We start from the raw sequence: 55661 nt of genomic DNA, 5'->3' as shown, positions 1-55661 counted from the left end.
GTGTGCATAGCCCGGGAACATTTCAATCGAAGTTTTGATCTTCGATATCCTCTCCAACGCTTGCGAACAAGACAGTGCAGCACCAGCGGCCTCAACAATGCAACGACTCATGGAACCAGATCGATCCAGCATGATGGCCGCGGCCGCGTCGATACCACAGACACTTGAGGTCACTTTGAAGACATTGGTGTCACCCATTGCCTTGAGACGCCACGCCCGGTTGGCTGCTACCTGCCCACCAGCCGAAGCCAGCTTCACAGTCCGCCGGCGTTTGTCCTGCAGTTCCTTGGTGAAAATCCTCACGAGACGACTCACAGCACCATTCAGGCGTGCTGATGCGTCGAAGGGGTTGGAAGTGCCCGTGGCATTTCCGCCACCAGCAGCCAGCACCAGAGATTCAGGTTCCTTTTCACCGCCCTCACCTTGTCCAGATGCGGAAACAGCTTCCAAGGCCACCTCAATCAACTCCAGTGCCTTCTCCAGCGATTCACCATCGTCAGCAGCTCGCTCCAAAGCAGTAGCCACCATCTGGGTGAAGTCGTCCGTGGGTGTGGTTGCTTGCGCAGCCATCGCTTGACCAGGAGCATCAACGTCCGGTTTCCCGTACTTGAGCTCGTAGGCCTGGGCCAGTAATGTCCCAAGATCAGTACCCATTGCTGAGTTGAGATCAAGTTTCCCGTTCTGACCTGGTTTGCCCTGTCCAGCCTCACCTTTTTGTGATTCTTGTGCGGTTGCACCTTCACCACCTTCTGATGATTCCTGGTTATGAGCGCCTGCCGAAGGTTTCCCATCACCATTCTGGTCACCGGCGCCATTACTCTGGCTACTGTCTTCAGATCCCGATTCGTTGCCCGGCTCCTTGGGGGTACTGCCTTCAGGGTTGTCCCCATCAGCTTCGCCAGCCCCCCCGTCTGCATCATCGGTACCTCCATGGGCACCACCGGTATTTTCAGGGTTCTGGTCATTGCCATTTCCCTCAGGTTCTGGCTCGCCGTCGGCATCTTCCTGCGGACTTCCCCCTTGCGGAGGGTCACCACCGGTAGCGCTCGACTCAGGAGGCGTGCTTTCCGCCTGGCCATCGGAATCAGGTGGACTTTCGTCTTCCCCGCTACCTTCAGGCTCACTTGGCTGTTTTGGCGTGTCTTTGTCCGCTGCGCCAGCCCCATCCTGCTTTTCCTGGCTTTCATCGTCAGCATCAGCGGCATCGTCCTGGTCTTGAGATTCAGACGACTGAGGCGACTGTTGCTCCGGTTCGGGAGGCTGTAAGGCCTGCCAAAGATCCTTCGCTAGAGCTACTGCTTCGGCCGTATTGGTACAACCAGCCAGACGATCAATTGCTTGACCAACCGCAGTCACACCATCTTCGCCCAGGATCTGATCGCCCTTGGCAACCAGACAGTCTGCAGCTTCCTTCATGCCTTGATGACCCACCAGCTTTCGGTATCCCTTGATCAACACATTCAGAGTTACCAGGTTTGCGCTGTGTTCGGGATTACTTGCATCGAAATTGGCGTCTACCGCACGGATGGAATCTTCCAATCCACGATTCAGAACCAGGGCGGCGCCTGGAAAGGTCTTGACCTGCTCACGCTCAATACGAGGGTCTTCAAGCGCATTCATCAGTGCCCGGACATTTCCATCCAGTCCCTCAATGCAGTCAAAGTCCGTGTGTTTCTCGTGTCCAGCTTCATGCACGGCCAATCGTGTCAGAAGCGCGATTTCATCAGCGTCACCGGTCTTTGGACGGGGCAATGAGATTGCTCCGTTTTCACCGCATCCAGCCAACTGGCCCCATTCAACTGTGCATTTCCTGCTCAGTATCAGGGACATCAAACCAGCGATGACCCGTTGGGCACTCGCTATCTTTCCCACATTGTTCATGTGACCTCCATAGGCCCCCACAAACGCCGAGGCGTTGTGAGGGTTGGGTTGGAATGTTTAGAACAGCGCGACGAACGACGGCTGTTCCTGCAAAACATCCGCCTGGTGGGCGATCTCTTGCGAGGTCTCCTGCAGGTGGTGCTCAGTAGGCACTTGAATGAACCCACTGTCGAATGCGGCAGTAGTCTCGGTTGCCGGGGCAACTTCAACCGGTATGCCTGCAGGCTCGGCGAAAGCCGGCGCCGTAGAGCGTACACCCAGCAGATTTTCAAAGGCGTCTGCCGAGGATTCAGCTTCGAACGCCATCTGCGCCAGCGCAATAGCCTTTTGCGGATTGGACAAGGCCTGTGCCAGGGTCCAAATGTGCATCAGATGCACACCCTCAATCGGGCCATCATCAGGCAGCAGACCGAGCACGTGGTCGATCATGTCCGCCATAGGCTCGCATGTCGGGTCCAGAAACGCAAAGCTGGTGAACTTTTCGCCGATGCGCTTCAGGGGCCGCAACGTCTTCCAAGTCACCTTCTCACGCTTTTGAACCACCCCTGTCAAGGACTTGCCAGTGAGGTATTTCGTGATCAGGATTTCCGCCTCGCTTGCAGCATCTGCAAACAACTCGCCTTTGAGGCCAGTCATCTGCTTTGCGTACATCCGGTTGGCGTCGCTGAACTCATCCGTACTGGGCGCGCTCACGCGGCACAGGTGGAATCCGAACGACATCTTGCCGGCCGCTTGTTCCGGCGATGGAATGTCATGGATCAGGTTGCTCCATTCAGCGTTCTCCGGCTGGTTACGCCAGTCTTCAATTGCGCGGTCAAAGCGGTTGAAGAAGGTGTCCCGTTTGTCGTTGAACTTTGCCTGAATGAGGGCCAGTCCCTTGTAGACGTTATCGAGCTTTGCTTCTGGTATGCCGGTCGTCCCCAGGAGGGGCAGGCCATTGATCGCTAGAAGCTTTTCAGCTTCGCGCTTCATTGCATTGAAGGGGGCGAGATCGTCCGTGTCGCAGATCTTGATCGAGCCAAGAGTTGCCAAGGTCGCAGGAGGAAGGTCTTCAAAAGCCTGGTTCTTCGCGATCAGCTGCTCTTTCTTGAGCCGCTTACGTCCAGACCACAGGTGTACTTCCAGAGTCACGCAAACAAGCCCATCGGCTGATTTTTGCTTGACCGCTTCATTAACGGTATTTGTCATTGGGTTCTCCAAAAAGGAAAAGCGAGAACCCAATACCCCTGCGGGAATTGAATTCCCGCTCGGGTTGAAATTGGCGTGCATTGCACACGCGAGTCCTCAAAATGAGGAAGCGACTTAATCTTACTGGGTTATTCCGCAAGCGGCAAGCCGAAACTTGGCCCTGCCCCACTGGACAAACCCGGCTTTACAGGTACTTTGGTGCCATGGACATACAAATTTCAGTGGGATTGAGGGTCCAAGTCCTCAAGGATCAGAGCAAAACCCGTCTTGGACCACCAAAATCCCCAGGGCGAACTGGTGAGGTCAAGCGCCTAAACAGCGTCGGCGGGATGGACCATGGAGGCCTTTGGTATGTGCTCCTAGACAAAACCAGTCGGGCGGCGGGGCGAGAAGAGTCTTTTTGGGGTGAAGAACTGTGTGAAATTCCGCCCCCGCGTTCCAGCGGAACCTAAAATCCAAGATTTTTGTAATCCGCGCTCGCTCAGAGGCAGTTACCACTCTCTATTGGCTTGATGTCAATGAAACAGCCAGAGGGACGATATGCCACAAAGTCAATACACATGACATCCTCTGGTATTGATTCGAATGACGGCAAATCCGTTGCCGGGTCATGCACAAAAAGCCCGAGTTCACTATCCCGACCTGCAAACACCCAATGCCAATTATTTTTACGAACGAAAACCTTAAGAATTGCCGCCTGCCCCACACAGTTCCAGTCGTGAAACCGTTTCATGCGTGAATTTACGCCGGCAGCCTTTAAGGCTTTTCCCAAATCTTTGAAATTACTTGAAAACGGGCGCCTCTTGTACCTGTCCGATATCCCAACCTCGACAAAGACAGCGCGAGCATCACAGTAAGGAATAGATGCAGCCATGGCCAGACATGCGACACCGCAATCTGTACTTTCCAATTGCCTGACTTTTTTCACGGCAACAAGTGAGGTTTTGAATTTTCTGGCGATTTCTGATGTCATCGAGAACCTTGTAATCCATGCTGTCAGCATCTAAACCGGCAAACCCTGCCATAAAACTTGGAGTGTTTTATGGCAGAGCCCTCTTTCGAGGGCCTGCACAGGTCTGGAATTCACCAGACCTTTCCTTTAACCACAACTTCCGGTGTGGCCGCAGTGGTCGCATACCTCGCAACCATCACGCTTGTGAAGTGACATGGTCTTGCACACAGGACATTGACGCCCTGCAGCATTGACGGCTGAAACCTCGACCGTGACCGCGGGCTTTTCTGCTTTGAGCAGATCTGCCTTATGGCCACTCAGTCCAAGCGCCTTCAATCTCGCCAACAACACCGTTGCAACATAGGCCACCGTTGATGGGTAGTTCTGCTGTTTGACGTCGCCAGGCACTTGCGCAAGGAAATCGCCGCGCACTTCACCAAAGTTGGTGAGTTTGCTCAACTTCGTGGCAACCCATGCTGGATCGCTCACACGCATATCAATGCTCAGCACTTTCATCAGACCGTCCAGCACCTTGGGGTACTGACCGGACAGCCATACTGAGTATGGCCGCACTTGACCATTGGGCAAGACCACCTCCTTCGTGTGAAGAAGAAAATCATCGCCCGTGACCGGATTGCTGATGTCGACGTGCCATCCAAGTGCCCCCTTGGGCCCCGTCTTGGGTTCACGTTTGGAGAACAAGGCATCCATCATCGCCGAATGCCCGGTGCTCTCCAGTGCTCCAATTTCCGTCAAACGGTGCTTCACCAGATAGGCAAAGCCCGCGGCCAGACTCGGCATCATCACAACCTTCCCCGTTGACGGGTCAGTCATTTCGAAACCATCGTCTCCCACGGTGTTGAGCAAGGAATCCAGCTTCATAGCCAGCCATGCACCATCATCCGTCCGCATATCAACGCTCAATGACTTCGCAATCGCTGCCAGCCCACGTGGCTGCTCAGCTCCAGCGACAAACACCTCCAGGGGGTGCATTCGTCCATTGCGATAGTGGTTCACCACCACTGCAAAGCTACCTTGCGGATGCTTCACTCGGTAAGTAATACCTTCCGGGTTCACGTCCGGGCGATCAGGCCAGCGCATCACGTCATTGATGTTTTGTACATCTTTGAGCACAACACGACGATCCGGGTCATCCTGGCGCAGGTCCTGGGCTGTCGCTAAGACCGTCTTTTTGTCCGCTTCATCTGCAGACACCAGCACAGCACCGATCATGTCATTGGGCCTGTAGGTCGTAATGCCCTTCAAACCCATTTTCCAGGCGTCCATGTAGACCTGCTGGAAATCTTCAAAAGGATAGTCAGCAGGGACGTTCACCGTCTTACTGATCGCACTATCAATGTAAGGCGCTACTGCACCCAGCACCCGAAGGTGATCTGCAACAGTCATTTGCATGGCCGTCACAAAGACATCGGACTTTGCATCTTCACCCTGTGTCAGCTTGAACTGACGGTAGGCGTAATCGTCCAGCTCAAACGCCTGGCGCGAGCCATCGGCCATCATTTTGTTGCGCTGCTGACGTAGGCTAAAAATGGGTTCGATGCCCGAGCTCGCGTTGTCACCAAAGGCCATCGAAATGGTCCCAGTCGGCGCAATTGACAGCAAGTGCGAATTGCGAATTCCATGCATGCGAATCGCATCCTTGATTTTCTGGGGCAATCGCGAGGCAAACGTACCTTCCTCCAGATACTTTTCAGCATCGAAGAACGGGAACGCACCCAACGTCTTGGCCAGATTGACAGACGCCATGTACGCCGCATCACGCATCGCGGCCGTTACGTGTTCGGCAAATGTTGCCCCCCTCAGGGAGTCATACCGGATGCCCAACATCGCCATTGCATCACCCAGGCCCAAATAGCCCAGGCCAATACGCCGCTTGTTGGCAGCTTCACTGGCCTGCTGCGGCAGGGGCCAGCGTGTTTTATCCAACACCTTGTCCAGCATCTCAACGGCCTGCGCGACTACCTTTGCCATTCCATCAAAATCGAAGGACGCCGCCGGCGTGAATGCATCACTGACAAATCGAGTCAGATTGATCGATCCCAGGCAGCAGCAGCCATAGGCTGGAAGCGTTTGCTCACCGCAGGGATTCGTAGCCTTGATTACTTCGCAGTAACGCAGATTGTTATCCAGGTTAATGCGGTCAATGAACAACACACCCGGCTCAGCACCATAGTAGGTGTTGCGCATGATCTTGTCCCAGATGTGCCGCGCCTTGACAGTGCGATACACAAACCGGGTTTTGCCGTCTGAACACACCTTTGTAGAGTGTGCTTCAACAGGATCTGCATCGTGCACCAGATCGAAGTCACCATCGTTCACCACTGCATTCATGAATTCATCGGTGACCGCAACACTGATGTTGAAGTTCGACAAGGTGGCAAACGCAGAGCGCAACGACCATCCAAACCCTTGATTCTTGCGAACAAGATCCATGAGGCCGTCAGCATCTTTCTTTTCCAACCCCATCAGTGAAAAATCAGGGGTTTTCTTCGCATCAATGAACATCTCAATGTCCGGGTGATCCACGCGCATGACACCCATCTGGGCGCCACGCCGAGCACCAGCTGACTCGACTGTTTGGCACATGCGATCAAACACCCGCATGTACGACACAGGGCCGGAGGCTTTGGAATCCGTACCCTTCACCCGCGCGCCCACTGGACGTATGGAAGAAAAGTCGTATCCAACACCACCGCCGCGGCGCATCGTTTCAGCAGACTCACGCAGAGCATCCATGATGCCAGGCTGGCCATCTTGATTGCTCCCAGACATACTGTCGCCCACGGGCTGCACAAAGCAGTTGATCATGGTGCTTACGCGGTCCATGCCTGCAGCCGAATTAACCCGGCCACCTGGAACAAAGCCACCGACTTGGGCGCTGACAAATCGGGCCTGTTGGGCCTTATCTTCAGCGAGGGCGGTTGCAACCCGTTCTTGGATTTCACGCACACTGGTTTCACCAGGCGCAGCATACTTTTCAAGAAGTACGTCATAGCACAGTTGTTGCAGCGCTTGAGGCGCTGACACATTGCTGTCATTGGTTTTCATAAAGGAACTCTCCATTTGCAAATGTGGGTCTCCCGCGAGACCCGCCAATGCACACCCACGAAGGATGCACATTGGATGGCCCCTTCGAGGGATCTGTTGAAGTAATCAACAGGGGAGAAGTTTTGCCTGCCCCTGGAGGAAGTAAAACTTTCCCCTGAGGACTGGTTAAGGCTGGATTTGCGTATGGCTTGAGACCAAACGCCACGGAACTCCAGCTCCGTGTACTGCTCTACGAGCAAGAAAGTAAAAAGGACCAATCGTCCTTCTGTAAATCTTCTTACGAAGGAGATTTCAGAAAGAGACTATGACTGCGACTCCCGCAAGGGAGTGCCATGTGAACCGTCTACGCTGGGTAGACCTTGTTGAAGGCTGGGTTCGCTGATGTATCAGCACGGCTTACCAGCTCCGTTGGAGTGCTAGGAGAAAAGTCGGGAACCGGCTTTTTTCATAACGCTCAGATTTTCTCAAATATTTACGCCATTTGCAAGGCAGAAGGCCCGGACATACGTCCGGGCCTTGCCAATTCGTCAGTGCAACAGTGTTGGGCCCCACTGCAGCGGATGAAAGTCTTCCGTCTCAACGTACCACATGAGGGATGGCGGTTCGCCATCAACAAGCAGTCCCATCTTGCGGTCATACCCGACTTTGTGAACACCCATGCTTTCGTCTCGTCTTTCGATCAGGACAGTCATGGAATCTTCACCAGTTGAATCTTGAAATTGCTGGACCGTCTGGACCAGCCGCTCACGCATAAATTGCATAGTGACTCCTGGAAGGAGCACTGCCCAACCGGGCAAGTGCCCCGGTTGGGTTGAAGTGAGTTTAGTTATGGCAAAAAGCCTGGTTCATCCCCCATACTGGGTTCAAATCCAGAATGAGAAAAATCGTCATGACGTTCCCGATGGTGGCTATTTTGGCCATCAGAAGCTTGATGCCTCTCATGACCTTGTTGCCAGTTACGGTCCGGTTGGCCAGCTGCTGGTCTCTGTTGCGGACGTTGGCCCGGAATGGGACCATCGTTTTGCCTTTGAGCCGGTCGCTGACCTTGTTGAGCACCACCCTGATACCCATTTCCTTGCGATCGCTCCCCCGTATAGGGCTTGCGTCCACGCGAAAACCAGGACAAACGATATTTCACGTAAGTTCTGGCTGGGCCAGTTTGTGGCGTGTAGATTTGCGTTTCCTGCGTTCCGGTGGCAGAGATTTCTTGTCCCTTGACAGTCGTAGAGCAAAACTCTTCGGCCATCTCACCAAAGCAAAAAAACGTAACCGCTTCCGTGACTTCCTGTCCCTTGTGGAATCGTGAGTCAAGAATGCGGAATTCACATACCTGGCTACCCCCCGGAATCATTTTCAATTCCGGTTGATGCGCCAAGCGGCCAGTTGCAGTAATCGCGATCATTGTTTCGTTCCGTCCAATCGGGCTACACGATACACGTTTTTCGATCCTTCATCGCCGCTGGGCAGGGTTACTGGCACCTTACCCATTGGCGTGATTGCAACACGCTCCCCGATTCGCACGTTGAAGCGCTGCAACTCTCTCTCCAGTTCTGCACCTCGCAAAGGAACATCCACGCCATTGTCGAGTTTGAGCAACGCCTCAAAAGTCTCGTATGGCGCTCGACCCTCGGGGGTGAAAGTACGGGATCCAGCTTGGACCAGCTTCCCTTCAAACGTGACCCCCTTGGTAGGTTTGGGTACGTATGCATTTCTCGGTTGCGCAGGTTGCTCGGGCGCCGGCTGTGCTTTGGGCACCGCCACAGCTTTTGGCACAACAGGTTTTGGATCGCTTTGCTGACGCTTGGCAACTATCTTTTCCTGTTTCGGTTGAACTGGCTTTTCGCTTCGTTCCGCCGGTATGACCTTGGCCTTGGACACCCTGATGTTGCCTGTCGAGTTGATCAAGTCCTGCGCCATTTGCACGGTTTCGTCCTTAATCATTTCCAGACCCTTTATAGGATCAAAGGCCACTTCACCAAGCGAATGGTGCCGCCCTTGCATCAACGTCCGTAGACGCTGCTCTGTGACGATCATCTCTCGCTTGATCAACTTCTGTTTGTAATAGACACGCAGGTTCAGCACTGCAACCGGCGGATCCAAACGAATGGACACGATACGGTCAGCAGGTATGAACTCTTCACCACGTGGAGCTGTTTCCAAGATGGTTGTAGCTACAAATTCACGATGAACAGGCACGTTCGCATTTGCTGCGGCATTGATGCCCAGTTGACGGGGATCAGCTTTACGCTTTGACCCGACCATATCCAGCAAGTTCGAAACTTTTACTGCTATCCATGCAAGACACCGGAAGGTAAACCGCACGAAAGCGAATATTGCCATTCCAAGAATTACAAGAATGTTCACCCATACCGGGCGATAGATACTCATATTTTTTTTCATCAAATAACCTCTTAAAAGGCATTGGACGAAGCGCTCGAAAACCACGAGTCGCCTTCGCCTATGTTGGGTTCAAATTGCACGTCATCACGCGTTAGCGCATCACGCAGCGACCACCCCAACTGCTCTAAGGCAGTACGGATGTCGCTCTTGTTAGTGAAGAAACCGGCAAGCCAGTTTTCCCACTCTTTTGGCACATTTTTTGGCGCTTGCATTGGGACGCCTTCGGCACCCGCAACGAGCAATCGCTTGTTCTCTATCGCCCAGTCCGCCAGTACCAGCGCAATGGCTGGGTGGGTTGCCGGGGCGACGATGTATTGGGTGGCGCTCTTCACGTCCTTGACCCAACTGGCAATCTCACCTGGTCGCGCATCAGACTTCTCTACAAGCGCCTCCCATTGCTGGGAGAGCTCCTGCAGATCGTCCGACTTACTCACAGTCGTGAAAATCACCAGGCCACCAAGAACTGAAAGTTCGGGGTGCTGTTCAACGAAACTTCCTTCCAGCTTTCCCCCAAGGCCTTCTAGGACCTTGAGGTACTTCGCCCGGGTTGTCTTTGTGTAGCCAGTTCGCAGCCGCTTGCTGATCTCCCCAGCAAGCTGGTGAGCCGGCAACTCAGCGTCAATGAATGACAAACCATTTACCGAAGCGGTGTGAACCGTTTGATCTTTGACTGCCACACCCCACGCACCCTTTGTTGGATGCAGATACACCTCATAGAGCAAGCTCATTGGGTGACCATGGCCTGGTCGAGATTTTCATCAAAACCAGTTGCCAGAGTGATGTATTCATTGACTGCTGCAGCCATGGTTCGAGGCATCTTCACAGCTCGGCGTATCGCAAAATGCAATCCGCTTTGCTTCTTGGCCTTTAAAACCGGCGTGTACATCGAGGCCAACTTTGCCCAGCGCAAGACTGCACGGGTTGAAAGTGGTTTTTCAATCGCTTCAGCACCATTTCGGAACGCAATGCGCACCTCATTGGCTACTTCGACCGTCAGCTTTGCAATGCTCTTTGCCACGTCAACCTGGACACCGCCCGGAAGCAGCGTTCGCAGCACCAGCGCCTCTTCATGTTCAGGCTTCAGAAAATCGACCTCCATGTAGAAGAATCGATCCTCATTAGCCACGTCCATGACGTTGCGTCCAGTGACAGCCGCGAGGCTGTCAATGCTGTTTTGAGTGGCAAAGAACCGTGTTGACGGCGCCGGTGTAATGACTTCACCCGTTTCCGGGATCGTCCATGAATACCCTTCGAGTACCAAGTTCAAGGCAGATGCCTGTCCTGGTTCCAGAATGTTGTACTCATCTAACAGCACTGATGTGCCATCACGGCAGGCCTTTGTAACTGGGCCGTCATGCCACCGCAGCTTTCCATCTTCGGTCGGCAGCATCTGCCCAAACACCTGATAGTTCTGCGTGTCGGGACTGCATGCCACTGTTGCCAGTGGGACATTCAGCTTCGCATGCCATTGCTTGACAAACGATGTTTTCCCGGCCGACGGATCGCCCTCGATCAGCATGGCCTTGAAGCCACCGATCCAGAACATCGTCAGGTCACGCAGGCGCTCGGTTTCGAATACGTAAAACGGGTCGATTTTCGGAACTCCCAGAAGCCCCGGCTTCAGACCCTGAATCGCCGCTTTTTCCGGTGCCTCGGGAATATTGAATGTTGAGCGTATTGGATACATTTGTGGCTCTAATACGCTGCTCTTTGTTTCGTTCATGCTCTACCTCTTTAAAGAGTTCATCCAGGTCCAGTTGTTTGAGAATCGGTGCTAAGCCTTCTCTGATTCGTTCTGGGTCGTAGCCGGATAGGCGACAGCACAGTTCGAATCCAAACGGAACTTCAGATGGTTGAATAATTGTCCAAAGCGGTTCATCGCCATCCATGTCCGCGGCGTAAGCCATGGCATGTGGGTCAAAAATCCAGCTCAGGATTGCTTTCTTTTCCTTGCCATTTCCACGTGCATTGAGAAGGCGAAGTGAATACATCACCATGCCCTCGTGCAGTTGATTTATGGCGTCATCGCTCCATTCTTTTGCAGCCTCATCAGTGAGATCAGGCCAGTCCATGCCAACGTCATCGTCGTATGGATCGAAGGGGATGCTCAGCTCAACGTCCTCAACCGGCCCAAGGGGCAAGTCAAATAAGCTCGGTTGCATATCGTCAATCTTGCGAACTATCACCTTGTTTTTGGAAACACGGTCTAGATACTTCGCCCGACTTTCCAATTTCTTCTTGTACCGATCTTCGAACGCTTGTTCTCTTGCCTCTTGCTCATGAGGAAGGAACATCTTTGGAAGGAAAAGTTGTTTAGGTTCAGCGCTGTTACGCGCTCTCACGCTCATGCCAGACCTCTAAGGGACTGAGCAGAAGGACAGTTTTCATCTTCATGTCTTCCTTGTCAGTAAACCGACAAAGGAGCACCCCTGCAGGGATTGCTCCCTGCCGGGTTGATGAATGAATGGGTTACCCCATCCTGGTTGATGCGAACACGAGGCTCGCGCTTTTCGATTTGCATCGAGAAGTGCTCACAGGACTGCTTAAGTTGGCAATCCGGTCAGCGATTCTGACGCTTCAAGTTCTGGGTGTTGTGCTCGGAGTGAGCGATGGGAAATGGAAGGCAAAAAAAAGAAGACCCGAAGGCCTTCTGTTTTTACTTGGCAGCTTCCAGGATCTGTTCGATCTTGGCTTGGCGGTCAACGATCTTTTGCTTGCCGACAGAAGCCGTATTGGCTCCAGCGAAAGCAACAACTGCGTAGATAGCTACAACAGCGACGATGATTTTGACGAATTTGCTCATGATGATTCCTAGAAAAAATCACGAGCAAATTACCCAAAGGGCAAATAATGCCCGTTTGGGAAGTTGTAAAGATGATTTCCCCGGAGGTACGTCATCGCATTTAAGGCGCACACAAGGTACGCAACCATGCATTGCTGCATGATCTTTTCCGACATCGTCGAGAAAGACATCACAAGTCGAATTCAACCTGTCATGTATTTCACGTCTTTGCAGATCTTGGACGGGGTGCAGATGCACCCCCCAAGAGAAGCCAACTTCTTAGCTTCTTCAATTTTTCTATGCCCTAAGGCTGCCAGTTACCGTCGCAACTGACGTTATCGGATCGGAATGTTTAAGTGGTCCCATCTGCACTGATCGCTGGTTTGCAGCTTTCGGTATTAATTATGCCCGGCAATTTTGCAGAGCGTCAACACATTTTGTCCATTTCCCTGTTTACGCCCCACTTCGCCGAGGCTTTGGCTAGTTTTTAGTGCGTTGTGCGGGCAAGCAATTGCGCCATCTGATCTAAATTCATAGCGTACCTAATACCATTTTTGGAGAGTTTCCCAATGTCAACACAAGAGAGCAGCGTCCAAACCTTTGTAGACCTCCTGCCCGCCAAGCAACGGCAGGCTGTGATTTCCGTCTTTGGCGAGAAATTTGCGCATCAGTTCATGGGCCCCATTGCGTTTATTGATGATGCAAAACTCAGCTCACCGACGGCAATCAACTTTTTCCGCCGTGACTTCCAGTTCATCTCCAAGGTTTTGAATTATGAGTATCAATACCGTTCCTGGAATGGCTTCGATCAAGGCCTCCTGGACCGTTATGGCGAAATGATTGCCAAGAAGCTGGAAAGCATTGGGACACTGATCGGCAACTGGAACAATCGCTTTGCCAAGCTCATGGAAACAAACGGCGTGAAGATGGAGAGCGCCGTTTACGCCAATGCAATTGAAACCACAGTCCCCATCATTTCGGGTAACGCCCGTGCCTACTTTCTCATCCTCAAGGAACTCGATCGCCTGAATCTGGTAGCAGGCACAGCCAACTTGATGGGCGTGATCAACTCCACCCAGCGAGCCGAAGCTGAGTTCATGTGCAAAAAGTCTGTTCGTGCCTTTGCTGCAGCTCTGCGCAATGAAGTGGTTCGCCTTTACCGTGAAGCCGACCGTTTGATAAAGGAACAGCATGGGCACGCTGATTCCGGCAAGGCTGAAACGATTGCGGCCCAGGGCAAGGAGCTCGATGCGTTTGCCAGTTCGATGAAGACCGACAGCGCAACCGACAGCAGTTTGAATATGAACAATGTCGATCCATCCCAGGTCATTGATGATGCCGCGGCTGCAACAGCTGCAGCTACAAACAAAGCGAATGGTTCTAAACCGCGAGCAAAGAAAACTGAAGCTCTGACCGACGCTTAAATCTCATTCATCCTAACTGGCCGCCACCGCGCGGCCTTTTTTTTGAGCGTTTATGGCATTCACACCTACCCAACAAGAAGCGATTGACCACGACGGCAACTTGATGATCGTTGCAGGTCCAGGTTCGGGGAAAACCACAACTTCCGTGGCCAAGGCTCGACGCATACTGAGCGACCCCCGCCGCTCGCTCATCATGGTCACCTTCACCAAGGAAGGCGCCGAGGAGATGCGCAAACGCCTTGAGAAGGCTCAATTGGACGCTGGGCAGCCGCCGATCGCAAAACACCGCCTACGCGTTGGGACATTTCACAGCATCGCCCTACAGCATCTGTTTGAGCATCGAAAGCACGAGAAGGTCCTGGGCCCAGCCCAACAAGGGATTTTGCTCAAGGAAGCTTTGACACCGTTTTCAAGTGATCTGGATTTGGTGAAGGACATCCGCAAGGAATTTGAGTCTTTCATGTACGCCATTGACAGGGATGCCCATGAAATGAGCGATCCGGCGGCAAAGGTGGTGAATCGGTACTTGGAGAGGTTACGCGCCAGCCGGGCGACGGACCTGTACACAGTTATGCGTGACTGCGCCCTGTTTGCCGACAACGGCACCATTCCGCCCATGAACTACACCGACATGCTGGTGGACGAAGGACAGGACACGGACGAACTGCAAAAGGTCTGGATCTTCGCTCATGCGCGTGCTGGAATCAATGTAACCATCGTGGGGGATGACGACCAATCCATCTACGAGTGGCGGCAGGCCCTGGGTTATAGCGGTATGAAGTCCTTTATGGACACGTTCGGAGCAAAGCGCATTGAGCTGGGAGACAACTTCCGCTGCCGTGAGGAAATCCTGACCCATGCCGTCATGCTGGTCCAGAACAACAAGAATCGGCTGATCAAGCACCTTGTTGCTCAACGTGGTGCCGGCGGAAAGATCGCCTCCTACCATACGGCCTCGACAGAAACCCAGTGCGATGAATTGGCAGAACTGATCAGCAGGACACCCAATTCGCACACAAACGTAGCTGTATTGGCCAGGACGAACCGGTCACTCAATGATCTGGAAATGTCGCTTACCGAGCGTGAAATCTCCTACATCCGCTTGGGGAAATCGATTTGGGATGATGCCTGGGTTGCCACCTATTTGAGTTTGCTCCAATCCCTGGTCGATGCCTCACCTGTTGGGGTGTTTGGATGTCTTGGCACCCTGGGCCTTGATGACGCAGTTAAAACCGAGCTTCTTCAGTCCATGCGCGGCAGTGCAGATGAATTTCTGGAGGCGCGGGTACCGGACCTTGAAAACGCAACCGCAACTGATGCCAGTCTCATCAAGGAATTCGCCAAAGCATGCAAATACTGGCGTGACCAGTTGCGATCGCAAACAGGCGGTAGTGTTAACGAGGTGGTGCTTGATGTCGGCGAATGGCTGTCTTCAAAGCAACGATCGCGACGTACCAAAGAACTCATCAAACGAGCGGCCTCCATTCTCGGCAAACTTAAGGGCACGATTTCAAGCAGGCTGAGTTTTATCGCAAGGAATAAAAAGAGCAGTGAGACGGCCCCCATCACCCTAATGACTATGCACGCCTCCAAGGGCATGGAATTCGAGACTGTCCATGTAATTGATGCAAATAAGCCGGAGGACGGTTCCGACTTGGTGAACACCGAGGCCGAACGCCGGCTCATGTATGTCGCGCTCACGCGTGCCAAGAATCGGTGTTTTGTCTGGTATAGCGGCGAACCCCACCCTACCATCCCCGAAGCACAACTGCGGGTTCTGCATGAGTTTGAAAAGTTGGTTGAAATCGTGGATTCCTGAAGTAACGCACATTTTTTGCGCAAAAAAAAATGGCCACCCCCTGAGGAGTGGCCATTTTTCATTTTGGTTTATGCGGTTGCTACAGCCAGTTTGGCCTTTGCTTCCCGTTTCGATTTCACACTTTCTCGCACTATGCGGTGTCGCCGTCCATCACGAATCACGCCAAAGCGCGTCCATACGTCCGGATCTACCTTCATAGGCATGACCATCATCCGCTCCAGGTTGACGAAGACCCCATGGGCTTCAATCTCCCCCTTCGTGAACAATTGCCACAGTATGTTCCCTGCAAAATCCGCAATGGTCGGATTTATGAACAGAGACTGTTTCTCCAGGGCTTCCGCCAAAGAGCATGACGGAGTGTCGTCTTTATCTTCCTGCGCTGGATCGATCATTTCCGGATACAACTCAGCCACGTGAGGCAATCTGAGTTTGTCTTCACCAACTTTCGAGCGGCTGCTGACTTCCCCGAGAATCACCTGACCATCGGCTTTACGGTTACCCGTATCCAGCCAGTATCGAACTCCTGACATGGTCCCTTCCAGGCCCCGAAGGATTCCCAGTCGGGCTGCACGATTGTCGACAGCGCCAATGACGATGTCAAAGTCCTGCAGACTTGATCTGGTATCGAGTTTGCCAATGTTGCTCTCCCATACCGTATTCTCAAGCGCCATATTGGCCCGCGTCACCAGCACATCTGCCTTGAAACTACCCACGTCTCCGGGGTAGAAATTCTGGCGCCCGATATTCGCATGTGAAACCACGTCCGGGTCCACCACCGTGACTCTGAAGCCATGTGGGTGACCCAGCGCGACCATCGCCTTATGCAGGTTGACCAACTTAACCATCATTTGGCTACCTGTCCCACCAGCCCCAACCAAGAGAACCTTGACTGGTTTTGTGAGCAGGTTTGCGTGAAGCTTGTGCTTCATTTGCATAGAACCTCCAGTTTCCCGTTGGATGCCAGATCGGCATCCCATGTTTGGCCCAGCATGTTCAGTCGAAGCACGGAGGTCATGTCTCCTGTATCCAGGTTGCCAATCACTCCAGAAAACTTCATTGAACCCATATCGTCCTGATCGTCCTTTTGAGAAAAGAACGCCGAAAACGTGCCGTGGCTGTGTAAATCCAACACCAGGTACTCACCATCTCCCAGTTGCACCTCGTGGTACTCAACGAGATCGGCGGTGGCCTGCATGTTTTCACGTTTTTCGTAGCGCCAGCTGTGATCGTTGGAATTCCAGACCACTGCAGCCGCCATTTCGTTGGGCATGGCTGCTTTCGCATCCTGCACAAACTTGCTTCTCAATTCCGATGGGATTGGCCCACACTTGAGCGCCACCGTGTCTTTGGCCGGCCCATAGGGCAGCATAAAGTCAGAGTGGGCAATCTTGTGCAGAACCGTTACCCAGGGCAACATGACCTCACGCCACAAACCGTCACGCGCCACCACGTAGCGCGTTCCATTGTTTGTGGCCGGTTCGATCATCCCTTCACGAGGCATCATCACTGTGGGGAACATGCCTTGAATGATTGCATCCATGGACATCAAAACTCCCCTGCTGCGCGCATAACGCCAACGTTGGTCCTGAATTCAGGCTCCATGAGGTCTGCGACCTTAAGTCCCAGGTCCACCAGAACGCCATCTGGAAACTTTTGGGTGGGCTTCGCAACCATCTTTTTCCAGAACTCGGCAGGTTTCACACCTTTGGTAAGGCGATCAGCTTCCGCAAAATTCGGATGGGTAAAGTGCGAGTCGAAAAGGAAGCGCTCCCAGGCCTGAGGATTCCCCTTTGCAAAGTCATCCGGCCGTGAGGCATTTCCCACACACACCTCCCCGCGGGCCCACACGTTAAACAGTGGTGCCTGGCACAGCTTGGTTTCCTTGTCCGGCATTTCGCTTCCGCGGTATGCGTAGACAAAGAGGTCACGCCCATCTGACAGCCAGACCATTCCAGGTACGGGGCAGATGCCCTGTCCGGTGAAAGTGGTCGAGCCGAACATATTCGACTTCTTGAAGAACATTGCGCGTTTCATTGGTGGAGTCCACCAAATCATCTTGCCCATGCCCTTTGCCAGGATGCTATGGTCTTGCCATTCCATCTGAGGCCTCTGCTGAGGAGCCAACACATTAACCATGGCCAGGTAATCAGCTTCATTCATCGGACGACCAGCACCAATTACGGGCTTGCCGTCGACGTCATGCACATGGTGCACGGTCGCGATGGCACCGGTGCCATCATTTGAGTTGCTCATTTTGGAATACAGCATTACGGCTGCACCCAATACATACCGATTGTCCTGAACGGACACTTCAAGTGTTTCCATCTTCATTTCCTTTTGAATCCAGGAAGTGCACCAGCAAATTGCCCAATGCATTCCATTGATCGAAGTAAGCGCGCATGAGACGCGCCATGTTTTCAAATTCCGCAGTCGTTGAGCCTGTGGCCACCTTCATACGGCACAGGCACTCGATGGCTGTACCGCTGTTGTAGCAGTCCTCTTCGTAGTGCCCCGTCAGTTCGAACAACATTTCGGCATCATTCCATGCAATAAAGCAGGCGGCGCCAATTTGATCCTCGTCATCAGAGTTGTCCCACGAATACTCACCCTTGTTCTTGCGATAAAGACGCTCTAAGGCAATTGCATCATTGACACATTGCTTCAGTCCATCAGGCAAGACAGTGGTTTTCAACAGGTACTCAACCTGTTTTGTTTTCAGGTGTTTGGGACCATGGATTCCATTCGGCGATGCCCATCCCAAGAGATGTGCATGCCCATCCACGCTTTCCAGCACTTTGGAAGGCAGGTAGCCATAGTCAGTCTTCGCTTGTTCGATGAGATCGGGGAGCTCTTCAGGTGAAGGGTCATCGTCACCCTCCATGGCTCGCATCTCCCTCACAAAGTCTTCGTCTGACTCAGCACCATTAAAGTAGTGATGGGAGTGGTAACTCATCGAGGCTGGGCTGTAAATACCGATGCCGCGACCGTTTGACCGTTCGATGACATTTACAACGTACCAACCCAGGCCCGGCACTTCGGCTTCTAAAGCTTCGATAACGGGTTTCATTTTGAGCAATTCCAGATTGGAAACCGCTCGCATGAAGAACTCGACCTCGCTTGAGTTTGCAATGATGAGAGGCTGACCCCTCAAACATGAACGTGCATTCGCTCCAATCTGAGTGTCCAACCATCCCTGCAACTGCTTTTGAACAATTGCATCCAGCTGTGGAATTTCACCACCTGGCAGCTCCATTCCAAACTTCTCCGCTGCGAGCGAAAACCTGGCCAAGGACTGGTGAGCAATAGACTCGCCACCGATGACAAGAGGAACTTCGGAACTGAATTGGGGTAGAACGAAAGTCCCATGCGCTTTAGGCAAGGGGCGCTCTAACGCTATTGATTTCATGGGTATCCCTAAAAAAAAGGGAACCCATGCCCTTGCGGGACCTGAGTTCCCGCGTGGGTGAAAGTTATGCGTGCACAGGCATGATGCCGACACGCGAAAGGCACTGGGCCTAACAGCCTTTATTTTCCAACATTTTTGTCCTGGCGGCAATGACGAATGGATACCCTTTTGCCACTTAGCCAATATTGACGACAATCACTGGCTGGCAGAACTCCTTCTGCCAGTTAACCAAAAGGCACATCACATGGCAACTGCAAAGAAAGCGGCTAGCAAAGCCGCAGCAAAAACAAAGAAAGTAACAGCACCCGCGAAGGCGGCAAATGCTGTGAAAAAAGCACCAGCCAAAAAGGCGCCGGTCTCAAAGACCGCCAAGGCCGTAGCGAAGCTGTCAGCGAAAATTGCAACGCTGACCGAGCGTAAGAACAAGATTGGAACTGAAATCACGGCCCTGAAGGATCAGCGTGCCGCTTTGAAAAATGCTCCTGTGGCCGGCGAGCATGCACAGGCGAAGACAACGCCCAAGCCAGTAGCGCAAGCCAAAAAGGCCAAACCCAAGGCCAAGAAGTAAATCGGGACTGCAAAAAACATTTTCGAAGAAAAGAAATGGCCAGCAATGGCCATTTTTTGTTTATGAGGATCACCACACTCCCCGCATCATGCTCCAAAGAGCTTTTGCGGAGGTGGAGCGGGCCCGAATGCACTTCTACAGTGCGCCTTGGTCAATGGCCTTTTGGAGCCATTCCTGAGCCTTGTTTTCGGGCATGTAGTCCGAGAAGCGATTGCAGGGAACCTGCATACCGTCCTCAGCCTTGGTGGTACCAACATAAAAGCCCCGGGCACTTTGCATCACCTTGGGATCACTGACGGTCCCGTCCGGTACATCTTCAGTGACTTCTTCAATTGTGCTGCTCATTGCTCAACTCCTTCAGTTTTGGTCCACTCATCTTTGAGTTTCGCAATTTTTGCCTCTGCGGCTTTTTCCTGGCCATATTCCCAGCCATGGGCCAACAGTGGGACATCTCGAATCATGGCCGGCACTTCGAAGGTGCCGGCGCAATAGTCGTGATAGCCTACAAATTCCGCGTCAAAGAACGCATCATTGATGGCCTCAGCCCCCTTCTCATCATCAATTACTGCGAGCACTACGGCACGTGCGTATGCCACTCGTGTATTCAATCCACGCATAGAGTTTCCTTGTTGAAACCCAGGCGAAGGACCGTACCCAGGGGGACGTAGTCCCCTGCCGGGTAAGTTTTAGAAGCGGGTCAGTTGACCCTTGTTTGACGGCTGGCACAAGACCAGCGGATTGGACAGTGCCAAAACATGACCAGTTTATCCAAACCTTGAGGCATTGTCACGACCTGGCGACGTTGAAAGCCAGGAGTTCGCGGATCTGATCGGCAGTCTTGCGGCCAATACCTTTGACTGCACACATCTCCTCGACCGTGGCGGCAAAGACCCGTTCGGCGCTTCCAAAGTGCCCAAGCAGTTTCTTTGCAGTGCCCGGCCCACACCCCGGCAGGCCTTCGACCGCGAATTGTGCAAGAACCGCCAGATCCTTGGGTTTACTTCCGCGCAAGCTGATTTCATATCCAAGGCCCTCCTGGGCGTGACGCGTCGCAACCTCAATGAAACTTGCCGTCTCAGCTGCGGACCTGGAATACAAAAGGCCGACACCCTCAATGACCGTCAACCAGGACAGGGCGCCGCGCAGCGCATCAGGATTTATCGCTGACCTCGTGTTGAAAACGTCCCCTTCTATCAGGATGATGGGCCTTGAGTACGTGGCCTTCATTTGCGCGACCTGGCCAAAAATCCTCTTGTCAATGATCGAATTGATCATGTCCGTGGCTTCTTTCCGTTCGAGGACAACATCGTGGGAAAGCACAAAGTCGCCCACTGCAAGCTCAGCATATTCAACTGAGACGACTTGACTTCTCTCCAGGATCTGCGTGACACCTGATCTTTGCTCGCGCATGTCTACCGAGATGGGGAATTTGCCTGCCATATGGACCCTCAAGTTAAATTGGCACCAAGCATACACACGCTGAAAAACGTGGCAATGCTCCATGGTGTTCATTTTTAGTCGCCGGCGGCAGCTCTGCCATCACCACCAGCCGAAACCTTCAACTTCGCCAGCGCTCCCTCGACGTCTTCCCGCCGAAGGGCACTTGCCAAGACTGTATTTCCCAGATCTGGACGCCTTGCCATGATCACCAGGTCGATCAAACCGTCTGACCGCATGCAGGTTATCGGTTCGGATGTGATTTTTATCCATTCCTCCTGCTTTTTCTTTGCAAGTTCCCTTGCAGCATCCACAGAGTCGGCAATTCCTAAATGTGAGGATCGATCCCAAGCCCCGCCGTTAAGGGCCCGCGCTTCAAATGTTCCATCACCGCGAGAGACGATGAACGGTTTGTCCCACCACTTATCGAGTTCCTTTTCCGAACGGTCTTCGTTTGGCGTGTTATCAAAATTGGGGGGGAGCACAGGGTCCAGGGGAATCTCATCACCTTCTTGTGCATTGCGTAAGCCGTTGGACAGGGCCAAGGTTCGCCAATCTGGATATCCTGCCAACTGGGCCTGCTCATCCAGCGCCAGCGTGTATGGCTTGTCGGGGGTGGTGCTCTTCTTGGCCTGTCTTTTGGCACGGGTCAGAAGCGTATTCGTGGGAGGTAATCGTCTATGCATCAAAACTCCATTGGTGAATACCGCGCCCGCTACAGTCCCACCTGGAGTTGATGTGAATCTTGGTGCTATCGCGTCGAAACACGTGCGCCTTGCGGGCGGCAGGCATAAGCAGAATGCCAGACCACATTATTGACCATGAAAACGCAAAAAAACCCAGCACTCCGTTTTTAAGGGAGGACTGGGCTTTTCATATTCTGGCAATTTGTTTTAGTCGCGATCAACGCGAATCAAGCAAATGCCGTTTCACCAAACAGCGATTCCTGCTGGATTGGTTCAGAAACCAGTTTTGGCTTCCAAACCAAAGTTTCCATGTGCATGAGGTGGTAAATGAGGTGGTTGTCATCGTTGGCAACACGCCGAACATCCCCCAGACTGGTTTCGAACTCCGTTGATTTCTGACCGAGATGATCAGCAAGAGTCTGAACACGGTCACGGCGGTACTGCTGGTCAGCCGGAAGGCCGGCAACCGACACCACAATACGGGTTTCATCGCTGGCCATGGGCGCAGTTTTGACCGCATCGCGGAATGTCTTGATCGACTTCCTGAAGGTTCCAGGATGGGCCAGTTCGGTCAATCCATATCCCTCAACGAACGTTGCAGTACACGAGTAGGCAGCACCCGACGTGCGAAAAGTGCCGTTAGGTTGCTCAAGTATCAAGGCCTCATTGTCGATTGCGAACATCAAAGGGACTTGAGGCTTGTATGTCTGATCCTTGCCTGGGGTATACCCCAGATCGCTGCTGCGAAAGCCTTCCATCTGGTTGACCGCATCGAAGCGGCCGATGAAGCGCCATGGACCCAGCTCATTGCGATGCTTCACATAGATCGCGCGAATAAGCTCGATGTCATCGTGCAAAGCCACTTCGATGCCATCCCCACTTAGGGCCTTGACTGCCTCGGAAAAGCCTTCATCTTCCAGCCCTTTCAGTACCCGCTCGCGCAAGGACTCAGGAATGGTTGCATAAAAGTTTTCACCAAAGGCAATCTTGTTCCTGAAGTTGCCCATTTCGAGGGGCGTAGCCATTTCGCTCAGCCAATCGCCAATATAGGATTCTGGCTTGATGCAGCCGCCACGCCCCTGCAGGCCACCCCCTTCACAGGATGAGCCCGAAGCAAAGATCCGTGCCATCACATCTTCGAGATAGCCAAGCCCGACACAGGACCAGTGTGGATGATGCGGGTAGCAGTTTTTTTCATAGGTCTGCTCAAAGAGCACGTAACCGGTTTTTCCATTTCTGGACTTGAACGCGGCGACTTTCTTTCCAACGGTGACTGTTGCACCCATACTGATTCTCCAAAAAAAAATGGGGACCAGCCCCTTGCGGGAGTTGATCCCACAAGGGTAATGAGCGGCCGAAAATATCAGCCTGGTTAAGGAGTGCACAAGGCACGCAATCGAATGGACACAAAGACGGTATACCGTTTTTGCATCCATCATGGATTCCAGAAACCCTTGATTCAAAGGCTTTTGGAATCCACCCGGCATTGCCGGGGGACTCGAAAGGTCTTGGGTCGAAACCCAGACCAAATACACGCACTCAGCGTTAGGTTGTCATTCAGAACGCCTCGTACTGCGATTCACCAGTTCGCACATTGCAAATCTCTCTGCAACGATTCGTGAACTCGGCAAAGCCGATGAGCCCGCGGTTCAATAGGTCTCGAACTTCTTGAACACGAAGGCCGATGGTCCAGGCCGGTGTTGCTGCCACACGATCAAGTGCACCAGCGTCCTGCACGGGGTAATTGCCAACCATACTTTCAACTGCATCAAGAAATGTCTTGTAGCACTCATGGCCAACCATGCCGTTTTCGTCAAAGGACTGGATCCGCCATGGCATCTTTGAATACTCAGTTTGGACGTTTGGGCAAACAAAGGCCCATGCCATGCGTGAAGCGCTTCGGCATTCGATGCCTACTGGGTTTCCCGCGTAGCGTTCCATCAGATCAGAAAACGCCTTTTGTTGTGGCGCTTCCTGCTCGATCAAGTGCTGCTTGAAACCTTCCTCCAATGAACCAGAGTGGATTCGCATCCATTGCTGAGTTTGGTAGCGGGGTTTCCCGTTATCCGCCATCTCAGACCCTTGGCGCCGCTGGAGTGGTACATAGTCCATATCCCACATTGCCTGGTCAACGATCCTGGTGATGCGATCAGGGTCAAGATCATCATCCACCGTGAGCTCAAAGCGGGTAATCGTGCTTTGATTCAGCGTGTTGTCCGCTACAAGAGCATCGAATTTCTGTTGGCAGGTTTTGCCATCGATATACCAGCGAACTTCACCGGCATCGCATGACTCAATTGCAATGCAGGGTACTTGTGTTTTTGCCATGTGATTCTCCAAATGAAATGGGAACCACATCACCCGTTCGGGAAATGGATTCCCGAGGGTATGGCCGCAATGGGCCGGTGTGTTGAAGGCCATCACGAGGATGGCGAAATTGGCATGAGCCAAAAGCGATTAAATTCTATCAGCTGGATTCGTAGGCCACAAGAAAAAACCCACCAGCAAAGCCAGTGGGTTAGTTCAAGTTTCCTTCAAAAGGCAGCTTCAGGCGAATTCGGCTGCAGGGTGTGCAACGTCGAACGCTTCCTCAAACTTTTAGGTCAAGCTCCAGATCTCCAGCTGCGAGAATTCCAGGTTGATGCGCCGGCCCGTGTCCTGGAAGTAGCCCAGCTCCAACAAGGCCTCACGCATATGCGCATTTTCCTCGTAGGTTTTGACTATGACCTCGCCAGGGCCACAATCATTTGGCCGGTGATTCACCGTAAGACTCAAGTACGGCTCCCACCAGACATCATCCACCTTGCCATCTGAAACCCAGACCTGCAATGCCAGGGGCGAACCCACATAGGCATAGCGACCCGCTTCAAATGCAAAGGTCTCATCTGTGTCCATCACACCCTTGGCTGTAAAGCGACCAAAGATGCGGGATTCAAACGGACGTTCTGAGCCGTGGCTGGCCATCAGTGCCATATCGAAATTTGTTTTCTTCAACGTCGTCATAAATACTCCATGTACTTTTTGCCCACGGAGCCTCCCACCCGGGATAGCTCCCGGTTGGGCGATTGTTGAAATTACCTGATTGAGGTGTTGCTACCTTCCAATCAGGATTTACTTCCCAAGCCTTGCAAGGCAGTCGCGAGCTATGCTTATGAGCACCTGCTTTCGCCATGCCGCATGCAATTTCATGGCCCTGCTGTAGCGTCTTTCCAGTGCTGCCTGGCCGCCGGCCGAGTAGCGACTGTCCTGCGCCTTGCTGGTTGTCCTGTATGCACTGTTCTCCCAGATACGGGCGTAGCGAGCAAACTCGCGTTTACTGATAGCCCCCTGGAAGTACATTTTTTGCGCTTGGCTAAAGGTGCATTGCGAACTCACCAGTTGGGCAATCCCGTACTTGCTGAACGGAAGCCTCTGGTAATCCGGTGTTTCAATGTCAGTGGGGAGCAATGCGCTTGCGCTCATAGGCCACCCATCGCCACGGTACTTTGCCGAACTTTGAACGCGAAAACACGATTTGATCTTTTCATGTGATCTCCAAATAAAAGGGAATCACATGACCCGCTCGGGAAATGGATTCCCGAGGGGTATGGCCGCTATGGACCGGGTGTTGAAGGCCACCACAAGGATGGCGAAATTGGCATGTGCCAAATACACATTAATTTTAGCAAGACGACGCGGAAAAGGCAAAAAAAATCCCGCCGCAATTAAGCGACGGGATTTTCTATTCAGAGCAACTTAGCCCCAAAAGCCAAATGCCTCACGAGGCATATGCAATGGCCGGCCAAATTTTTTAGATTTGGCAATTTCTGAAAGACGTACGTACACGCCTCCCATACTACCGATCAGCCCTGCGTCCATAGGCTTTTGCTTGCCTTCCTGGACTTCGCCACGCGCAATTGCTTGCAGCCTGGTTCGCAGTGGCGAGGGCAAAGGACCTCGGCCCTTTGCGCCTGCCGCACGGCGTAATGTGTAGGTTGCTACGTTGTCCTTGGTCACTGGGCCCTCAACAACAGCAGTGTTCAACTCCTGGTAGTGGGGCACATAGAACTCACGGACCGCATCAGGTTGCAATGCCGGATTCGGATCAGCAAGCTTGATGCCGTTGTAGATGAAAACACGAGAGATTGTTATTTCTTTCATCATTTTCTCCTTAGAACAAGCTCACATCCGTCGATGTTGCAGCCGGAGCTGCTTCACCGCCTTGAGGTACTTCGTCGGGCTGGCCTCCAGCTCCATCCCCGCCGTCATCACCATCGTCAGGTTCATCCAGGAACCCTGCATTGGTATTGCGGGGTTTCGCCGGCTTGGTGCCAGAGGTTGCAGAGGTCGAGGTGCGTGCCGGCGTCGATGGCTTCGCCTGCTGCGCCTTCTTCGTGGCTTCACGCGCATCTTCCTGCGCCTTGTCCATAACGGCCACGGTCACAGCGATTTGATAGTTGATGTCCACAGCCGCGCTAACGTAGGTTTCGAGCAGCCCTGGAATCTTCTCATCGAGCTCTTCTGGCGATGCCAGAAATGCACGAGGCGGCACGGAGATGCCGGTCTTGCCTGCATCACAGACCGGAAGAATCTCCAGTTGCATGTCATTACCCACCTGACGCATCGTGAGGTGAACCACAACGCCCGCTTTTACCAGGGGCGAAAATTTCGTAAACAGTGTCATTTTTTTCTCTAAGGAAATACGAATGCACTGCCCCCAACGGGCATGTGCACCCGAAGGGGTTAATTGATGATCAAACCAGCGCGGTCAATTACCAGCGCATGAGCGCAGGAATCTTTCCAACGTAGTCGTAACCATCAATAGCGAGGATGGCCTTGATGTAATCTGCCTTTCCTCCTACTTTCAGCTTGGGATATTCCTTCCCAATTGCCTTGTCCAGCCCGAGCTCAATGCACACGGCATCAACTTCGGTCTTGGTCAGCAGATCAAAGAAGGCTTCATTGACCTTCCAGTGTTGCTCGATCTTGATGTCCAGGGCGGTCATCATTTCGGCAATTGCATTGATGCTCAGATCGGTTCCGACGAAAGCCGGTATCTGTTGCATCGAATCTCCCAGGCCCTTCTGGTCAAGCTTCAGGAGTGAACCCAACAGACCACCAGCTTCAAGCGAAGACAAATCATCGTGTCCGATCACTTTGCCCACCGCCTTGGTTGCGTCGCTGTGTGAGAGCGTACGCGGGCTGTGAAGACACAATGCAATCAGCAGTGCACGGCTTTGCGCTACGGGGAGACGCAATGCAGCACGCTGGAAAACCTTGCGCCATACCGATTCGCGGTATTCCTTCACCGCATTTCGCGGTTCAGAACTTGCCGCCTTGGTAGGTGCTTTGGCTGCCTTCGTACTATTGGTGCCTTTGGGCGCCGGAGATTTCTCCTTTGCTTCATCGGCCCCGGCTGCTCCTGCAGTTTCCTGCTCTTTTGCGGCCGCTTCGGTTTGCTGTTCAGCCTTGACGCGTGCATCCACCTTCTCTGCATTGCAGGTTGAGTTGAAGCACACATCCTTGAAAGACATGCCCAGTTTGTCCGGTGCCGCAGAGATGCAAGCGCCAAAGTCACCGCATGTACGGCAAGCCAGCGCCTGATCTTCGCCAACACCCTTCGCACCAGTTGCGCGCAGCGGTACGACTGTCATGTTGTCGCCAGGACGCACGATTCGCACCACCTGGTAGTCACCAGTCAGCGCTTGTCGGCGGCTCTCCAGCTCGGTTTCCGTCTTCTTTTCGTAACACCCGCGGTTGGTACAGCGTGTGCCTTCAAAGGACGTTTCGAACATGGCCTGTTGCTTGCCAGTGTTGTAGTGGCAACCACCACACTCACCTTTGTCGAAGATGGCCGCATCGAGGTTGAGCAAAATCTGCTCAGCCATGGCCTTGAGTTCAGGAACCGTGGGCACCTTGGGGCGTGCCAGCATTTTCTCCAGAACACCATCCTGCACGTCCTTGATGAGAGCTGCCAGGATTTCGACGTGACCCAAAAGGATCTTTTCGTCGATGTAGGCATCACGCACCTTGTCGGTGGCGTTCATGAGGCCCAGGCGCGCATTCAGGGTATGGGGTGACCATCCGAGCCGCCTGGCTGTTTCTTCACGGTCTCCATTGAGAAGCCCCAGCATGCGTGTTGCAGCTTCCGCATCTTCAATGGCACTCGTGTCCTCACGAATCTTGTTTTCACTCACCATCGCCGCAGTGGCTTCCGCATCAGTCATGATGCGAACCATTGCACCAATTTCGGCCTCTTCGCCAAATGCCAGCTCAACGGCTCGGAGCCGACGATGACCTGCGACCACCTGATATGCCCCATTCAAGGGACGGATGAGGATGTCTTGCAGAAGTCCTTGACGCTTGATGTCTTCCACCAGCTCATCCATCTTCGTCTTGTTAAAGCGACGACGGTAGTTAAAGCCAGCTGTAATTTGCCGGATAGGAATCCGGACAGACTTTTCGTTTTGATTCATTGGGTTTTTGCTTTCCAAAAAGGAAAAGCGAGAACCCAATACCCCTTCGGGAATTGAATTCCCGCTCGGGTTGAAATTGGCGTGTATTGCACACGCGAGTCCTCAAAACAGAGGAAGCGCAGTTATCTTATCAAAGAAAATGCGGCAAGAGCAAGGGTAAGCTCCAGCAATCCCGCTTTAGTGTTCCTTTTTTGGCCTGTTCTCAGCACGCAATAGGTGCTTGCCGAATAGTTTTGCAATACCCTCGCTGTGTCGCGCCTGGATAGTCGCACCCAACTGATCTTTGGACGCCCAGGTGTTCGCCATCACCACCACAATGTTATGAGCATCTTTCGCTTCGTTGATCAGACTTAGAAACGGTATGTACTCTTCATAGCAGAAGATGACACGTGCCCTGACACCATCAGACAAGGTCAGGAGGTTATTGGCGGTCCAGTTTGTCAGGAATGAACCCGAGGCCTGCCAAGGCTTCCATAGCGCAATTGGAACTGTTTGGCGGGCTATGGCGGTCGCTGTAGTGCCATTTGGGTAGAAGGCAATCGCGGCCGACTCCAGGTTGCCTGATCTGGTTGGCAAATCAGCACCCAGAACGATGGTCTGCCCTGCCCTGGCCGCCGCGTCAATGATTTCCATTTTCAGAACCAGATACAGCGCAGGGTCGTATCGTTGGATGGCGGCTTCTGGATAGATCAGCACGTGCACGTCGGTTTCCTTGGCAAACCTTTCGTTGGTTCGGCCAATGCGTTCGATGCGCTGCAGGATCTCCCAGTCATCCTGTGCGGCTCCCCAATTGGTGCTGACCGCTGCAATTTCTCCTACAAAGCGACTTTCGATGGGGTAGTACGCATAGACGCCGGCGCCCGCCACTGCACCCGCCACAGGGATGAAAAGCAAGGTCATCTTGTGAAGGGGCCAAGGCGACCTTGAATAAGTCCACATGAAAATTGCTGGAACGGCAACACTAGCCAAAACGCCAATCCAGCCCGTTCCCGGCATGATGTTTCCCCACGCTACGATGGGATGCCCCATCACGACCACAGCAACTGGCGGAAGCAGTGTGACCGCCCATGCCAGCACGCTAGCTGCAGCCTTTCGCCAGGGGACATTGGATGAAGTCCAGGCAAGCGACCATGCCAGCCCCCCAATCACACCTGAGCCCAGCCACAACAGACTCGCCGTAATAAAGCTGCCGTCAAACCACGCGGCCATGAACGCAGGTCCAGCACGCTCTGTTGCCAGCACATAAGCCAGTCCCATGAGGAAGGCTCTGGCCCGTGAGCCAGATATTCCAATGGCAAATGGCAATACCGCGGCCAGGAACGGCAAGCGCCCTTCCCCCCATGCCCCAAACCCGATGAACGCACCCACGGCGACGGCGATCAGAAGCGGCAGGCCTTTGGACTGCGCTATTTTGTTCAGGCGCAATTGCATTTCATTTTTCCTTGTCAGGTGGAAGAACAACATTAAGGGGCCGATCTCTTGGATTTCTGAACGCGCATGTTTTCCATCACTGCGATGCGCCCCAATATTGCCAGTTGGATGGCCTCCCCCATCGCTGGCGAATTGGCGGCCATTGCCCGTATCACGAGATCTAGCCATGCGTGAACATCCGATGGGCCAACGGGCACAGCAATGCCGCGAGCGCCTTGCTTTACCTGAACAAACAGCTTTTCGCCTTGGTCTGCAATCACCACGAACTTGTTGGCTTCCTGTCCATGGTTGCCCAGCTCAAGCGGGTTCTCCAGCATTCCCAACAGGGCACATGCCAACAGGGGAAGTTCCCTGCGCATGAATTGGAAAGCGATCTTGTGGTCCCAGTCATAGGTTCTAGGCCCTACCGCAGTCGCAGCCTCAAGAATCACGGTTTGAAGGACAACACCGTCATCGCCCTTGGTGCGTAATTCATCCATTTCCACCGTCAGAGCGGCCTTTAAGCCGTAAATGTGGTGTTTTGCTCGGAATGGCTTTGTCTCTGTGTAGGTCGCCTTCTTTGTTCGCGCAGGTTCAATCGCTACTAGCGCTTCAACACGATCAGCTGACTTTTTGGCGTGGCGCACTGGAGTCGGCATTGGCTCTGGAAGCTCAATCTGAATGCTCTTTGCCAATTCAAGAATTGAAAGCATCCAATCCCAATCATCGGGACGTTCGGTTCCTCGCTCCAGGCGAAGTAAGACTTCGTATAGCCGTACTTGGTCAGTTTCACAAACTGCGTTTATGCAGGCATCAATGCGTTCAAGCCCTGGGGACCGGAACCCTCTTTGAGTGAGAACCTGGTTGACCCACTTTGGACTGAATTTCACTGCGTCTCGCTCCACAAGCCGATTCAGGCACGGTCCTTACGCCCGGTACGAATGCGTCCATCTACCTGTGCGCCCTCATAGGTCTTGAATACACCGGCCGTGATGTCTGCCTTGGCTTCCAGGGTATCGGCCATGAAAGCCGCCCCGCCCACAGTGAGTTGGCTTTGCTCGCCACCTGGCTTTTGGGCAATGGTGCCGAACAGGTAGGCATCCTGCTTGCAGTCAAAGTCGCCCGAGATAACTCCTCCTTGCATGAGCACCAGAGGCCCATCCGAAACCACAAGGGTCCCCTCGAAGTGACCCTGGACCAGCAGTCCACCAGAACATTCCAGCGTCCCCGTGGACTTGGTGCCCGGTGCGATGCGATTCACGATGTTCATTCCCACCGGGTCAATAACGATTGTTTCTTCTGATTTCATGTCTGACTTACTCCAGCCGGTATTCTTTGGCGTTAGTTTTCACAATGCCTGCATTTCCATCAATACTTTTGATGATCTCACCCGAAGGCAACTTGTCACCAACAGCGAATTTTTCGGGCAATCTGGTAGCGGTATTGGTGAATAGAGCTGTCTTGCCGTCAGGCGTTACCGCCACCAGACCGGAACCATTTACACGCTTTGGCACGTCCTTGACAGGCATCTTGCTCGTGTTGATTTGCACCCCAGTCACTTCCTTCGCCTTCGCGGCCGTCGCCGGCTCCATGTCCAAAATCACGGCCTCTGGCGCTGCAGGCGTCTTATCCAGCGGTTTTACATCCGCCGGTTTTGCTTCAACTGTCCTTTTGTCCTTGACTCCTTCAGGCATGGCTGCAGGGGCCTGGACATGGGTTACGGCACGGTTCTCGACCACAGGAGATCGAGGGCTTGTGAGACTACCTGGAACGACTGGAACGGCTGGAAGGACTGATGCAGGCTCAACCGGAGAAACCGGCGCAGGCTGCTCGGGGGCGGGCCGAATCCATGGCTCATCCACAGTTCGGACTGCAGCGACTTTCTTTTCAATTCCGGTCGATTTACGGGCATCCGCGACCACAGAAAATGCGTCAGCAGGACCCCTTTTGTGGCTCAAAACGGCATAGATGACAGAAGTGCAAACTATCAATCCTGCAACAACCCCAGCTGCCAGCTTCCAGCTCACGATCAGGTTGCTGATTTTGAATTTGTTTGGTGTTTTGGTCGCGGGAAGCTGGAGGACGTTCTGCGTCTTGGCCAATGATTTCTTCACCATGTCCAGGATGCCAACGTTTGTCTCCCAGCGGCCACCACGCCAACGAAGGGTATTGGAGACATCCGCATGCCCAAGGTCCTGCCCTACAGGCACCCCCATGGAGAGAGGAATACTCTCTCCAACTACCAGTCGTGTGATGTTTTGATTGCTCATCTGAATTCAGAAATTAGGCTTGTGTGGATGACCCGGGGTATTGTGCCTTTTCCTGCCCGGCGCCTTCACCAGCACGGGCCATAGCCTGTGCAATGACATTTTCGGCAAGGGACGTGCCCGAACCTTGTCCTTTTACAGCCGTCAGCTGGTCTACAAACGAGGTGCCGCCATTACGACGGGTAGCCGCAGATGGCCGCTCGGTGTAAAAGTCAGTCACGATTTCAAAATCATCTTCTCCCACACCAACGGTCGCGGCCGTGTAGGCGGAATCGACATCAGCATCCAATCCAGCTTCAGTTTCTTCCGTCCGGGCGAGCTTGGCTACTTTCATGGCTTCAAGTTCAGTCGGCGCTCCCAAAGCAATTTTGAACACATCGAACGAATCGAAGTCGCTGGCTTGATTGGAGGTCTGCCAGATCTGGAGCTTGAGGGGCACATGGCGCAGCCCACCGAAACGGCGTTCCACCAGCTCCAGTTGGCCCTTGAGGGTCTTGTAGGTGTTGTATGACGAGGAACGGACCTCAAACGTGCTGAGTGGGTTCTCTTGGCCAGGAATCTGGACCGACATGCAGACTTGGCGCCGGCACCTGGCGTTCCCCGAGGCTACAAATTCGCAGGTTTCAGGCCCTGCGCAAGGTGCATCCACCACCACCCGAACGTTTTCATTCGACAGTGAGGTGCGTTTAGCCAATTCACCGTTTCCCCGGCAAACTGGCCGTCCATCTGCGTCATAGGCCTGGTAGGCCACGGTCAGGGCATTGCTGGTCTTCCCAAAGAACATGCGGATTGGCACTTCCACCAGCTTTCCGGCTTCTTTATTGGGCTTTTCATCCATCAACTTTTCCCGAATGGGGTGCTTCTCCATGCGCGGGACTTGAATGACTTCTTCCTGCCGGGCCTGGTGGTGGCGGGAAAGGATTTCAATGCTCCCATCAAACACAATGTTCTCTGCACCGGGCTCGGAAGTTGTGGCGATGCGAATGATCCCTTCTGCAAAGGGACGAACTGGAATGGTGCCGAGGTTCATATTTACTCTCCGAATTGATAGTGCGCCAAGAGCGCGTTGCTTATCTATATCAACACACAAACATCAGTTGTCAAGAGTCGATTTGGCGGGTTTCTTGTATTCCGTCTCATGCATGTCCACCGGCACATCAAACATCGGCGCGGTCTGCTGGAGCAGACTTAAAACGTCGCTCAATCCTTGTGTGCCGATCTGGTGCAGGCGCAAGGTGAACTGGGTCAGCCCAACCTGCTTGTTCCGCAGTTTCAAGGTCACTTTCACCACATCTCGGCTTGCAAGTGAAGGCATCACCGTCCAGCCCTCAATACCAACGGCTTCGTTGAGTTTGCTCAACCACAAGGAAATACCGTCCGTGATCGCAAATTGGATACGCTCAGGAGCCAGGACAATCGGCGCTGTTTCCATGTGACTGGCAGATGTGGATGCCTGAATTTGCAAGCAATATTTGATAACGTCCTTCAGACGCTTGTCCATCAAGCCATTGGAACTTGGAAGTTCACGCCAGCCCTTTTGCGTGGACCGGCCAATCACCACGAAACCAAGCCGCGGGGCCTCGTCAGGCAAGGAAATCTGTTCCGTGGTGAATGCGGCACGAACCTTTCCGGTGCCTGGAATGAGTCTTTCCAAGTGGGCGCGCAAGACACCCGGACGCCATGTCGTCACCCAGTCCATTGGAGCAATGTCGTCGAAAAGCGTGGTCCGTCCGTCATCGTTGAACCAACCGCCTAATGCCTCACGTACCTGATTGCGTACCCCTTTCCAGACCTGGGCGTTGTCTATCACATTGCAGCCTTGCATGGTGACTACCGGCAGCATGAAGAGTTCACAGAACACAGTCCGGTCATGGTGCATGTACGCCAGCCGGCTCACCATGCTTGTCAAAGCCTCGTGCGCAGAGTCATTGCTACATTGCTCATCCATTAGCCGCCAGATTGCGGGTTCGTCCGTTTTCGATACAGCCTCATCCAGCTGGTCGATCCAGCTTTTCGAGATTGAATTATCGGTAGCTTCTACTGCAGGGTGTTCAGAGGTGTGTTCTGTGTTTTGCACGGTTTTTTTCCCATTTCTTACATTCAAGTTAACACGGCATTTGTGTTGGTCAAGACCCGTTCTATGACTCTTTTCGAATTCACATCCCAGCCCTTGACGTATCCGGTATTCGTGTTTTCATAGTTAAAAGCACCTGAGAGGTACATATGACACCCGAAACCATTTTGAATTCTTCTGCACTGATGTTTGCCGCAGGCCAAGGCTCCGAATCGGAGAGCACTGCTGGCTTTGCTGCTGGCTCACGCATGTATGCAAACTTGCCCGCTGCCCAGTACCATAGTGATAAGGAAGCGTTGAGCTGCAGCATGCTTAAGCCGCTGCTGGAGTCCCCTGCCCACTTCCAGGCCAACCTGCTTTCACTGAACAAGGCCACCAAGGCCATGGATTTCGGTAGCTTGGTGCACGGCCTGGTACTGGAGCCTCACCTGATTGGCAATGAGTTCTCCATCTACCCCGGCATTGCGGATGGACGGGCGTCCGAATACAAGGCCTTCCTCACCAAGCATGCAAGCCGTATGGTTGTTGACGAGCCAACCTTTGCCCGCGCCCGTAGGCTGGCTGAGAAAATCCTGCACCGCATCGTGTTTGGCCGCGCTTTTGGCGACTTTGTGAACGAGGGCACCCCTGAGGCAAGTATTTATGTGGAAGAGCCGACTACGGGCTTGATGCTGCGTACACGCCTGGACCTCTACCACCCAGAACACAGCTTTGATTTGAAGACCACACGTCATGGGACGATCAATGCCTTCATCCGTGATGCGGTGGACATGCACTATGACTTCCAGGCCTTCATGTACACCATAGCCCGTTCTCTTTACGAAGGCCGGTCAACTCCTGCAAAGTTCGTCTTTATTGCTGCAGAAACAGAGGCGCCCAATTCCATCCACCAGATTACGGCCGGACAATCATTCATGAGCAATGGTGCGAAGAAATTCCAGGAAGTTCTGTCCGTTTACAGCGCGTGCATGCAAACCGGCTTCTGGCCTGACTCTAGTGGCAACGCAGAGGCTGAAATCGAGCCATGGCAGAGTTTTAGCGGCAAGTCCGACTGGAAGGCTGCACTGGGCGGCTACCAGCTCTCTACGGTGCATTAAGCCTTCTTGGTGCGGATCAGTTTTTGTGTGGACCGTTTATCCGCTTTTAGTTTTTCCACCTGCAGCATGTCGTTATCCATGTTGAAGGACTTGAGGAATTTTTTCTCAACCAGTTTGGCCAGGGCGTTACGGACGTTGCGCCGAAAGCTGCTCAGCGTGTCCCTGGACCTGCAGAGTTCGTAAATTTTCCCCAGTGAATTGGGTTCCGGATCACGATGTGTCGAATAGAACGAAAGCAACCAAAGTGCCAGCGTCGATCTGGGACCGATTATCTTTCGCATCTCCCACTCAAGAAGAGTGGTCGTATCTTCCATGAACAGGGCTGAGATGCGTGGTTCAAAGCGGACCATCCATTTGATGTTCCCCGCGTCATCCCGCTCAGTCCAGCCATAGTCACGAATAAGTGACCCGCTGTATGCCGACTCGTGGCCACGAGTCGTGATCTTCAGGCCTGTGACTTTGAGTCGCTCAATACAATCCTGGACACGTTTATACGACTCGGAGTGCATTCGCCAACCGAGGTCTTTCACCACCTGGTAGCCCGTGAAATAGATCGCTTCGGAGATTGGTTTTTTTCTGGCAAGGTTGATCAAGCTTAGCCAGACGCTTAGATCATCCTGCCGCAATTCTGAACCGGTGTACCGAATTTCGTAATTTGACAGACTGGCTATGACCATGTCTGGGACGTACTCACGCTTGTCACTGTTGCCCACAGTAAACAGGCCTGACCGCACTAACGGATTGGGGATACCGCGGTTGTCGTCATCCCAGAGCGGAAGCACCCCTTGCAAAACGCGTTGTTCAAGTTGGCTTTTTGTACGCTGTAAAGCTTCATTCGTCTTTTCGCGTAAGACCTCTGCTGCACGCGAAACCCGTGTTGAAGTCGGTTTTGATGCAGGTTCTGCATCCAGGACTTCGTGGGCAATTGCAATCTTCGGAACTGACCTTCGACCAACGCCACGCTGCTTTGCAACCAGGCTTTCAAGAGTTGGGATGTCTAGGTTGTTGATCGTTGGAAGTAGCATTTTTGTTTGGTTCGCCGTTGTGCCTCGCAATTACATGCTGCGGAGTGGTGATCAGTCAATAGCAACTATTAGCGGATGAACACGGTTTTTTGGTTTTGATTAAGAAACAAAAAAGGCATTTGCATGAAGTTATCCTCAACTCAGCGTGCGGTGCGCCATGACTTTATAAGACTTTATAAGACTTAAGGAGCCCGCAAACCCATTGCTGGCGCGCCTTACGAGAGCTTTACCGTGTCGGATCGCTATTAGCGGAATGACACTACGCTATTAGCTGACTGACATTCCGCTATTAGCGCAGTGTCACTCCGCTAGTACCGGCATCAAGTTATCCACAACCACCTCTACTATTAGCGGATGAACACGGTTTACCAAAATGAAGATCGTCATGTGCGTAAACTGCTATTAGCGGTGCAACACGATTGCTGATTTGCGTGACCTGGCTCGATAGCAGCGGATGAACACGATCGGCTGGCCGTGGCCGGCTGCACTATTAGCGGTCCAACACGATTTGGCAAACGTTCAAGCTAAAGGAGCCATTAGCGGATGAACACGCTCCTCACGTCGGAACCGAGGCGACCAGCATGTTCTGATCGCCAGGGTTTGGGCCGTTAATCACTCTCATTACCCAATTCTGGCCGCAAAACTATTAGCGGATCAACACGATTTCCCCATTTTTGCGCGGAAAGACTCGTTCTACAGGCCACCCTCAGCATTGGTGTCGCGCCTTTTTGTCCATAAACTCCAGGTCACTGTACTGACACAATTCCGCTATTAGCGGACCAACACGATTCATTGAATGTTAAGTTTCAATGTGAGTGCATACTCTCCGTTTTTTTAGCGTCATTCCATCAGCTCGAAAATCTCACACTTCAAATCGTGTTGAAACGCTAATAGTGAGTATTCTTTCTCGGGTCAACCCGTTCAATGCACCGAAAACAGTTCATTGCTCGATTGCGGCAATTGAGAGAGGTCCTGCTCTGTTCCGTTTGCAACGAGAACTTGAGTTCCGCATGGACAGGGAACGCCGGGCGGTCACAGGACGACGAGCATTCAGCTCCAGGCTTATGAGCAGCTGAGTGAAAACAAGCAAGCCACCTCGTAGGTGGCTTGATGGGGGTGCAATCTTCGCGATTACATTGTGAGCTGGCCAGAGAGCATCTGCTCGATGCGCTCCTTCAGCTCAGTCACCTTTTCCTCCGGTAGGCCGCTGAAAGACAGTTCGAGTTGCCCACGCGATGGAAACACTTTGAGCGACCCTTTCACTTCCCCATACTTGACTGGCACCGCTTCCGCACGCATACGCTGTTTGGGACCTTCCAGTTTGGAGTCGATCAAGGACTTGACCTGGTTCCTGCCCATGTCCTTTTTCTTGATCTCATCAATTACGTCCTGGGCCAGGTGCTCAACTTCTTCGGCCTTGTCCTTGAACTTTTCAGCGTTGAAGAGCCGGCTCACTTCATATGCGATCGAAAGTGTCCGAGTTTGGGTGTGGTCGCTCATCATGCGCAACAAGCGCTCAGGGATATCGGTGATGCTGATAGTTTTGCTGACGGTGGCAATGCTCACTTCGAGCTTTGCCGCCAATTCAGCCTGGTTGGCATAAGTGCCTTTATCAATCATCCCTTTCCAGCGAACAGCGTCATCCAGCGCAGTCTGGCTGGAGCGGTGCAGATTGATACGGCGCGACTCTTCGTATTCTTCGCTATCGCTCACTGGCGGAACAACGATCAAGACTTGAAGAGTGGGCAAGGAGGCGTTTGTTGAAGCTTGGAATCGCTTCTGCCCATCAATCACCGTGATCCGGCCGTTCTTGGGGTAACCGATGGCCGGGATGTCTTGTCCCTTTTCCTTGAGGCTCTTGGACATATCGTCCAGTTCCTCATTGCTGTAGAAGACCCGTGCGTTGACCTCGCTGCGCTGGAGCTTGGTCAATGGAACATCGTAAACCTGACCTATTTGCAAAGCACTGATATCAATCTCAGTGCCGTGAACACTCGGCACCAGCGGCACGCTGATTGGAGTCAATGAAGCATCACTGGAACCATTGCTTTGGCTCAGCGCCTTTTGCATCGCCTCATGATCGGTGTTCCGACGAATCAGGAAAGGCTTCGGTTTAGTGGCCATGCTTCACTCCCTTCTGAAAATTTTCGTAAGCCTTCCAGACCTCTTCAAACATCGCCTTGAATTCTGCCTCGGCCTTTTCCCGGTCACGCAAAGGCATTTCAAAGATCGAGCGACCCAACTTGTGTGCGTCACGCCAGACCTTGCGATCACGGACAAGGTTGGAAGTAACGGGGACGTTTGGCAGCGCCTCACGCAGTGCTGCTATTGCATCTTCACCTTCAGTGGAGTTCCAGGCTGCCGGCACCGCGTTTGGACAAATGACCAGCGGAATTTTGCCGTTCTTGTGGTTGCGGTCGGCCTTCTCGAAGGCGTAAGCCAGTTCAACGGTAGATTCCAGATCGCCCTGCCCAACACGAGTTGGTGCGATCCAAAGGTCAACAATCTTTGCCAGGTCGCTTAACCTGGCGTAATCACGGGCGCCAATATCAACAACAACAGCATCGTAAGTCTCGGCCAGCTTACGAATGTGCTCAGTCGGGTCAACCGACTTATCCACGATAACGAAGTTATGTGGCAGTCCATGATGAGTGCGCAATTCACCCCAGCGGCTGGAGGTTTTTTGACTATCAGTATCAACCAGAACCACGCTGTGGCCAAGCTGCGCGAGGTATGCCGCGATAGCGATGGCCATCGTCGATTTTCCGACGCCACCCTTTTCATTCCCAACTTCAATAATCATCTTGAGCTCTCCGTTAAATATGGAGTCCCTGTGGACTCCGGAATCAAATTACATGCTTAGTTCTTGGCTACGCACTGACCTTTGTCGGTCGCAGTCTTGCCAATGAATTCGCACTGACGCTGACGCAGTGCTTTTTGATCGGCTGTAGTTTTGCTCGCTTTTTCCTGTTCGGCCTGTTTGGTTTTCTCCTGCTCGCTCCCAAAGCAGCCTTGCAAAGTCAGGGTCGAAGCCAGGGCGGCAGCCACTAACAGAAGGTGCACTATTTTTCTCAACATTGAATTACTCCTTATTTGTTCTTTGCTTTGTCTATAAAATCCATATTAAGACATGAAACATATTTGTCAATGGGTTACTTGCGCTTTTTAATTGAATTGCCCTTCTTAAATGCAACTTTTATTTGCAGCACCCGTGTATCAAATGCAGTCTTCGGAGCTAACAACTAAGGAGTCAACGCAATGGCAATAAACCTCTAACCGAATCAAATCTTCTGAAACCCTACAAATGGGAAATCTTTCGCACGCAAATTCAACTACCTTCCCGCTATCTCGCAGGGCTTTCGGACGCCGATGAGAACTATCCGGGCTGTTGAGTAAATATGAATCCCCGCATCCTTACGGCACTTTCACCGGTGAAAGTTTGTGAACCCGGCCTGGTTTATTGGTGGAGTGATTAGATGTGTCGGTGATCTTGTACGCGTGAAGCCCTTGATGAACCGCAAGGGATCGTCTTCCATAAAGAGCGTGTGCGCTCATTCTTAAAATACTTTCACCGGTGAAAGTTTTGAAGTTCGGGGTTGCCGTGGCCTGTGTTGCACTGGACGATTGGCTGGTGAAAGTTTCACCGGTGAAAGTATTATTGGCGAAAAAAATCCCCGAACGCACTTTATGAGTGTGTTCGGGGAAAGCTTTTAAAGCTCAAACAGGGAGAATTGGTCCTCTGTTGCCTCGGGTGCGTTACCTACAATTTCCGCGTGAGCTTCGTCCGAGATAGATTCTTGAATCAGGTATTTATCGAGTTCAGCTGGCGTCACATTCAATCGCTCTGCCAGGTGAGTGAAATACTGTGCTCGTTTGGCCATGTGCTGATAACGCCCGACCATACCCGCCGGCAGCTTCACAATGCCTTCGTTCAACCAGAACCTTGCAGATTCCAATGGCGTGTAGAACTGTGTGGCCATCGGCATGTTGGTGGTGCAATAGGTGATTCCGAATAGGACAGCCTCCGTTGCATTAACCGACAGAGTCTCAGCATTCTCGTGCCAGACCACTCGTTTACCACTCACTTCACGATGAGTGATCAGCCTTTCAGGGTGACGGTATGCATTCCACATCTCAGCCTTGTAGTCTCGAAGTCCGTCAGTTGGTACATCACGATCAAAGGCATCTACTTGATACCATCGTACTTGCGGGATGCCTGCCATTTTCGGTACTTTCTCGATTGCCGGGATGGCATATCGACGCCCAAGGGTCTTCACCTGATACCAGATCTCCATTGCCGGGAAGGCACTGTAGGCTCCATGGTGGAGTGACCAAAAGAAGTCGATGAGAACGATGTCTGAATCGCTGACGATCTGGAACTGGGGGTTCGACATGCGAGTGTTCTCTGGCGATTTAGGCAACCGGCCAGAGACCACATCTGCTTCCACCTGTTCAGCCCTCTCCACTTCAAGTTCGTCCAGGGTCAGTGCAAATTTGAGCAGGTCAGTTCGCATGGCCATGTTGTAGACATCCGGCCTGACGGGGACAAAACCAGCAGAACTGATCGATCTACCCACCAGCTCACGACGACCCATATCCCACTGCGTTGCAATGAGGAAGTTGCGAAATGCATTCAGACCTCGAAGGTAAGAATACTTCTCGTCGGAGTTCAGCATAGAGTCCATGCTTTTATCCCGGTCACCAGTGATAGTGCACGTCCAACAACCAAACCTGCTTCCGCAGGGTGCCTTCTTGCCGTCGGCCATAAACATGCCGCAGGTCCCCTCGTTGCCATCCCGGTAAAGGTCAAGCATCCTCCGCACCGTTTCACCCTGCGCATAGGCGGGAAAGGGAGCTATCTGGCCGTCCAGGAACATGATGAGGAATTCCCACACGTCGCTTTCCGTCCAGTCAGCAATGAGGGACAGCGTCAGAAAACCACTCGGGTTCCTGTTTGGCTTCTGGGCCTGATCGCCACGCTTGGTCATTGACCCGTTTCGTGTCGTTGACTCATCCAATCGTGAACCAAGCACTGTTACGGTTTCTTTAAAACCTGCAGCAAGTACCTTTTCACTAATTGATTTTGCCAACCGTTGTTGAGGCTTTACTTTCCAGTCGGTGGCACAACTACGTTTACTTCCGTTCTCTACGAAGCGTGGAAGCGTACCGCGGCCAATCACGCTGACAACAAACTTTGAGGCGTCATTAGGATGAACCAGACGCACATCGACCGGCAACTTGTGAAGTTCAGTCCATCTTGCGATGTCTTCATGCGCTGTCAAAAGCATGTCTTCAACTTCAGGGTTTTCAACAGACGTGCTACTCGATGAGACAAAGTGCATTGCTTGGTTCACGCCACGCACAACGCTGCGACGAATTGCTTCAAGGCAGAGTAGGGTCGTGCTTGAGCTATCCTTGCCTGCGCTTAGCGTCATGACAAGCCCATGGCCATCTTCTATCAGACGTTCAATGGTGGAGATTGCGATTTCGATGCGCTGGGCTAGGGGAGGGCCACTGCGCATTGCAATCACGTGTGCCGAATAACCTGGAGTTGCCTCCTGATCAACCTGGCCAGTGACTGCCGTTGTGGGTACTTGCAGAGCTTGCATTTCAATTCCTTGAAAATGCCGGGCCCTGTCCCCGGCTGGGATCAAGATCCCAGCGGGTTAAATGTAAGGCGTACACGAAGCACGCAACTCTCAATGTGGAGAGGTTGGAAGAATTGTACCTACAAGGGCACCAACAGGCTAGGCCGGTAAAACCACCTTAATTTCTTTCACCGGTGAAACTCGCCGAAGATTTCTGACGTCCCAACAGACTGACTTTTGACCGCTCCAGATCGATCCACGACATCGTTGCATCCCCTTTGCGATTGAGAGGCCACGACGACTTTACCCAAGTGGGTTGACCTTGCGCGCCGCCTTCACCTTGGCAGACTGGTCCTGCTTGACGTATTCGGCAGTGGTGTTGATGGATGCGTGCCCGAGCAGTTGCTGCGCCAGCTTGAGCCCCTCATCGCTATCGTTCTCGCGTAAGACCTCATGGGCGAAAGTGTGGCGCAGCCAATGTGTGCTGAACTTGAGGATTCGGGCTTTGAGTTTCTCGTCTCGCTCCTTCCTGGCCATTTGCCGGAAAAACGTCTTCAAGGTGCGATAAAGCCCATTCGAACTCAGTGCGGAATTGTCGTTCGCCAGAAGGCTTCGATCCGTGATGGTGCGGCATCCCTCCCGGACAGGCGCTTCCAGCACGGCGATGAGGGGAGGGGAGCTATCGAACGCGGCGATCCGAGCTGCATCGTCCTTCATCAAGGCCCGCCAGTCTGCATGGTGCGCCTGAATCATATTCAGCAGCTTCTCGCTGATAGGGACTTCGCGCAGCTTCTGGCCCTTTCCCAAGGCTGTAATAATCCAATCGTCAGCGGGCCGACCATCGACGACAGGGTGAGCAAGGCTGTTCAGGCCAGTGGACGCGATCTCGGCCAGGCGCATACCGGTGGTCAGCGCGAGGTGCAAGATCAGCCGAGTCCGGCGTGCAAGTGCCGCTTTGCGCAGGGTAGCGGATTCCAGGCCGGGGAGGGCGGCCAGCGCTTCGCGGACTAGGAACAAATCGTCGGCATGCAGGCTGCGCGTCACGTCCATCGCGTGGCGTTTCATACCGCCGGCGTCGTACTGGATGCTTTCGAAGGGATTGCCCGTCACATAAGCGTTTTTGTGGAGGGCGTTGTACATCTGGTAGAGCACCCCGAGCGCGTAGTTCTGGCTGGATGGCTCAAGCTGGCCGCGCCAAGGCCGCCAGCGCGGATCGTGGCGTGTGACACGGGCCGTGCTGATGTAGCGATCGGGGACGGTCTGCAGAAACGTCTGGTATTGCTGGGCCAGGCTCAGCGTGATGGACGACAGAGCACACTGTGCCTCCAGTATGGCCCAGATGTAGAAGCGCTCGACCTCGCGGCGGTAGGCGTCGTAGGTGCGTTTCTTCCCGGCAGCGAGGTAGCTGTTGAGCCAGGCGCCGACGGCTTCAATGTCGGTCTTCGCGCCCAGGTGGTTCGGTGTCATAGTCCGGAACATGCCGCGTTGGCCGTCCAGGTCAGGGGGGACCAGCATCAGCTCCAGCGGTGCGATCCCGGAGCGCAGCGCCAACGTGGTCGGCGCGGGCTCCGCGATGTCCGAGCCGCCGGTGTAGGAGAGCAGGGCGGTGGCGGGCGCGCGCTGCAGTGGAATGATTGACTTTGCGAGCGGCGGGGCGATTTCCCAGTGCCTGCCGCGGCGCTGCAACTCACCCAGCGTGGCGGCATGGTCATCGAGCCAGCCTTCGATGCGCGCAGCGCGGCCGGGCCCGAGTCCCTTGATGTTTCGGTGCCAGTGACGCCCGGCCACCGAAATCGCCTGCACGACACCAGCCATGGTGGTCGCCTTGCGGCGGGCGAAGGCCTTCACGAGCGAGGGCGCCAGCCAGAGATCCGTCGTCTGCTCGGGCTGCGGCAAGTTGGCCAGCAACGTCTGCAGGGCATTGATCGCCTTGACCTTGGCGGCCACGCCCAGAGACTGTTCGGCGACCTCCATGTGGGTATCGACGCCGGCGCCGGCTGCATCACCCTGCTCGGCGAGGTATTCCTGGTAGCGCTCGACCATTTCGTTTTCCGAGTACATGTCCTCGGGCTGCGACTCGGCCCACTGCGTGTAGTGCATGTGGGACAGCGCAACGGCAGCCGGCGCGGCCGCGGGCTCCGGGGTAGGGCGCACCAGCGCCAGCGCCGCGGATTTGGCTTCGGGCTTGTCGGAGGCGCGCGCCGCGGCCAGGATCGCCTGCTGCAGGCGTTCGGCGTGGCTGTTGATTTCCGCGCCGTGCGGGATGATCGGGTTGCCGTCGGCATCGAAGTGCCGGTTCGCGTAAAACTGCCGGTAGGCCAGGGCCGGCTTCATGCCGCTCATGACGCCGCGCACAAACGAGAAATCCTCCAGTGTTAGCTGGTCCAGGTTCGCCAGGGTGGGCATGCGCCAACCCACGGGCCGGCCGGGCTTTCGGATTTTCGAAGCCATTTCGGCCTCTTCATCACGGATTGGCCGGTCAAGAATGATGGTTCCCTGGAGCAGGGGAGGGGGTATTGTCATGGTTCAACCTATGCGCTGTGCGTAGTCCATTAACGGGTGAACTGGCACCGATCAAATTTACTGGCCGATGATGGCGTTGACGGCGCTGTGTGCGGATGCCTCGGCGTCGGCGGGCGAAATGTCGAAGGCCTCGAAAAGCGGAAAGCTGCGATCAAACAAGTCGCCGAAGTGCCGATTCAGGTCAGTCTTGTCGGTGAACTCGATGCCGACCTGACCGTGGCCCCTGTGGACCTTGATTTTGCAGAGCAGCGACATGAACAGGCTGATCGTCCCTTGCTCGCGACTCAGGAACCAAAGCCAGTGTGGCCACTCATTGGTCAGGCGGGCGAAGAATTCGCGCACCTCGGGGATCTCGGGCAGCTCGCGCGGGTCGGCGTCGTACCCTGTGATCAGCAAGGCCAGGGATTCGCGGTAGAGCAGGGTGTTTTCCCGGCTGTCGGCCATGACCATCAGGCTCTCAAGCGCGCTGGCGTAGTTGCACGACTCGATGCTTTGGCGCTTGATCTCCAGGATGAGAAGGACCGGTTCAGTATTGGACGCCAGGCCATCGGCGTTGGTCATGGAGATTTTGGGAGATGGCTCTTTTCCCATGGTCAGACCTCGCTGGAAGGCTTTGCTTTGAGAGATACCAGCGCGGCCGTCAGCTCACGCACCTGGTTGCGCAGGGCTTCGGCTTCACCTGACAGCCGGCCTGATTCAATGGCGCGATCCTTGGCCTCCTGGTGAGCGGCTGTCGCATCGCCTTGCGCGATGGCCAGCCGGGCTTCTAGGTCGGGCACCTTGGCGGCCTTGGCCAGCGCGTCGGTCATGTCAGCCACGGCCCGGGAAAGCTGTTCGGTGGTCCTCTCAAGAACCCTGTTTTGGTCCTCTTCGACTTCTTCCATGCGCCGGATTTCCGACTGGGCAAAGGCCAGCTCTTTGCCGATACTGGCGACTTTGTCCTCGGCGGCGTCTTTGGCGGCTTGCGTTTCCTTGTTGGCTTCGCGGATGGCCATGGCCCAAAGCGTGCGGCCTAGTTCGGCGCTCTTTTCCAGGACGAATCCTGGCGTCTCGACGGCGGCTTGTGCTGCGATGACATTCTTGGCGGTCCAGTCATCCAGGTGGCGCTTGATGGTGGTGTACGAGCCGCCGCCTATCTTGGCTTGCACCGTGAGGATGGAAGGCTCGGTGCCATCGGCGAGCAAGGCGTCTGCGGCCTCGAAAACAATTTCTTTGGTGGCGAGCGGTCGTGCCATGTGGGCTCCAGTCGATTACGATAATTACGATAATTACCGTAAATACTAACTATGGTTGCCCATGATGTCAAGGCCTCTGGTGGGCCGTTGGCATGCGGCGAAGTTCCTCTGTTGAACCTTGACCTGGGGGTCGGGCCCAGCAGCCGGGTCGGCTTTAGCCTCCCGCCGGCATTGCGTATTGGCGCAGATCTGGGCCGCCAGCTGTTCGATGTAGGCCCACTTGCCGGTGGACGGTCTGTAGGGATCCACAGTTGCTGTCCATGCGAGTGTCCGTGAGCCATAGAGGAGCCAGAGTTAATGTCGAATCCCTCCGGCTCCCTCTGAAAGTCCCGAGGCAGTCGCTGTCGGGGCGGACAGGAACTTTGGACGGCGCCCGGCCAGAGTTGGTGTCCAAGCTGTTGATTTCGTTGGGATGGTCATGACAGCAACTATGAAAACCTACGTCAAATCAAGCACTTGCGACCAGACTGTATATTTATGCAGTCTTGTTCATCTGGAATTCTGCGTTCAGCACTTGTTAAATTAGCATCATGTCAATGATACTTAGGATGACGCTAGTTTTAAATATGTCAAATATATTTGACATTTAAATGAATATTATATTTATCTCAAGAACACCTAACGCCTTAGACATTTTGCCCGTCTAGCCCTAAAATCAGGGCATGCCGATCCTCCACGAGCTTGCCGCCAATGTGAAAACGAAGAGATCCGTCATGGGTCTGAGCCAGGAGCGCCTGGCCGAACTCTCCGGGCTCTCGCGCGCCACCATCAATGCGCTGGAGGGCGGCCGCCTCGACAACCTGAGCCTGACCCGCGCCGAACGCCTGGCCAACACGCTGGGCCTCGGGCTGGGGGTCACCGGGACCCGTACCAAGGGCGCCGGCGACGCCAGCGCCCTGGAGACCGCCTCGATGTCCAGCAGCATCAGCTACGGCGAGCCCATACCGCCCGAAGTGCTGCGCCACAGCTTGCTGACCGGCGCCATCCCGCCCAAACACATCGCGCAGCTGCGCGCCTTGCTCGATGAGTCGCCGCTGACCGTGCTTTCGGCCGTGGCCGAGCAGATCGAGCGCGAAGACGGCGTGCGCAGCCGGTCCACCTGGCAGCGCATGCGCCAGCTGGCCGTGGCGCTGGCTTGCTCACGGTCAATCTGGACATGAAGCCGGCGCAGTTCGAGCGCGCTGGCATCTGGCGCGAGATCTTCGCGGCCGCGCTCACCCTCACGGACCACCTGGCCACGGTCGTCCGGAACCCGACATGGAGCTTTGGCGGGGGCACCGTCCTCATGCTGCGCATCAACCACCGGCACAGCAAGGACGTCGACCTGTTTGTGCCGGATCCGCAGTACCTGGGCTATTTCTCTCCGCGCCTGACGGAGGCGGCCGAGGCCTTGACGACGCAATATGAGGAAGCTGCTGAATACCTGCGCCTGGTGCTTCCGATCGGGGAAATCGACATTGTGGTCGGAACCCCGCTGACGGAGCATCCCTGGGAACTCATCATGTTTGAGGGCCGCACGATCCGCGTTGAGTCCTGCGCGGAGATCATCGCCAAAAAGATGTGGCACCGCGGCGACAAGGCCAAGGCGCGAGACCTGTTCGATCTGTGCGCGGTCGCGGATCTGGAACCGGAGGCCATTGACGCGGCCCGGCCGTTTTTTGGGCGCCACGCGCAGGCGTTTATGGCCAGATTGACCGAGTACCGGGACTTCAGCGAAGGAGAATTCGAGATGATAGACCGCATCGACTACGCCCGCCCGTTCAAGGAGTGCTTGGAGCTTGCCAGACATATTCTGTTGGGTGCCGGCGACCCGGCCGCTGCGAAGGTAGATGCGACGCAACCGAAGTTGTAGCAATTCGAGTTGACCCAAGCGCAAAGAGTGGGCTTTCGCTGCTGGCCAGCGCCATCCAGGCAGAGGGATGCTGCGGCTCACCTAGCTAGTCTTGAGTAGCTGCTGAGCCAGGCGTCGGTATGCACCTTTCGACAGGCAACGACCGTTCAATAGGATTGATTGGGTCATCGATGGTCGTTTGCAGCATCCAGCCACGGCTAGTTAGACGGCTGACTTACGGAGGGTGCTGCAGACGTATTTGCATCAACAGAGTTTTACGATCTGGTTACGGGCTTCAAAAAAGAAAGCCCTGGGCTTGCGGTTAGCAGGCCAGGGCTTTTGGGTTTTATGGGTCAGTTGCAGCGCAAGCGCTTAAAGCGCTCAACTACATCTGCCAAAGCTGAATGCAGGTCGTCGTACGGGACGGTTCCATCATCAGCAACTTTTCGTTGCGCATACAGGCCGAAGTGGACGTGGACACCGCCTTTCTCGCCGGTTGCCCCATCTGGATATGACACGAGCGCCTGCAGGTAGCGTTCACCGCCAGCCAGGTCCTGGGTCAGAAAGAACCTGGCACGGTTGTCACTTCCTCGGTGCTGATTGCTTGGCTCAAGCCCATGCTTGCTAGCTAGGCTATTGATTTCATTTTGATGCATAGCGTTTATATATATCTTGAAATGCGATACACCTCCCCAGCGGAGAGGTTGCCCCGCGTGGGTTAAAAATGAAACCGAGCCTTACGCCTGAAGAAGCGTTTTAGCTGCTGCTTTCAGTGACTTGCGCACTGCGACGTGGTCACCATTGGGCTTGGTTGCCTGGAAGCTTTTGCCGCCACCGTACTGATCACCTCCACACACTTCACCCACCCTACGTGCGTAGGAGGAATCGATGCGCTGTCGAATGACATAGCGACGCTCGGTCAGCAACTCGGCAATTAGATCGTTGCCAATCTCTTTGCCGCAGTAAACACCACCAATAGTGATTCCGTCCGCATGACTTTCGGCGCCATATTCATTGCAGAATTCTTGGGCTTTTGGCGTATGGGACTTGGGTTCTGTGCTTCCCGGTTCGAACAGCGTGTGGATACTGACGTCGACAACTTTTGGAATTTTTGTGATCGCTTGCGCAACTGTTGTGAGCTGCATAGTTCCTCCGGATTGGAGGGTGACCACCACCCATTGGGTGACAGGTCACCCATGGGTTAGTTAAGGCGCTGCTGGAGGCCAGAGCGCGAGATCGCTTAAAGCGAAAACGTGTTTATTCTAGATGAATCATCTGCCAGCCGCAAACAGCTTCGCGCTCGATTTTTCTCAAGAAATCGCATACACTGAAAGCTCGTTTGGTCCCTGTGACCATTCGCGTACCTTGTGTACGCATTTATCAATGGTTGGTGTTACTTCGGTATATCCAATCGGCACCGCTAACCCGGTGAATTGACGGCTGCATCCTTGGATGTAGTACGCGGCTTCTCGGCGCTTTAGATGTTTTCTCTGTCCTTGGTTTCCGGGCATAGGGGGAGCTCTCCAAATCGCCGTGCTGAGAAATCGGCAGCATGGGCCTCCTGGCGAGCCGTGCGAGGCGTCCTTTGTGTGTTTTCTGACAAGAACACAGAAAGGGCGTCTTGCCCGGAATTCAGAAAGGAGAGCTCCATGACTGCATCAAGTATGGCCAAAGCCGGTGTTTCGCAAGCCGACATCATCAGCCTCAGGGTTGTTCGTAACTCGGAAGTGCGTAACGCACCCATGTATCGCAAAATCCGGGAACGGGTTCGCGCTCAAGTGATTGCGTATCAAAATCGGCTGCTTCAGAACTCGTTCTCGACTGCAGCCTAAGCGAAACATCACTGTTCGTACCGCAACGGGAGGCCTCAGTGCCTCCCGTCTGCATTTTTAATCTCCCCCAATCCCCTCCCCGTTACCGGCCATAAGGCCAAAAAAAAAGCCCCAACCGCAGTTGAGGCCCTTCTGTGCTTTTCGTCCACGTGACGTTGTTTTGCACTCTTCAGGATCGACCTGTAGTCCCACTTAAATGCTGTTTCTTCCGCTGTTCTGGTGACAGCGGTAATGTTGTGCCCTGCTGCAATGCTTTCTGTCCACTACCGCTGCATGGCATATTCGACCGATCCACTAACTGACTCCGATATGTGGAGTCCACTTCCCCAATGGGGGATGCGCTCCCATTGGGTTGAAGTGTTGCGATTTAAACCGCGTTAAGTCGGTCCACAAGACTCCCCGAAGGCGCCTTTCGGCAACACCCAGGGATCAATGAAAACCGGCGCACTGAATGTGCGACTGTTCGCGATCTCTATCCAGAAAGGATCGGAATCGTATGGCGTTCCCGCATTGGCTCGCTCAATCACGCTCTCCGACCGGTGAATGGTGATTTTGAACTCACGTTCGCGGCTGGCTATCTGATTGAACTGGTCGGGTGCAATTTCCCGTACTGTGGCCCATTGGTCCTTACTGCCAAAAATGCAGCTGCGACACGAGCAACGACCAAATCCGAGGTAATAAGCAGGGTGGCTGGTGATTCTCCAGCGTTTGATGATTTCCCAAACTTGCTGTTCAGACCAAGCATGAACGGGCCGCCAGGCGTCAATATGGCGCTGGTAATCCCGGCCGTTGCGAAGATCGCTGCGGTGCGGTTCAAAGCGCTTGTAGTTCGCTCTGGACTTGCTTTCCTCAGCTCGCTCGCCGGTCAAGACGAGAGTCTTGCCTTCGCGGAACTTTGGATTGTTGGTCATGTAGCGCGCAAAGCAGTCGATCTTGGCAACAGAACTGCACCAGCGCACTGACAGGTTCGCAGAGACTTGTGGAAACTTGCGACGTGTGCCCAGTGGTCCATCACCACCAACCACCTTGTAACCGTCCCCGAAGGGTATGCAAACCGGTGCGGTTGAGGTGTTCTCACGCAGCATTTCGCGCTCCAGCCCGCCGACTCGGTGACTGAACGTCATGGTCACCCCCAAAGCCGTTGCAATGGCTTCGCAGTAGCTTTCAGTAACTGGCCAGTCAAATAGTGTTGAGCCTTCACGGCCGTCGACCAGGTGATGATGCAGCTCGATCTTGTTGCGGTCTACGCCGCACTCCAGTAAGTGGAGCAGGCAGGCCAGCGAATCCTTGCCGCCACTGAACGCGACCACATATCGGTCGTATTCAAGGACATCTGGTTCTGGTTGTTCTACTGTTGCTTGGGTTTCGACGTTTGCCCCAGCTTCCGGGATGTATGGGTCGAGATCATCCATGACCGCGGATGGTCTGCTTGCGCAAAACATCACCAGTGGTTATGAGTTTCATGTGGTTCTCCAAAAAAATAATGGGAACCACATTCCCCATCGGGAAAAGGCTCCCGTTGGGTGTTGGCCGCGAAGGGCCGGTGTGTTGATGGCCGTCACGTGGACGACGAAAATGGCCAAAGCCAAGAACGCTTAAATTTTATCAGTCTGCGGCCGGCGAACATGACAAAGTTGCGGTCAGTTGCCGCAATGACACGCTACTTTCTGCGCTTGTTGGCCTTTGCACGTTTCGGAAGTGAATTTATGCCGTGCTGGACCAGCATGTCGTCTCGCGCCGGATCTAAAACCGCATCGACCTGATCAAGCATACCGAGCGCGTTCACAACCCGGATGAAATTTCCCATGCCCACACCAGGCTTCCCAGCCTCGATCGCAACGACTGTGCTCAAGCCCAGGTCAGCCATCCCGGCCAATTCGGTTTGCGTCAAGTCGCGCACTCGCCTTGCATGAGATACGCGCTGGCCCAGCCTCTCCAGGGCATTCTCCGTTCTTCGATCAGCTTCATTTGGCAGCTTCTTTTGAAGCGTACTATTTTGTGATCGCAATGATTGCCCGGATGGCTTTGATGTGGAATCAACATTAGTCATACAACCAAGCTACAGGAGGAAGACTGTTCGTCAAGGCCTGACAATTAAACTTTCGTACTTGCAGGAAATGGATCTCGTGAGAAAGTAGAGCCAAGGACCCCCGGCAATGTGCCGGCTGGCAGCAAGGAGCAAAGAATGTTGATTACCGACCATCTCATCACAATGACCGATTCCGAGTGGCAGCAATTCCAGGCCATGACGCGGGCACCGTGGCGGCCGCGCACAATCGCTGAATTCAACGCGATGGCAGATCTGGGATCAGCGATGCACAGAGCCGAGGATACAGAGAGTATTGGTGAAGTGTTTGCGCAAAACACCCAGCGCATCAAGTTCGGCCCGGATGGCCAGGCTAACTTCCCTGCGGACAAGCGCCGGCTGGCATATGTCGAGAAGTATGGCCACTCCCCTACTCCCGAGCAGCTGGCGAACTTCAACACTGATGCTGTCCCTCAACGCCAGGGCTTGTCGCTTGTGAAAAGGGCCGGCCAGGAATAACGTGAGTGATTTGGGTTTTAGTAGGTCACATTGATTTGTGAGGCCCTTGAAACCTGCAAGAGCGTTCAAGATAACAGTCTTACTGAAGACAACTCAGCCAGGTATTCATGTCTTGGCTCTATGCAGCCTCAGCCAACTCCGCAGTTTCGGCGCTTTCCTTGGCCAGCATGATGGCCACATGGGCTTGATGCAATTTTGTGGTCAAGTTGGTAGGAGTAATTGCGTGCTCAAGGACCTTTGCATCGAGCCGGAAGCTAAAGATGACATGGCCGGTACTTGCAATTTGGACGATCTGAGCGAGTGTCATCCTTCCAAGCAGGGTTGCTAATTCCCGGTTCAACCCGAGTCGAAACATTGCGGTTGCGAGATCCTCCTTGATAAGGCGCTGCACAAGCAAGAGGTAGCCCAGGTTGAGTTCCGCAATATCCGCGGCGGCCTTGGATGATTCACTCACGGTGCGACTCCGTTCTCTGGTGTGGAAATTGTGGAGAGGTTGTCTTCGGTCTTACCGCAGTCATCAGTGCACTTGTACTGGCGTGAGCCGGCAAGCAGGAAAATCTTGAGCAAGCTACGAGCCTTGTGGTTGCCGCATTTGATGCAACTCAAAGTATTGCCGATGGATTCTCCAAACGGACTGCCATTGATCTTGGTCTTGTAGCGCAGACCATCTGGATTGATCTTCGCGCTTTCTTGATGTTGCATAGGGTTTAGCCGAACTGCATGTTTTTAGGGGGGACTGGCCTCGCGAAGGTGTATTCATTCGCAGGTGCCCTGGACACGGATCGCATCTCGTCGTCAATGAGGAGCGCCTGCTCGACTGCCGCCAGTGCTTTCAGTGCCAGCGCAACCTCAAACGCACCCTGTTCATTTCGCAGTGAACTCTCCATGCAGATGCAGAAATCCGAATCTCCCATGGTGATTTGTATTTCCCGCATGTACTCGGCCAGGTTGTCCTGACTCAGATCACTTACGCATCCATGCACAGGGCTGATCAACCTTGGTGCTGCCGGCAGGGAGACATGCAAGTGGACTGGTGGCGCCGTCACTTCAGCACCCATGTCCTGTTCAATCTTCTCGGCGGTGACAAATATGCTCTCAGTGGTAATGCCACTTCGGATGGGTTCGCGATAACGGACGTTGATGGTTTTGTCAGGGAATCGATCCTGGAGTGCTTTGATCTCGGTTAACGGAATCTGCCGTGCCAACAAACTGAGCTGGATGCGTTGAAAGTTCTTTGCGATCACGCACACATGGGCCTCAGCATCGTCCAGGAGGTCATTAATGTCCCGACCCCAGACATGCAGAGCCAGGTTCACAGGCTGATTGTGGTTTTGGGCCGCTTCCAGAATCGCGTTGATACTGGCAAGCGAGGGAAACCTGCCGCCGCCTTGCAACACGTAGTTGTAGTTGACTGCAAATTCGACATATGGATACCTGCGTGCAATTTCCCCCAGCGTTTCGAACGGTATGGAGGCGTCAATGCCTGCCAAGGTGACATATTTGAGTCGCTGACGCAGGGGATTAGGTTTTGTGACTTTCATCTTCATGTGCACTCGGTATTGATGGTTATGGGATTCTTAAAAGCTATTGCTGAACCGTTGTGAAACGAGTGCAATTGGCGTCTTGAATAGCAGTGATGGCGCCTGGATGTGCGCCAACTTACCTACCGTTGAAACAATGGAATTAATCACGACCACGCATATTTCAATGGTGGTCTGTTCTAATTAATTGCTGATGACAAACTCCAGATATTCTTCGGTGTCTCGAAGAATGTTTAAGGAGGCACGTCCACAGTTACATCAGCGTTGGTGTGGCAATGAGTAACCATATCGCATAGTATTTTCACTCTCGCGACTGATTTATTTACCTGCTCAACGCACGATTTACAGTGTGTTGAACCGGAGATCATGGCCTTTGAGGCTCATCAAGAACCAATATCGGTCCTGTAATCGATCATGAGTGGGCTTCCATGCCCTCGACAAGTAATGATGCAACTACGCGGTAACGAGAATTGAAGTGTTGTGCCAAGATTAGTATTTCAACGCGAAAGCCGCGGACAAGATTCGATGTTCATCGTTGTCAAAGAAATATTTTGATTTCTGTTGATTCATCAGCGGTTTCTCCCTCAGGCAGACACAACATTGCAGTACGACCATCCGCGTGGACGAACGAGAGGTGATCTTTCATTGACTGTCTAAAGCCGTTGTCATCGAGCCACTGCCATGCATCAGCAGCGAACTCAAATTCTTCCCAGTGGATATCGGAGGTCCACATACTTCAGTTGCTCTAGGAATTTGATTCAATGGAATCACAGGCAAGAAAGAACGCGCGTGTACTGTCTTTCGCCAGAACTGCCAGGCGCTTTTGTGCAGCCGTGACATTCGCATCTATCCAAACAGACGTTACGAGTGCTTTGCGCGCCATCTGGGCCCGCTTCGTGCCACCACTGGCCATTTCCAGAGCAAAAGCCTGCCGGCGTTGGTGAACTGCCGTGACAGCATCAATCACCGATACGCCCTCAAAACCTCCATTTGCGGCAATGTCTGCGGCTAGTTCGTCCAGGTATGCCTTTGCGCGAGGAGTGAGTTGCGGTTGCACTGATTTGTCCTGCCACTCTATTAATTCACAAGCCAGGGCTTTTACATGCTGGGCTGCGAACGACCTGGCCTCACTTCGGATGGTCAGTAGATCTGAGGATTGGGTCATTGATTTCACTGGTCAATAGTAATTTTTGTGGCTTACATGCTTTCGACGCGCTAGAGAAAGTGCGTCCCTAGGCATTTTTCGCGGCTTCGAATTTACGTACCATGCGGTAGTGGTTTGCACGTGCCACAGCTATGTAGAGTTGGCCAATTGTTCGCCCAATTAAGGTGTTGCTATGCCCTGATGTGAAGGACCATGAGTCCCGCTCGACCCCATCCAGCCCAATTACACGGTTGCATTCGGATCGGGCGTGGAAATGCTGCTGGGTATCGTTGCTTAATATGGCTATGAGCAATGCAAGGCCGGCCACAACCAGGGCGATGATAGATATTGCAAGATCCATGTATTCCTCTATGTCTTTTTGGGTACTACCGAACGCTCAAGGCGCTCAGCAATTTTCGTTACTTCACGCAATATTGCGTCACCTTGCTTTTGGGTGTTTTCTTCTGAAACAAAGGCAGTGCCGTCCACCAGGTGGATTTGCAAAAGATTGGCCACAGCCAATTTGGCCGCTCGCACAGCTGAGAATCTATTGGGCACAATGCTTCCGGTCATTTTTGTTTCCTTGCCGTATCAATCACGACAGAGACGCAGGCACTCATCGTTCTCAGAAACGCCATTGGCAATGGCCATCGCTCGATAGCTCTTATGCAGCTCTAGACCACCATCGCTGACATCATTAAGGATCTCGCCCTTCATGCGTTTGAGTCGCACGCTCAAATTGTTGTCCGCACCGTGCAGAAGAAATCCTGCGCACGCTGTCGGTTTTTGTGAACCAGATTGATGACAAGCAAATATCCTGTCGCTCATGTCAAATGCCGTGGCTGCGGAATGCCGAAACGCCGCTGCAGGGAACTCACCTGTCGCGTCAACGCGCCACGGGCAATCGCTACAGGGCCTGCGGCGGTATTTCCCGCTACCCCCTTCAACCGTGACGACCTGATGGTTATAGCCAGCAGACCTGGTATTTGTGATTTTCGGCTGCTTGTGCATGCTTTTCCTGATCACGGATGAAATCGTTCCATCGAGGTTTCAACCCACGGGGTTTCTGGTTCTTCAAACTCCTCGACGGCAACATGTCCCACCAGTTCTACCAGTTCCTCCCGCGCCGCTTCCAGTTCATCGCCTGCACTCTCTTCGCCATACCCATTCTGGTGACCACGAAAGCCTGGTGTGATGCAGCCGCGATCCATGCCGTCAAGTGCAGTAAGAATCCTCTTGGCATGGTGCGCAACAATCTCCCGAACCAGGTTATCGAATTGTGCGGCCGTCGCAAACATTTGAATTTCACCACCGCTGAAGACGCGTGTTTTCGGGCAGACACGCAAAGTAATGTCCATTGCGGATTCGGGCACCGATATTTGAAGTGCAGTTTTGTTTTGCATGGTGCGATTCGAAGTCGCCTGTAGTTAGCTTCATTTCAGTAAGCCAGGAGTTGCATTTACCTCTGTAGAGCCTAGGTTT

At 53.6% G+C, this 55661-nt stretch carries 60 protein-coding genes (1 of these 60 running past the window's edge); 9 read left to right on the top strand and 51 right to left on the bottom strand.

Annotated features, from left to right (window positions below; translation table 11 throughout):
- From ACFQND_RS08180 to ACFQND_RS08140, 9 genes are all read right to left on the bottom strand, one after another.
- Nucleotides 1-1881: the 5' portion of a VWA domain-containing protein gene (locus ACFQND_RS08180; RefSeq protein ID WP_377413001.1), read on the bottom strand. Its footprint begins 387 nt before the window's first position; the window shows 1881 of its 2268 coding nt (coding positions 1-1881); its start codon is at nt 1879-1881; its stop codon lies beyond the left edge, outside the window.
- Between the two features lie 57 nt (nt 1882-1938).
- On the bottom strand, nt 1939-3069 hold the full coding sequence (locus ACFQND_RS08175) for a DUF3150 domain-containing protein (protein WP_377412998.1): 1131 nt from the start codon (nt 3067-3069) through the stop codon (nt 1939-1941).
- Nucleotides 3070-3550: 481 nt separating this feature from the next.
- On the bottom strand, nt 3551-4042 hold the full coding sequence (locus tag ACFQND_RS08170) for a hypothetical protein (RefSeq protein WP_377412995.1): 492 nt from the start codon (nt 4040-4042) through the stop codon (nt 3551-3553).
- Nucleotides 4043-4168: 126 nt separating this feature from the next.
- The gene (locus ACFQND_RS08165; RefSeq protein ID WP_377412992.1) at nt 4169-7090 is read right to left on the bottom strand and encodes an adenosylcobalamin-dependent ribonucleoside-diphosphate reductase; all 2922 of its coding nucleotides are present in this window, start codon (nt 7088-7090) and stop codon (nt 4169-4171) included.
- Nucleotides 7091-7617: 527 nt separating this feature from the next.
- Nucleotides 7618-7851, bottom strand: coding sequence for a hypothetical protein (locus tag ACFQND_RS08160; RefSeq protein ID WP_377412989.1), 234 nt, complete (start codon nt 7849-7851; stop codon nt 7618-7620).
- Nucleotides 7852-7916: 65 nt separating this feature from the next.
- Nucleotides 7917-8492 carry a single-stranded DNA-binding protein gene (locus ACFQND_RS08155; RefSeq protein ID WP_377412986.1) on the bottom strand — a complete coding sequence of 192 codons (576 nt, stop codon included), beginning with the start codon at nt 8490-8492 and terminating at the stop codon, nt 7917-7919.
- On the bottom strand, nt 8489-9490 hold the full coding sequence (locus ACFQND_RS08150) for a hypothetical protein (RefSeq protein ID WP_377412983.1): 1002 nt from the start codon (nt 9488-9490) through the stop codon (nt 8489-8491). The genes ACFQND_RS08155 and ACFQND_RS08150 overlap by 4 nt, the downstream gene beginning before the upstream one ends.
- Nucleotides 9491-9501: 11 nt before the next feature.
- The gene (locus ACFQND_RS08145) at nt 9502-10218 is read right to left on the bottom strand and encodes a hypothetical protein (protein ID WP_377412980.1); all 717 of its coding nucleotides are present in this window, start codon (nt 10216-10218) and stop codon (nt 9502-9504) included.
- Nucleotides 10215-11213, bottom strand: coding sequence for an AAA family ATPase (locus tag ACFQND_RS08140; RefSeq protein WP_377412977.1), 999 nt, complete (start codon nt 11211-11213; stop codon nt 10215-10217). The genes ACFQND_RS08145 and ACFQND_RS08140 overlap by 4 nt, the downstream gene beginning before the upstream one ends.
- Before the next feature lie 741 nt (nt 11214-11954).
- On the opposite strand from ACFQND_RS08140, the gene ACFQND_RS08135 reads away from it, so the two are divergent.
- From ACFQND_RS08135 to ACFQND_RS08125, 3 genes are all read left to right on the top strand, one after another.
- Nucleotides 11955-12305, top strand: coding sequence for a hypothetical protein (locus tag ACFQND_RS08135; RefSeq protein WP_377412975.1), 351 nt, complete (start codon nt 11955-11957; stop codon nt 12303-12305).
- A gap of 536 nt (nt 12306-12841) precedes the next feature.
- Nucleotides 12842-13696, top strand: coding sequence for a hypothetical protein (locus ACFQND_RS08130; RefSeq protein WP_377412972.1), 855 nt, complete (start codon nt 12842-12844; stop codon nt 13694-13696).
- A gap of 52 nt (nt 13697-13748) precedes the next feature.
- Entirely contained in the window at nt 13749-15515 is a 1767-nt protein-coding gene (locus ACFQND_RS08125) for an ATP-dependent helicase (protein WP_377412969.1), read from the top strand.
- Between the two features lie 68 nt (nt 15516-15583).
- On the opposite strand, the gene ACFQND_RS08120 is transcribed toward ACFQND_RS08125, so the two are convergent.
- From ACFQND_RS08120 to ACFQND_RS08105, 4 genes are read right to left on the bottom strand one after another with little or no spacing between them, the layout of a single operon-like run.
- Nucleotides 15584-16444, bottom strand: a complete 861-nt coding sequence (locus tag ACFQND_RS08120; protein ID WP_377412965.1) for a PRTRC system ThiF family protein — start codon at nt 16442-16444, stop codon at nt 15584-15586.
- Entirely contained in the window at nt 16441-17055 is a 615-nt protein-coding gene (locus ACFQND_RS08115) for a PRTRC system protein A (protein WP_377412962.1), read from the bottom strand. The genes ACFQND_RS08120 and ACFQND_RS08115 overlap by 4 nt, the downstream gene beginning before the upstream one ends.
- A gap of 5 nt (nt 17056-17060) precedes the next feature.
- Nucleotides 17061-17840, bottom strand: coding sequence for a PRTRC system protein B (locus ACFQND_RS08110; RefSeq protein WP_377412959.1), 780 nt, complete (start codon nt 17838-17840; stop codon nt 17061-17063).
- On the bottom strand, nt 17827-18921 hold the full coding sequence (locus ACFQND_RS08105) for a PRTRC system protein F (RefSeq protein ID WP_377412956.1): 1095 nt from the start codon (nt 18919-18921) through the stop codon (nt 17827-17829). The genes ACFQND_RS08110 and ACFQND_RS08105 overlap by 14 nt, the downstream gene beginning before the upstream one ends.
- 244 nt (nt 18922-19165) lie before the next feature.
- Between ACFQND_RS08105 and ACFQND_RS08100 the strand changes: the two genes are divergently transcribed.
- Entirely contained in the window at nt 19166-19489 is a 324-nt protein-coding gene (locus ACFQND_RS08100) for a histone protein (protein WP_377412953.1), read from the top strand.
- Nucleotides 19490-19624: 135 nt separating this feature from the next.
- Here the strand turns inward: ACFQND_RS08100 and ACFQND_RS08095 are convergent, their stop codons facing one another.
- From ACFQND_RS08095 to ACFQND_RS08015, 17 genes are all read right to left on the bottom strand, one after another.
- Nucleotides 19625-19834, bottom strand: a complete 210-nt coding sequence (locus ACFQND_RS08095) for a hypothetical protein (protein ID WP_377412950.1) — start codon at nt 19832-19834, stop codon at nt 19625-19627.
- The gene (locus ACFQND_RS08090; RefSeq protein WP_377412947.1) at nt 19831-20106 is read right to left on the bottom strand and encodes a hypothetical protein; all 276 of its coding nucleotides are present in this window, start codon (nt 20104-20106) and stop codon (nt 19831-19833) included. Before ACFQND_RS08090 ends, ACFQND_RS08095 begins: the two co-directional genes overlap by 4 nt.
- 169 nt (nt 20107-20275) lie before the next feature.
- Nucleotides 20276-21001 carry an ERCC4 domain-containing protein gene (locus tag ACFQND_RS08085; RefSeq protein ID WP_377412944.1) on the bottom strand — a complete coding sequence of 242 codons (726 nt, stop codon included), beginning with the start codon at nt 20999-21001 and terminating at the stop codon, nt 20276-20278.
- A 2-nt stretch (nt 21002-21003) separates the two neighbouring features.
- Entirely contained in the window at nt 21004-21612 is a 609-nt protein-coding gene (locus ACFQND_RS08080; protein ID WP_377412941.1) for a hypothetical protein, read from the bottom strand.
- Nucleotides 21613-21839: 227 nt separating this feature from the next.
- On the bottom strand, nt 21840-22898 hold the full coding sequence (locus tag ACFQND_RS08075) for a hypothetical protein (protein WP_377412939.1): 1059 nt from the start codon (nt 22896-22898) through the stop codon (nt 21840-21842).
- Nucleotides 22899-23169: 271 nt separating this feature from the next.
- On the bottom strand, nt 23170-23940 hold the full coding sequence (locus ACFQND_RS08070) for a hypothetical protein (RefSeq protein WP_377412936.1): 771 nt from the start codon (nt 23938-23940) through the stop codon (nt 23170-23172).
- Between the two features lie 270 nt (nt 23941-24210).
- Nucleotides 24211-24615: a hypothetical protein gene (locus ACFQND_RS08065; RefSeq protein WP_377412933.1), complete on the bottom strand. Its 405-nt coding sequence runs from the start codon at nt 24613-24615 to the stop codon at nt 24211-24213.
- 108 nt (nt 24616-24723) lie between these two features.
- Nucleotides 24724-25074, bottom strand: coding sequence for a hypothetical protein (locus tag ACFQND_RS08060; RefSeq protein ID WP_377412930.1), 351 nt, complete (start codon nt 25072-25074; stop codon nt 24724-24726).
- A gap of 273 nt (nt 25075-25347) precedes the next feature.
- Nucleotides 25348-25752 carry a PRTRC system protein C gene (locus tag ACFQND_RS08055; protein ID WP_377412928.1) on the bottom strand — a complete coding sequence of 135 codons (405 nt, stop codon included), beginning with the start codon at nt 25750-25752 and terminating at the stop codon, nt 25348-25350.
- Nucleotides 25753-25762: 10 nt separating this feature from the next.
- Nucleotides 25763-26275: a PRTRC system protein E gene (locus tag ACFQND_RS08050; RefSeq protein ID WP_377412926.1), complete on the bottom strand. Its 513-nt coding sequence runs from the start codon at nt 26273-26275 to the stop codon at nt 25763-25765.
- 88 nt (nt 26276-26363) lie between these two features.
- The gene (locus ACFQND_RS08045; RefSeq protein WP_377412923.1) at nt 26364-28067 is read right to left on the bottom strand and encodes a PRTRC system ParB family protein; all 1704 of its coding nucleotides are present in this window, start codon (nt 28065-28067) and stop codon (nt 26364-26366) included.
- Between the two features lie 177 nt (nt 28068-28244).
- The gene (locus ACFQND_RS08040; RefSeq protein WP_377412920.1) at nt 28245-29531 is read right to left on the bottom strand and encodes a nitrilase-related carbon-nitrogen hydrolase; all 1287 of its coding nucleotides are present in this window, start codon (nt 29529-29531) and stop codon (nt 28245-28247) included.
- The gene (locus tag ACFQND_RS08035) at nt 29531-30190 is read right to left on the bottom strand and encodes a hypothetical protein (RefSeq protein WP_377412917.1); all 660 of its coding nucleotides are present in this window, start codon (nt 30188-30190) and stop codon (nt 29531-29533) included. Before ACFQND_RS08035 ends, ACFQND_RS08040 begins: the two co-directional genes overlap by 1 nt.
- A gap of 200 nt (nt 30191-30390) precedes the next feature.
- A complete protein-coding gene (locus tag ACFQND_RS08030) occupies nt 30391-30786 on the bottom strand; it encodes a bactofilin family protein (RefSeq protein ID WP_377412914.1) in 396 nt (131 codons plus the stop codon).
- A 7-nt stretch (nt 30787-30793) separates the two neighbouring features.
- Nucleotides 30794-31747 carry a hypothetical protein gene (locus ACFQND_RS08025; RefSeq protein WP_377412911.1) on the bottom strand — a complete coding sequence of 318 codons (954 nt, stop codon included), beginning with the start codon at nt 31745-31747 and terminating at the stop codon, nt 30794-30796.
- Between the two features lie 13 nt (nt 31748-31760).
- The gene (locus ACFQND_RS08020) at nt 31761-32774 is read right to left on the bottom strand and encodes a recombination directionality factor (RefSeq protein ID WP_377412908.1); all 1014 of its coding nucleotides are present in this window, start codon (nt 32772-32774) and stop codon (nt 31761-31763) included.
- 63 nt (nt 32775-32837) lie between these two features.
- Nucleotides 32838-33821, bottom strand: a complete 984-nt coding sequence (locus ACFQND_RS08015; RefSeq protein ID WP_377412905.1) for a hypothetical protein — start codon at nt 33819-33821, stop codon at nt 32838-32840.
- A 305-nt stretch (nt 33822-34126) separates the two neighbouring features.
- Here ACFQND_RS08015 and ACFQND_RS08010 point away from each other — a divergent pair, with 305 nt between their 5' ends.
- Nucleotides 34127-34915 (top strand): PD-(D/E)XK nuclease-like domain-containing protein, encoded by a 789-nt coding sequence (locus ACFQND_RS08010; protein WP_377412902.1) that lies wholly within the window; start codon nt 34127-34129, stop codon nt 34913-34915.
- Here ACFQND_RS08010 and trfA read toward each other — a convergent pair.
- The 8 genes from trfA to ACFQND_RS07970 all read right to left on the bottom strand — a co-directional run bounded on the left by trfA (nt 34912) and on the right by ACFQND_RS07970 (nt 45286).
- Entirely contained in the window at nt 34912-35940 is a 1029-nt protein-coding gene (gene trfA, locus ACFQND_RS08005) for a plasmid replication initiator TrfA (RefSeq protein WP_377412899.1), read from the bottom strand. The two genes, ACFQND_RS08010 and trfA, sit on opposite strands and share 4 nt — an antisense overlap.
- Nucleotides 35941-37071: 1131 nt before the next feature.
- Nucleotides 37072-38064, bottom strand: a complete 993-nt coding sequence (locus ACFQND_RS08000; RefSeq protein WP_377412896.1) for a ParB/RepB/Spo0J family partition protein — start codon at nt 38062-38064, stop codon at nt 37072-37074.
- Nucleotides 38054-38743, bottom strand: coding sequence for a nucleotide-binding protein (locus ACFQND_RS07995; protein ID WP_377412893.1), 690 nt, complete (start codon nt 38741-38743; stop codon nt 38054-38056). The genes ACFQND_RS08000 and ACFQND_RS07995 overlap by 11 nt, the downstream gene beginning before the upstream one ends.
- A gap of 56 nt (nt 38744-38799) precedes the next feature.
- On the bottom strand, nt 38800-39018 hold the full coding sequence (locus tag ACFQND_RS07990) for a hypothetical protein (RefSeq protein ID WP_377412890.1): 219 nt from the start codon (nt 39016-39018) through the stop codon (nt 38800-38802).
- A gap of 632 nt (nt 39019-39650) precedes the next feature.
- Nucleotides 39651-41549 (bottom strand): phosphoadenosine phosphosulfate reductase domain-containing protein, encoded by a 1899-nt coding sequence (locus ACFQND_RS07985; RefSeq protein ID WP_377412887.1) that lies wholly within the window; start codon nt 41547-41549, stop codon nt 39651-39653.
- Nucleotides 41550-41831: 282 nt separating this feature from the next.
- A complete protein-coding gene (locus tag ACFQND_RS07980) occupies nt 41832-44051 on the bottom strand; it encodes a phage integrase family protein (protein WP_377412884.1) in 2220 nt (739 codons plus the stop codon).
- Between the two features lie 57 nt (nt 44052-44108).
- Nucleotides 44109-44612, bottom strand: coding sequence for a chlororespiratory reduction 6 domain-containing protein (locus ACFQND_RS07975; protein ID WP_377412881.1), 504 nt, complete (start codon nt 44610-44612; stop codon nt 44109-44111).
- Nucleotides 44613-44644: 32 nt separating this feature from the next.
- A complete protein-coding gene (locus ACFQND_RS07970; RefSeq protein WP_377412878.1) occupies nt 44645-45286 on the bottom strand; it encodes a DNA-binding protein in 642 nt (213 codons plus the stop codon).
- A 662-nt stretch (nt 45287-45948) separates the two neighbouring features.
- On the opposite strand from ACFQND_RS07970, the gene ACFQND_RS07965 reads away from it, so the two are divergent.
- Together ACFQND_RS07965 and ACFQND_RS07960 are read left to right on the top strand one after the other, a co-directional pair.
- A complete protein-coding gene (locus ACFQND_RS07965; RefSeq protein ID WP_377412875.1) occupies nt 45949-46446 on the top strand; it encodes a helix-turn-helix transcriptional regulator in 498 nt (165 codons plus the stop codon).
- Nucleotides 46422-47138, top strand: coding sequence for a nucleotidyl transferase AbiEii/AbiGii toxin family protein (locus tag ACFQND_RS07960; protein WP_377412872.1), 717 nt, complete (start codon nt 46422-46424; stop codon nt 47136-47138). Before ACFQND_RS07965 ends, ACFQND_RS07960 begins: the two co-directional genes overlap by 25 nt.
- Before the next feature lie 332 nt (nt 47139-47470).
- Here ACFQND_RS07960 and ACFQND_RS07955 read toward each other — a convergent pair whose 3' ends face one another.
- Nucleotides 47471-47773, bottom strand: a complete 303-nt coding sequence (locus ACFQND_RS07955; protein WP_377412870.1) for a hypothetical protein — start codon at nt 47771-47773, stop codon at nt 47471-47473.
- Between the two features lie 81 nt (nt 47774-47854).
- Nucleotides 47855-48262 carry a hypothetical protein gene (locus ACFQND_RS07950; RefSeq protein ID WP_377412867.1) on the bottom strand — a complete coding sequence of 136 codons (408 nt, stop codon included), beginning with the start codon at nt 48260-48262 and terminating at the stop codon, nt 47855-47857.
- Nucleotides 48263-48766: 504 nt separating this feature from the next.
- On the opposite strand from ACFQND_RS07950, the gene ACFQND_RS07945 reads away from it, so the two are divergent.
- Entirely contained in the window at nt 48767-48949 is a 183-nt protein-coding gene (locus tag ACFQND_RS07945) for a hypothetical protein (protein WP_377412864.1), read from the top strand.
- A 377-nt stretch (nt 48950-49326) separates the two neighbouring features.
- Here the strand turns inward: ACFQND_RS07945 and ACFQND_RS07940 are convergent, their stop codons facing one another.
- Both ACFQND_RS07940 and ACFQND_RS07935 read right to left on the bottom strand, forming a co-directional pair.
- A complete protein-coding gene (locus ACFQND_RS07940) occupies nt 49327-50361 on the bottom strand; it encodes a phosphoadenosine phosphosulfate reductase domain-containing protein (RefSeq protein ID WP_377412861.1) in 1035 nt (344 codons plus the stop codon).
- A 248-nt stretch (nt 50362-50609) separates the two neighbouring features.
- Entirely contained in the window at nt 50610-50999 is a 390-nt protein-coding gene (locus ACFQND_RS07935; protein ID WP_377412858.1) for an XRE family transcriptional regulator, read from the bottom strand.
- Between the two features lie 135 nt (nt 51000-51134).
- Here ACFQND_RS07935 and ACFQND_RS07930 point away from each other — a divergent pair, with 135 nt between their 5' ends.
- Nucleotides 51135-51494 (top strand): hypothetical protein, encoded by a 360-nt coding sequence (locus ACFQND_RS07930; protein ID WP_377412856.1) that lies wholly within the window; start codon nt 51135-51137, stop codon nt 51492-51494.
- A 118-nt stretch (nt 51495-51612) separates the two neighbouring features.
- On the opposite strand, the gene flhD is transcribed toward ACFQND_RS07930, so the two are convergent.
- The 9 genes from flhD to ACFQND_RS07885 form a co-directional block, all read right to left on the bottom strand.
- Entirely contained in the window at nt 51613-51948 is a 336-nt protein-coding gene (flhD, locus tag ACFQND_RS07925; RefSeq protein ID WP_377412853.1) for a flagellar transcriptional regulator FlhD, read from the bottom strand.
- Nucleotides 51945-52196 carry a hypothetical protein gene (locus ACFQND_RS07920; protein ID WP_377412850.1) on the bottom strand — a complete coding sequence of 84 codons (252 nt, stop codon included), beginning with the start codon at nt 52194-52196 and terminating at the stop codon, nt 51945-51947. Before ACFQND_RS07920 ends, flhD begins: the two co-directional genes overlap by 4 nt.
- 5 nt (nt 52197-52201) lie before the next feature.
- Nucleotides 52202-53041: a hypothetical protein gene (locus ACFQND_RS07915; RefSeq protein ID WP_377412847.1), complete on the bottom strand. Its 840-nt coding sequence runs from the start codon at nt 53039-53041 to the stop codon at nt 52202-52204.
- Between the two features lie 532 nt (nt 53042-53573).
- The gene (locus tag ACFQND_RS07910; RefSeq protein WP_377412844.1) at nt 53574-53768 is read right to left on the bottom strand and encodes a hypothetical protein; all 195 of its coding nucleotides are present in this window, start codon (nt 53766-53768) and stop codon (nt 53574-53576) included.
- Nucleotides 53769-53780: 12 nt separating this feature from the next.
- Nucleotides 53781-54209 (bottom strand): hypothetical protein, encoded by a 429-nt coding sequence (locus ACFQND_RS07905; protein WP_377412841.1) that lies wholly within the window; start codon nt 54207-54209, stop codon nt 53781-53783.
- Between the two features lie 58 nt (nt 54210-54267).
- Entirely contained in the window at nt 54268-54540 is a 273-nt protein-coding gene (locus ACFQND_RS07900; RefSeq protein ID WP_377412838.1) for a hypothetical protein, read from the bottom strand.
- 8 nt (nt 54541-54548) lie between these two features.
- Nucleotides 54549-54752 carry a hypothetical protein gene (locus ACFQND_RS07895; protein ID WP_377412835.1) on the bottom strand — a complete coding sequence of 68 codons (204 nt, stop codon included), beginning with the start codon at nt 54750-54752 and terminating at the stop codon, nt 54549-54551.
- A gap of 18 nt (nt 54753-54770) precedes the next feature.
- Nucleotides 54771-55190, bottom strand: coding sequence for a DUF6283 family protein (locus ACFQND_RS07890; protein WP_377412832.1), 420 nt, complete (start codon nt 55188-55190; stop codon nt 54771-54773).
- An 11-nt stretch (nt 55191-55201) separates the two neighbouring features.
- On the bottom strand, nt 55202-55582 hold the full coding sequence (locus ACFQND_RS07885) for a hypothetical protein (protein WP_377412829.1): 381 nt from the start codon (nt 55580-55582) through the stop codon (nt 55202-55204).
- Nucleotides 55583-55661: the final 79 nt, after the last annotated feature.

This window comes from Polaromonas aquatica, assembly GCF_042659145.1.
GTDB classification, from domain to species: Bacteria; Pseudomonadota; Gammaproteobacteria; order Burkholderiales; family Burkholderiaceae_C; genus Polaromonas; species Polaromonas aquatica.
The sequence above is the reverse complement of the archived record's forward strand: the minus strand, read 5'-3'. Positions and strand labels throughout refer to the sequence as shown.

Excerpts from the sequence above, each read along its gene's own strand:
- ACFQND_RS08130 (WP_377412972.1), top strand. The coding sequence starts at position 12,842 with ATGTCAACACAAGAGAGCAGCGTCCAAACCTTTGTAGACCTCCTGCCC.
- ACFQND_RS07885 (WP_377412829.1), bottom strand. The coding sequence starts at position 55,582 with ATGCAAAACAAAACTGCACTTCAAATATCGGTGCCCGAATCCGCAATG.
- ACFQND_RS08000 (WP_377412896.1), bottom strand. The coding sequence starts at position 38,064 with ATGGCCACTAAACCGAAGCCTTTCCTGATTCGTCGGAACACCGATCAT.
- ACFQND_RS07895 (WP_377412835.1), bottom strand. The coding sequence starts at position 54,752 with ATGACCGGAAGCATTGTGCCCAATAGATTCTCAGCTGTGCGAGCGGCC.
- ACFQND_RS07915 (WP_377412847.1), bottom strand. The coding sequence starts at position 53,041 with ATGAAGATGAAAGTCACAAAACCTAATCCCCTGCGTCAGCGACTCAAA.
- ACFQND_RS08160 (WP_377412989.1), bottom strand. The coding sequence starts at position 7,851 with ATGCAATTTATGCGTGAGCGGCTGGTCCAGACGGTCCAGCAATTTCAA.
- ACFQND_RS08010 (WP_377412902.1), top strand. The coding sequence starts at position 34,127 with ATGCTTAAGCCGCTGCTGGAGTCCCCTGCCCACTTCCAGGCCAACCTG.
- ACFQND_RS08155 (WP_377412986.1), bottom strand. The coding sequence starts at position 8,492 with ATGATCGCGATTACTGCAACTGGCCGCTTGGCGCATCAACCGGAATTG.
- ACFQND_RS07975 (WP_377412881.1), bottom strand. The coding sequence starts at position 44,612 with ATGACCAACGCCGATGGCCTGGCGTCCAATACTGAACCGGTCCTTCTC.
- ACFQND_RS08025 (WP_377412911.1), bottom strand. The coding sequence starts at position 31,747 with ATGAGCAATCAAAACATCACACGACTGGTAGTTGGAGAGAGTATTCCT.
- ACFQND_RS08060 (WP_377412930.1), bottom strand. The coding sequence starts at position 25,074 with ATGAGCGCAAGCGCATTGCTCCCCACTGACATTGAAACACCGGATTAC.
- ACFQND_RS07980 (WP_377412884.1), bottom strand. The coding sequence starts at position 44,051 with ATGACAATACCCCCTCCCCTGCTCCAGGGAACCATCATTCTTGACCGG.
- ACFQND_RS08105 (WP_377412956.1), bottom strand. The coding sequence starts at position 18,921 with ATGAAATCAATAGCGTTAGAGCGCCCCTTGCCTAAAGCGCATGGGACT.
- ACFQND_RS08170 (WP_377412995.1), bottom strand. The coding sequence starts at position 4,042 with ATGACATCAGAAATCGCCAGAAAATTCAAAACCTCACTTGTTGCCGTG.
- ACFQND_RS08045 (WP_377412923.1), bottom strand. The coding sequence starts at position 28,067 with ATGAATCAAAACGAAAAGTCTGTCCGGATTCCTATCCGGCAAATTACA.
- ACFQND_RS08070 (WP_377412936.1), bottom strand. The coding sequence starts at position 23,940 with ATGGCAAAAACACAAGTACCCTGCATTGCAATTGAGTCATGCGATGCC.
- ACFQND_RS08040 (WP_377412920.1), bottom strand. The coding sequence starts at position 29,531 with ATGTTGTTCTTCCACCTGACAAGGAAAAATGAAATGCAATTGCGCCTG.
- ACFQND_RS08150 (WP_377412983.1), bottom strand. The coding sequence starts at position 9,490 with ATGAAAAAAAATATGAGTATCTATCGCCCGGTATGGGTGAACATTCTT.
- ACFQND_RS08090 (WP_377412947.1), bottom strand. The coding sequence starts at position 20,106 with ATGCGTGGATTGAATACACGAGTGGCATACGCACGTGCCGTAGTGCTC.
- ACFQND_RS08175 (WP_377412998.1), bottom strand. The coding sequence starts at position 3,069 with ATGACAAATACCGTTAATGAAGCGGTCAAGCAAAAATCAGCCGATGGG.
- ACFQND_RS07890 (WP_377412832.1), bottom strand. The coding sequence starts at position 55,190 with ATGCACAAGCAGCCGAAAATCACAAATACCAGGTCTGCTGGCTATAAC.
- ACFQND_RS08075 (WP_377412939.1), bottom strand. The coding sequence starts at position 22,898 with ATGGGTGCAACAGTCACCGTTGGAAAGAAAGTCGCCGCGTTCAAGTCC.
- ACFQND_RS08020 (WP_377412908.1), bottom strand. The coding sequence starts at position 32,774 with ATGAACCTCGGCACCATTCCAGTTCGTCCCTTTGCAGAAGGGATCATT.
- ACFQND_RS08110 (WP_377412959.1), bottom strand. The coding sequence starts at position 17,840 with ATGGAAACACTTGAAGTGTCCGTTCAGGACAATCGGTATGTATTGGGT.
- ACFQND_RS07945 (WP_377412864.1), top strand. The coding sequence starts at position 48,767 with ATGACTGCATCAAGTATGGCCAAAGCCGGTGTTTCGCAAGCCGACATC.
- ACFQND_RS08095 (WP_377412950.1), bottom strand. The coding sequence starts at position 19,834 with ATGAGCAGCACAATTGAAGAAGTCACTGAAGATGTACCGGACGGGACC.
- ACFQND_RS08145 (WP_377412980.1), bottom strand. The coding sequence starts at position 10,218 with ATGAGCTTGCTCTATGAGGTGTATCTGCATCCAACAAAGGGTGCGTGG.
- ACFQND_RS08135 (WP_377412975.1), top strand. The coding sequence starts at position 11,955 with ATGGGTTACCCCATCCTGGTTGATGCGAACACGAGGCTCGCGCTTTTC.
- ACFQND_RS07930 (WP_377412856.1), top strand. The coding sequence starts at position 51,135 with ATGTTGATTACCGACCATCTCATCACAATGACCGATTCCGAGTGGCAG.
- ACFQND_RS07950 (WP_377412867.1), bottom strand. The coding sequence starts at position 48,262 with ATGCAGCTCACAACAGTTGCGCAAGCGATCACAAAAATTCCAAAAGTT.
- ACFQND_RS08035 (WP_377412917.1), bottom strand. The coding sequence starts at position 30,190 with ATGCTTTCAATTCTTGAATTGGCAAAGAGCATTCAGATTGAGCTTCCA.
- ACFQND_RS08050 (WP_377412926.1), bottom strand. The coding sequence starts at position 26,275 with ATGACACTGTTTACGAAATTTTCGCCCCTGGTAAAAGCGGGCGTTGTG.
- ACFQND_RS08030 (WP_377412914.1), bottom strand. The coding sequence starts at position 30,786 with ATGAAATCAGAAGAAACAATCGTTATTGACCCGGTGGGAATGAACATC.
- ACFQND_RS07910 (WP_377412844.1), bottom strand. The coding sequence starts at position 53,768 with ATGTGGACCTCCGATATCCACTGGGAAGAATTTGAGTTCGCTGCTGAT.
- ACFQND_RS08085 (WP_377412944.1), bottom strand. The coding sequence starts at position 21,001 with ATGAACACCATGGAGCATTGCCACGTTTTTCAGCGTGTGTATGCTTGG.
- ACFQND_RS07970 (WP_377412878.1), bottom strand. The coding sequence starts at position 45,286 with ATGGCACGACCGCTCGCCACCAAAGAAATTGTTTTCGAGGCCGCAGAC.
- ACFQND_RS08115 (WP_377412962.1), bottom strand. The coding sequence starts at position 17,055 with ATGGATGCAATCATTCAAGGCATGTTCCCCACAGTGATGATGCCTCGT.
- ACFQND_RS08140 (WP_377412977.1), bottom strand. The coding sequence starts at position 11,213 with ATGAACGAAACAAAGAGCAGCGTATTAGAGCCACAAATGTATCCAATA.
- trfA (WP_377412899.1), bottom strand. The coding sequence starts at position 35,940 with ATGCTACTTCCAACGATCAACAACCTAGACATCCCAACTCTTGAAAGC.
- ACFQND_RS07940 (WP_377412861.1), bottom strand. The coding sequence starts at position 50,361 with ATGGATGATCTCGACCCATACATCCCGGAAGCTGGGGCAAACGTCGAA.
- ACFQND_RS08055 (WP_377412928.1), bottom strand. The coding sequence starts at position 25,752 with ATGAAAGAAATAACAATCTCTCGTGTTTTCATCTACAACGGCATCAAG.
- ACFQND_RS07900 (WP_377412838.1), bottom strand. The coding sequence starts at position 54,540 with ATGGATCTTGCAATATCTATCATCGCCCTGGTTGTGGCCGGCCTTGCA.
- ACFQND_RS07995 (WP_377412893.1), bottom strand. The coding sequence starts at position 38,743 with ATGATTATTGAAGTTGGGAATGAAAAGGGTGGCGTCGGAAAATCGACG.
- ACFQND_RS08120 (WP_377412965.1), bottom strand. The coding sequence starts at position 16,444 with ATGAAGCACAAGCTTCACGCAAACCTGCTCACAAAACCAGTCAAGGTT.
- ACFQND_RS08125 (WP_377412969.1), top strand. The coding sequence starts at position 13,749 with ATGGCATTCACACCTACCCAACAAGAAGCGATTGACCACGACGGCAAC.
- ACFQND_RS08100 (WP_377412953.1), top strand. The coding sequence starts at position 19,166 with ATGGCAACTGCAAAGAAAGCGGCTAGCAAAGCCGCAGCAAAAACAAAG.
- ACFQND_RS08065 (WP_377412933.1), bottom strand. The coding sequence starts at position 24,615 with ATGACGACGTTGAAGAAAACAAATTTCGATATGGCACTGATGGCCAGC.
- ACFQND_RS07935 (WP_377412858.1), bottom strand. The coding sequence starts at position 50,999 with ATGACTAATGTTGATTCCACATCAAAGCCATCCGGGCAATCATTGCGA.
- ACFQND_RS07955 (WP_377412870.1), bottom strand. The coding sequence starts at position 47,773 with ATGCATCAAAATGAAATCAATAGCCTAGCTAGCAAGCATGGGCTTGAG.
- ACFQND_RS08165 (WP_377412992.1), bottom strand. The coding sequence starts at position 7,090 with ATGAAAACCAATGACAGCAATGTGTCAGCGCCTCAAGCGCTGCAACAA.
- ACFQND_RS07965 (WP_377412875.1), top strand. The coding sequence starts at position 45,949 with ATGCCGATCCTCCACGAGCTTGCCGCCAATGTGAAAACGAAGAGATCC.
- ACFQND_RS07920 (WP_377412850.1), bottom strand. The coding sequence starts at position 52,196 with ATGCAACATCAAGAAAGCGCGAAGATCAATCCAGATGGTCTGCGCTAC.
- ACFQND_RS07990 (WP_377412890.1), bottom strand. The coding sequence starts at position 39,018 with ATGTTGAGAAAAATAGTGCACCTTCTGTTAGTGGCTGCCGCCCTGGCT.
- ACFQND_RS07985 (WP_377412887.1), bottom strand. The coding sequence starts at position 41,549 with ATGCAAGCTCTGCAAGTACCCACAACGGCAGTCACTGGCCAGGTTGAT.
- ACFQND_RS08080 (WP_377412941.1), bottom strand. The coding sequence starts at position 21,612 with ATGCATAGACGATTACCTCCCACGAATACGCTTCTGACCCGTGCCAAA.